The organism is Agarivorans gilvus (genome assembly GCF_001420915.1).
GTDB lineage: Bacteria > Pseudomonadota > Gammaproteobacteria > Enterobacterales > Celerinatantimonadaceae > Agarivorans > Agarivorans gilvus.
On record NZ_CP013021.1, the window covers coordinates 413,214 to 470,884 of the forward strand.

General features: G+C 45.0%; 54 protein-coding genes, 1 tRNA gene and 2 pseudogenes (2 of these 57 cut by a window edge). 23 read left to right on the forward strand and 34 right to left on the reverse strand.

Annotated features, from left to right (window positions below; genetic code table 11):
- The 6 genes in view from rsxG to rsxA are tightly spaced (at most 10 nt apart) and all read right to left on the reverse strand, a layout consistent with a single transcriptional unit that may run on beyond the window.
- Positions 1-409: the 5' portion of an electron transport complex subunit RsxG gene (gene rsxG, locus AR383_RS01955; RefSeq protein ID WP_055731614.1), read on the reverse strand. It extends 206 nt beyond the left edge of the window; only the first 409 of its 615 coding nucleotides appear in the window; it begins with the start codon at positions 407-409; its stop codon lies off the left edge, out of view.
- Positions 409-1,416: an RnfABCDGE type electron transport complex subunit D gene (locus AR383_RS01960; protein WP_055731615.1), complete on the reverse strand. Its 1,008-nt coding sequence runs from the start codon at positions 1,414-1,416 to the stop codon at positions 409-411. Before AR383_RS01960 ends, rsxG begins: the two co-directional genes overlap by 1 nt.
- Positions 1,413-2,894: an electron transport complex subunit RsxC gene (gene rsxC, locus AR383_RS01965; protein ID WP_055731616.1), complete on the reverse strand. Its 1,482-nt coding sequence runs from the start codon at positions 2,892-2,894 to the stop codon at positions 1,413-1,415. The genes AR383_RS01960 and rsxC overlap by 4 nt, the downstream gene beginning before the upstream one ends.
- 9 nt (positions 2,895-2,903) lie before the next feature.
- Entirely contained in the window at positions 2,904-3,266 is a 363-nt protein-coding gene (locus tag AR383_RS01970) for an RnfABCDGE type electron transport complex subunit B (protein ID WP_232304776.1), read from the reverse strand.
- Complete coding sequence (locus AR383_RS21890; protein ID WP_232304777.1) at positions 3,191-3,427, reverse strand: (Fe-S)-binding protein; 237 nt, start codon at positions 3,425-3,427, stop codon at positions 3,191-3,193. The genes AR383_RS01970 and AR383_RS21890 overlap by 76 nt, the downstream gene beginning before the upstream one ends.
- Positions 3,428-3,437: 10 nt before the next feature.
- On the reverse strand, positions 3,438-4,019 hold the full coding sequence (gene rsxA, locus AR383_RS01975) for an electron transport complex subunit RsxA (RefSeq protein WP_055731617.1): 582 nt from the start codon (positions 4,017-4,019) through the stop codon (positions 3,438-3,440).
- Between the two features lie 678 nt (positions 4,020-4,697).
- Here rsxA and nifL point away from each other — a divergent pair.
- The 9 genes from nifL to AR383_RS02020 all read left to right on the forward strand — a co-directional run bounded on the left by nifL (position 4,698) and on the right by AR383_RS02020 (position 13,174).
- Complete coding sequence (gene nifL / locus AR383_RS01980) at positions 4,698-6,254, forward strand: nitrogen fixation negative regulator NifL (protein ID WP_055731618.1); 1,557 nt, start codon at positions 4,698-4,700, stop codon at positions 6,252-6,254.
- Positions 6,254-7,801, forward strand: a complete 1,548-nt coding sequence (gene nifA / locus AR383_RS01985) for a nif-specific transcriptional activator NifA (protein WP_055731619.1) — start codon at positions 6,254-6,256, stop codon at positions 7,799-7,801. Before nifL ends, nifA begins: the two co-directional genes overlap by 1 nt.
- A 149-nt stretch (positions 7,802-7,950) precedes the next feature.
- Positions 7,951-9,249 carry a nitrogenase cofactor biosynthesis protein NifB gene (gene nifB / locus AR383_RS01990; protein ID WP_055731620.1) on the forward strand — a complete coding sequence of 433 codons (1,299 nt, stop codon included), beginning with the start codon at positions 7,951-7,953 and terminating at the stop codon, positions 9,247-9,249.
- Positions 9,249-9,515 (forward strand): 4Fe-4S dicluster domain-containing protein, encoded by a 267-nt coding sequence (locus tag AR383_RS01995; protein WP_055731621.1) that lies wholly within the window; start codon positions 9,249-9,251, stop codon positions 9,513-9,515. Before nifB ends, AR383_RS01995 begins: the two co-directional genes overlap by 1 nt.
- Before the next feature lie 8 nt (positions 9,516-9,523).
- Positions 9,524-10,147: a nitrogen fixation protein NifQ gene (locus tag AR383_RS02000; RefSeq protein ID WP_055731622.1), complete on the forward strand. Its 624-nt coding sequence runs from the start codon at positions 9,524-9,526 to the stop codon at positions 10,145-10,147.
- A 44-nt stretch (positions 10,148-10,191) separates the two neighbouring features.
- The gene (modA, locus tag AR383_RS02005; protein WP_055731623.1) at positions 10,192-10,959 is read left to right on the forward strand and encodes a molybdate ABC transporter substrate-binding protein; all 768 of its coding nucleotides are present in this window, start codon (positions 10,192-10,194) and stop codon (positions 10,957-10,959) included.
- Positions 10,960-11,031: 72 nt separating this feature from the next.
- Positions 11,032-11,214 (forward strand): hypothetical protein, encoded by a 183-nt coding sequence (locus AR383_RS02010; RefSeq protein WP_055731624.1) that lies wholly within the window; start codon positions 11,032-11,034, stop codon positions 11,212-11,214.
- A gap of 19 nt (positions 11,215-11,233) precedes the next feature.
- Positions 11,234-12,637: a type I secretion system permease/ATPase gene (locus AR383_RS02015; RefSeq protein ID WP_055731625.1), complete on the forward strand. Its 1,404-nt coding sequence runs from the start codon at positions 11,234-11,236 to the stop codon at positions 12,635-12,637.
- A gap of 24 nt (positions 12,638-12,661) precedes the next feature.
- On the forward strand, positions 12,662-13,174 hold the full coding sequence (locus AR383_RS02020) for a hypothetical protein (RefSeq protein WP_055731626.1): 513 nt from the start codon (positions 12,662-12,664) through the stop codon (positions 13,172-13,174).
- Between the two features lie 71 nt (positions 13,175-13,245).
- Here the strand turns inward: AR383_RS02020 and AR383_RS02025 are convergent, their stop codons facing one another.
- The 3 genes and pseudogenes from AR383_RS02025 to AR383_RS02035 form a co-directional block, all read right to left on the reverse strand.
- Positions 13,246-14,163, reverse strand: coding sequence for an IS5 family transposase (locus AR383_RS02025; RefSeq protein ID WP_055731627.1), 918 nt, complete (start codon positions 14,161-14,163; stop codon positions 13,246-13,248).
- 486 nt (positions 14,164-14,649) lie between these two features.
- Positions 14,650-16,158 carry an arabinosylfuranosidase ArfA gene (arfA, locus tag AR383_RS02030; protein WP_055731628.1) on the reverse strand — a complete coding sequence of 503 codons (1,509 nt, stop codon included), beginning with the start codon at positions 16,156-16,158 and terminating at the stop codon, positions 14,650-14,652.
- Positions 16,159-16,656: 498 nt separating this feature from the next.
- Positions 16,657-17,540 (reverse strand): annotated as a pseudogene (locus AR383_RS02035) (LysR family transcriptional regulator).
- A 117-nt stretch (positions 17,541-17,657) separates the two neighbouring features.
- On the opposite strand from AR383_RS02035, the gene AR383_RS02040 reads away from it, so the two are divergent.
- The gene (locus tag AR383_RS02040) at positions 17,658-18,329 is read left to right on the forward strand and encodes a type 1 glutamine amidotransferase domain-containing protein (protein ID WP_055731629.1); all 672 of its coding nucleotides are present in this window, start codon (positions 17,658-17,660) and stop codon (positions 18,327-18,329) included.
- Between the two features lie 490 nt (positions 18,330-18,819).
- On the opposite strand, the gene AR383_RS02045 is transcribed toward AR383_RS02040, so the two are convergent.
- The 6 genes from AR383_RS02045 to hydA all read right to left on the reverse strand — a co-directional run bounded on the left by AR383_RS02045 (position 18,820) and on the right by hydA (position 25,610).
- Positions 18,820-19,977, reverse strand: coding sequence for a GGDEF domain-containing protein (locus AR383_RS02045; protein ID WP_188407235.1), 1,158 nt, complete (start codon positions 19,975-19,977; stop codon positions 18,820-18,822).
- A gap of 421 nt (positions 19,978-20,398) precedes the next feature.
- The gene (locus tag AR383_RS02050) at positions 20,399-21,403 is read right to left on the reverse strand and encodes an ABC transporter substrate-binding protein (RefSeq protein ID WP_055731631.1); all 1,005 of its coding nucleotides are present in this window, start codon (positions 21,401-21,403) and stop codon (positions 20,399-20,401) included.
- 44 nt (positions 21,404-21,447) lie between these two features.
- Positions 21,448-22,404 (reverse strand): ABC transporter permease, encoded by a 957-nt coding sequence (locus AR383_RS02055; protein WP_055731632.1) that lies wholly within the window; start codon positions 22,402-22,404, stop codon positions 21,448-21,450.
- The gene (locus AR383_RS02060) at positions 22,397-23,284 is read right to left on the reverse strand and encodes an ABC transporter permease (protein WP_083481465.1); all 888 of its coding nucleotides are present in this window, start codon (positions 23,282-23,284) and stop codon (positions 22,397-22,399) included. The genes AR383_RS02055 and AR383_RS02060 overlap by 8 nt, the downstream gene beginning before the upstream one ends.
- Positions 23,285-23,304: 20 nt before the next feature.
- Entirely contained in the window at positions 23,305-24,138 is an 834-nt protein-coding gene (locus tag AR383_RS02065) for an ABC transporter ATP-binding protein (protein WP_083481466.1), read from the reverse strand.
- Between the two features lie 32 nt (positions 24,139-24,170).
- Positions 24,171-25,610: a dihydropyrimidinase gene (hydA, locus tag AR383_RS02070; RefSeq protein ID WP_055731633.1), complete on the reverse strand. Its 1,440-nt coding sequence runs from the start codon at positions 25,608-25,610 to the stop codon at positions 24,171-24,173.
- Between the two features lie 455 nt (positions 25,611-26,065).
- Between hydA and AR383_RS02075 the strand changes: the two genes are divergently transcribed.
- On the forward strand, positions 26,066-27,334 hold the full coding sequence (locus AR383_RS02075; RefSeq protein WP_055731634.1) for a Zn-dependent hydrolase: 1,269 nt from the start codon (positions 26,066-26,068) through the stop codon (positions 27,332-27,334).
- Positions 27,335-27,371: 37 nt separating this feature from the next.
- Here AR383_RS02075 and AR383_RS02080 read toward each other — a convergent pair whose 3' ends face one another.
- Positions 27,372-28,022, reverse strand: coding sequence for a TetR family transcriptional regulator C-terminal domain-containing protein (locus tag AR383_RS02080; RefSeq protein WP_055731635.1), 651 nt, complete (start codon positions 28,020-28,022; stop codon positions 27,372-27,374).
- Between the two features lie 301 nt (positions 28,023-28,323).
- Between AR383_RS02080 and AR383_RS02085 the strand changes: the two genes are divergently transcribed.
- Together AR383_RS02085 and preA are read left to right on the forward strand one after the other, a co-directional pair.
- Positions 28,324-29,676, forward strand: a complete 1,353-nt coding sequence (locus tag AR383_RS02085) for an NAD(P)-dependent oxidoreductase (protein WP_055731636.1) — start codon at positions 28,324-28,326, stop codon at positions 29,674-29,676.
- Positions 29,677-29,678: 2 nt separating this feature from the next.
- A complete protein-coding gene (gene preA / locus AR383_RS02090) occupies positions 29,679-30,953 on the forward strand; it encodes an NAD-dependent dihydropyrimidine dehydrogenase subunit PreA (protein WP_055731637.1) in 1,275 nt (424 codons plus the stop codon).
- Between the two features lie 141 nt (positions 30,954-31,094).
- On the opposite strand, the gene AR383_RS02095 is transcribed toward preA, so the two are convergent.
- The 3 genes from AR383_RS02095 to AR383_RS02105 form a co-directional block, all read right to left on the reverse strand.
- Positions 31,095-31,171, reverse strand: a tRNA-Val gene (locus AR383_RS02095).
- Between the two features lie 135 nt (positions 31,172-31,306).
- Complete coding sequence (locus AR383_RS02100; protein ID WP_055731638.1) at positions 31,307-32,317, reverse strand: DUF3080 family protein; 1,011 nt, start codon at positions 32,315-32,317, stop codon at positions 31,307-31,309.
- Positions 32,314-33,711: an MATE family efflux transporter gene (locus AR383_RS02105; RefSeq protein WP_055731639.1), complete on the reverse strand. Its 1,398-nt coding sequence runs from the start codon at positions 33,709-33,711 to the stop codon at positions 32,314-32,316. Before AR383_RS02105 ends, AR383_RS02100 begins: the two co-directional genes overlap by 4 nt.
- Here AR383_RS02105 and AR383_RS02110 point away from each other — a divergent pair.
- Complete coding sequence (locus AR383_RS02110) at positions 33,710-34,330, forward strand: riboflavin synthase (protein ID WP_055731640.1); 621 nt, start codon at positions 33,710-33,712, stop codon at positions 34,328-34,330. The genes AR383_RS02105 and AR383_RS02110 overlap by 2 nt on opposite strands.
- A gap of 52 nt (positions 34,331-34,382) precedes the next feature.
- Here AR383_RS02110 and AR383_RS02115 read toward each other — a convergent pair whose 3' ends face one another.
- Both AR383_RS02115 and AR383_RS02120 read right to left on the reverse strand, forming a co-directional pair.
- Positions 34,383-36,011 carry an alpha-amylase family glycosyl hydrolase gene (locus tag AR383_RS02115; protein WP_055731641.1) on the reverse strand — a complete coding sequence of 543 codons (1,629 nt, stop codon included), beginning with the start codon at positions 36,009-36,011 and terminating at the stop codon, positions 34,383-34,385.
- A gap of 323 nt (positions 36,012-36,334) precedes the next feature.
- Positions 36,335-36,538: a CPXCG motif-containing cysteine-rich protein gene (locus AR383_RS02120; protein WP_055731642.1), complete on the reverse strand. Its 204-nt coding sequence runs from the start codon at positions 36,536-36,538 to the stop codon at positions 36,335-36,337.
- 206 nt (positions 36,539-36,744) lie between these two features.
- On the opposite strand from AR383_RS02120, the gene thrS reads away from it, so the two are divergent.
- The 7 genes and pseudogenes from thrS (at position 36,745) to ihfA (ending at position 43,739) form a co-directional block, all read left to right on the forward strand.
- Positions 36,745-38,670, forward strand: a complete 1,926-nt coding sequence (gene thrS, locus AR383_RS02125) for a threonine--tRNA ligase (RefSeq protein ID WP_055731643.1) — start codon at positions 36,745-36,747, stop codon at positions 38,668-38,670.
- A 3-nt stretch (positions 38,671-38,673) separates the two neighbouring features.
- A complete protein-coding gene (gene infC, locus AR383_RS02130; protein WP_083481467.1) occupies positions 38,674-39,216 on the forward strand; it encodes a translation initiation factor IF-3 in 543 nt (180 codons plus the stop codon).
- Between the two features lie 100 nt (positions 39,217-39,316).
- Positions 39,317-39,514 (forward strand): 50S ribosomal protein L35, encoded by a 198-nt coding sequence (gene rpmI, locus AR383_RS02135; protein WP_016401507.1) that lies wholly within the window; start codon positions 39,317-39,319, stop codon positions 39,512-39,514.
- 18 nt (positions 39,515-39,532) lie between these two features.
- Positions 39,533-39,886 carry a 50S ribosomal protein L20 gene (gene rplT / locus AR383_RS02140; RefSeq protein ID WP_016401506.1) on the forward strand — a complete coding sequence of 118 codons (354 nt, stop codon included), beginning with the start codon at positions 39,533-39,535 and terminating at the stop codon, positions 39,884-39,886.
- A 176-nt stretch (positions 39,887-40,062) separates the two neighbouring features.
- Positions 40,063-41,042 (forward strand): annotated as a pseudogene (pheS, locus tag AR383_RS02145) (phenylalanine--tRNA ligase subunit alpha).
- 13 nt (positions 41,043-41,055) lie between these two features.
- The gene (gene pheT / locus AR383_RS02150; protein WP_055731645.1) at positions 41,056-43,443 is read left to right on the forward strand and encodes a phenylalanine--tRNA ligase subunit beta; all 2,388 of its coding nucleotides are present in this window, start codon (positions 41,056-41,058) and stop codon (positions 43,441-43,443) included.
- A gap of 2 nt (positions 43,444-43,445) precedes the next feature.
- Positions 43,446-43,739 carry an integration host factor subunit alpha gene (ihfA, locus tag AR383_RS02155; protein WP_016401503.1) on the forward strand — a complete coding sequence of 98 codons (294 nt, stop codon included), beginning with the start codon at positions 43,446-43,448 and terminating at the stop codon, positions 43,737-43,739.
- A gap of 62 nt (positions 43,740-43,801) precedes the next feature.
- Here ihfA and AR383_RS02160 read toward each other — a convergent pair whose 3' ends face one another.
- The 4 genes from AR383_RS02160 to AR383_RS02175 form a co-directional block, all read right to left on the reverse strand.
- A complete protein-coding gene (locus AR383_RS02160) occupies positions 43,802-44,560 on the reverse strand; it encodes an amino acid ABC transporter ATP-binding protein (protein WP_055731646.1) in 759 nt (252 codons plus the stop codon).
- Between the two features lie 14 nt (positions 44,561-44,574).
- Positions 44,575-45,666 (reverse strand): amino acid ABC transporter permease, encoded by a 1,092-nt coding sequence (locus AR383_RS02165; RefSeq protein WP_055731647.1) that lies wholly within the window; start codon positions 45,664-45,666, stop codon positions 44,575-44,577.
- A 1-nt stretch (position 45,667) separates the two neighbouring features.
- Positions 45,668-46,864 carry an amino acid ABC transporter permease gene (locus tag AR383_RS02170; RefSeq protein WP_055731648.1) on the reverse strand — a complete coding sequence of 399 codons (1,197 nt, stop codon included), beginning with the start codon at positions 46,862-46,864 and terminating at the stop codon, positions 45,668-45,670.
- A gap of 73 nt (positions 46,865-46,937) precedes the next feature.
- Positions 46,938-47,963 carry an amino acid ABC transporter substrate-binding protein gene (locus AR383_RS02175; protein ID WP_055731649.1) on the reverse strand — a complete coding sequence of 342 codons (1,026 nt, stop codon included), beginning with the start codon at positions 47,961-47,963 and terminating at the stop codon, positions 46,938-46,940.
- Positions 47,964-48,481: 518 nt separating this feature from the next.
- Here AR383_RS02175 and cobB point away from each other — a divergent pair.
- Together cobB and AR383_RS02185 are read left to right on the forward strand one after the other, a co-directional pair.
- Positions 48,482-49,201, forward strand: coding sequence for a Sir2 family NAD+-dependent deacetylase (gene cobB / locus AR383_RS02180; RefSeq protein ID WP_055731650.1), 720 nt, complete (start codon positions 48,482-48,484; stop codon positions 49,199-49,201).
- Positions 49,198-49,956: a glucosaminidase domain-containing protein gene (locus AR383_RS02185; protein WP_055731651.1), complete on the forward strand. Its 759-nt coding sequence runs from the start codon at positions 49,198-49,200 to the stop codon at positions 49,954-49,956. The genes cobB and AR383_RS02185 overlap by 4 nt, the downstream gene beginning before the upstream one ends.
- On the opposite strand, the gene ttcA is transcribed toward AR383_RS02185, so the two are convergent.
- The 9 genes from ttcA to AR383_RS02230 form a co-directional block, all read right to left on the reverse strand.
- Positions 49,953-50,849, reverse strand: a complete 897-nt coding sequence (gene ttcA, locus AR383_RS02190; RefSeq protein ID WP_055731652.1) for a tRNA 2-thiocytidine(32) synthetase TtcA — start codon at positions 50,847-50,849, stop codon at positions 49,953-49,955. The genes AR383_RS02185 and ttcA overlap by 4 nt on opposite strands.
- Positions 50,850-50,928: 79 nt before the next feature.
- Positions 50,929-51,861, reverse strand: a complete 933-nt coding sequence (uspE, locus tag AR383_RS02195) for a universal stress protein UspE (protein WP_055731653.1) — start codon at positions 51,859-51,861, stop codon at positions 50,929-50,931.
- 135 nt (positions 51,862-51,996) lie between these two features.
- Positions 51,997-52,743 carry an FNR family transcription factor gene (locus tag AR383_RS02200; RefSeq protein WP_055731654.1) on the reverse strand — a complete coding sequence of 249 codons (747 nt, stop codon included), beginning with the start codon at positions 52,741-52,743 and terminating at the stop codon, positions 51,997-51,999.
- Positions 52,744-52,811: 68 nt separating this feature from the next.
- Positions 52,812-53,474 carry a sulfite exporter TauE/SafE family protein gene (locus AR383_RS02205; RefSeq protein ID WP_055731655.1) on the reverse strand — a complete coding sequence of 221 codons (663 nt, stop codon included), beginning with the start codon at positions 53,472-53,474 and terminating at the stop codon, positions 52,812-52,814.
- On the reverse strand, positions 53,461-53,640 hold the full coding sequence (ccoS, locus tag AR383_RS02210) for a cbb3-type cytochrome oxidase assembly protein CcoS (RefSeq protein WP_055731656.1): 180 nt from the start codon (positions 53,638-53,640) through the stop codon (positions 53,461-53,463). The genes AR383_RS02205 and ccoS overlap by 14 nt, the downstream gene beginning before the upstream one ends.
- Complete coding sequence (locus AR383_RS02215) at positions 53,637-56,024, reverse strand: heavy metal translocating P-type ATPase (protein ID WP_055731657.1); 2,388 nt, start codon at positions 56,022-56,024, stop codon at positions 53,637-53,639. Before AR383_RS02215 ends, ccoS begins: the two co-directional genes overlap by 4 nt.
- The gene (locus tag AR383_RS02220; RefSeq protein ID WP_055731658.1) at positions 56,014-56,496 is read right to left on the reverse strand and encodes a FixH family protein; all 483 of its coding nucleotides are present in this window, start codon (positions 56,494-56,496) and stop codon (positions 56,014-56,016) included. Before AR383_RS02220 ends, AR383_RS02215 begins: the two co-directional genes overlap by 11 nt.
- Before the next feature lie 82 nt (positions 56,497-56,578).
- On the reverse strand, positions 56,579-57,547 hold the full coding sequence (ccoP, locus tag AR383_RS02225; protein WP_055731659.1) for a cytochrome-c oxidase, cbb3-type subunit III: 969 nt from the start codon (positions 57,545-57,547) through the stop codon (positions 56,579-56,581).
- Positions 57,544-57,671: the 3' portion of a cbb3-type cytochrome oxidase subunit 3 gene (locus AR383_RS02230; protein WP_055731660.1), read on the reverse strand. Its footprint extends 55 nt past the window's final position; only the last 128 of its 183 coding nucleotides appear in the window; its start codon lies beyond the right edge, outside the window; it ends in the stop codon at positions 57,544-57,546. The genes ccoP and AR383_RS02230 overlap by 4 nt, the downstream gene beginning before the upstream one ends.

The window sequence follows — 57,671 nt, forward strand, 5'->3', positions numbered from 1 at the left end:
CCAAGCCCGGTGTTTCGCTGTGGCTTAATACCCGAACTCCGGTAATGCTTAGGCGCGCATCGACTCCTACCACCAATTTAATTTCACCGGAATAGCCGTTGGCGCTAACTTGTACCACATAACCACTGGCTACGCCGTTTTCATCTAAAGCGTTATAAACCGTGTAATGACGGCCATCTACATCGAAGTCATGCTCGGTATCGAGTAGGGCATTGGCGTAGTTTTCAGCTGGCATCACTAAGTCTATCGCCGCGAGTTTGTCTTCTTTTACTCGTTCGGCAATAGCCGGCTCGGTAATGGTATTTAAACCCAGTAATAACGCGGCGGAGATCCCTACTGCAATGGCCAGCGAAACCGATTGATACACATTGCTGTTAATGTGTTTTTCTACCCAAGTGCTACTACTCATTATTGGGCTCCTTTATTGCGCTTAAATACAGATTGGCTACCAAATACTTTGGGTTTGAGGTAGTGGTCGATCACTGGTGTACTGGCATTCATGATCAATACTGCGAAGGCAACCCCTTCTGGGTAACTGCCAAAGCTCCTGATCAACCAGATCAATAAGCCGCAGCCTGCACCAAACAATATTTGGCCGCGTGGGCTGGTAGGTGAGGTCACCATGTCGGTAGCAATAAAAAAGGCTCCCAGCATGGCGCCGCCCGATAAAATATGGGCTAAGCCTGAGGCATACACCTCGGGGTTAATCATATGGGCAATGCTGGCGGGTACTAATAAACCCATAAGTAAAGCCATCGGAATGTGAGGGCGGATAATGCCACGCCAGATCATAAATAAACCACCTAGGGCAATCAGCAAGGCGCTGGTTTCGCCCATACTACCGGCATGCTGGCCAAGTAATAACTCTTTCCATTGGTCAATTTGTTGTAGGTCGGCCAGTGGGGTGGCGGCGCTAACCCCATCAATGCCCATCCACGCTTGGCTAAATACCAAGCCGCTGGCGCTAAGCTCAGGCAGTGAAATGGCCTGCCAGTTGGTGAGTTCCACTGGAAAACAAATCAGCAGCATCACCCGTCCTAACATGGCAGGGTTGAAGGGGTTATGGCCCAGGCCGCCATAAACATGTTTACCAAGGCAGATGGCAAAGCTACAGCCAAAGGCCGCCACCCACCAAGGCGTGCTAGCAGGTAGGCTCATGGCCAATAACAAAGCAGTAAGTAATGCGGAGCCATCCACAGCTTGGCGCCAATTCTTTTGTTGCAGCTGTAGGCAGACAAGTTCCGTTACCAGTGCGCTAAGGCAACAACTAATCAGAACAGTGAGGGCAGGCACACCAAATAACCATACACCGTATAAGGCTGCTGGGCTAAGTGCCAACACGACCAAATACATGATGTTAGTCGTTGACGTACCGGAGTGGGTATGCGGCGCCGCAACGGGGTTAAATTTGCTCATTCACTGTCTCCTTGTGATTTACGTGCGCGAGCCGGACGTTTACGTTTTGCCGCTTTGGCTTGCTTAGCGGCTTCTTTCGCTGCCGCTTCTTTAGCTAAGCGTTGTTGTCTTGCTTCGGTGAGCTGACGTGCCAGGTTAGATTTTTGCACCATGCTGCGCTGCGCGTTGATATTCGACTTGGCATGCTGGAAGTACTGCACCAGTGGAATACTGGAAGGACAAATGTAACTACATGCTCCACACAATAAGCATGAATCTAGACCAAACTCACGCGCGCCGTCCCAATCGTCGTGGTTGCTGTAGGCCGCCATTTGAAAGGGCATTAAGCCCATTGGGCACACTTTTACGCAGTTGCCACAGCGAATACAGTCTTGGCTTTCCCGTTGATTAATTTTGTCTTCACTTAAGGCCAATAAACCGCCAATACTCTTGTCGATGGGCACAAAGGGGGAAGGTAAGACTTGTCCCATCATTGGGCCACCAGCAATTAAGCGTTTGGCTTCAACTTTTAAGCCGCCACACTCGGCGATAACTTGTGAGACTAAGCTGCCAATCGGTACGGTAATGTTGGTGGGAGATTCAACCGCGTCGCCGGAAACGGTGATAACTCGTTCCACCAAAGGACGCTTAAAGCGCACGGCTTGGTAAATTGCTTTAGCGGTGGCCACGTTGTGCACCAAAATACCTTGCGCGGTGCTGAGTTGGCCCGGTGGAATGGCTACGCCCATTACCGCTTTAATCAAGTGGCGTTCTGAGCCCATGGGGTAAAGGCTGGGTACCACATGAATACTTAGGGCGTTAAACTCTTCGCTGGCAGCTTTCATGGCCGCTATCGCTTCGGGCTTATTATCTTCAATGGCAATCATTGCTTTGGTCGCGCCCACCGCACGTAGCATGATGTTGATACCAGCGATGATTTCTGCGGCCTGCTCACGCATTAAGCGGTCATCACAGGTTAAATAGGGCTCACATTCGCCGCCATTAATTAATAGGGTATGTACGTGGGCTTTACGTGCTAAACGCAGTTTGATGCCACTAGGAAAACCCGCGCCACCTAAACCTACCACCCCGGCGTCTAAGGTCCGTTGCACAATCTCTTCGTGGCTGAGTTTAAGGTAATCGCAGGGTGGAAAATCTTCGCCCCAGTTGCTATCGCCATTATTGCTTATCACCAAGGTTTGGCTTTTAATGCCTGAAGGGTGACTGCTTAAGAAAGGTTTAATTTCTACTACAGTACCGTTCACCGGAGAGTGCAGTGGTACGGTCATCTCGTTACTACCACGCGCAATAAGTTGACCTTTAAAGACTTGATCACCTTCTTTCACTAAGCAATGCAGCATAGAGCCGTTGCGTTGTTGCATACCCAAATAAACCCGGTCGGGCTCAAAGCTGCGGCTAATGCTTTGTTGTTGAGTGAGTTCTTTATAACCCTTAGGATGAACACCGCCGCTGAAGGGTTTGGATTTTAAACTAAACATGTCGGTTCCTTAAGCGATCTTGGGTTTTGGCCACTGCCAAGTATTCAGTTGCTCGGCTTGCTCTTGCATGCTTAAGCAGCCCTGAGAACAGGCCTTTTCACATAAGCGGCAACCGGTACAAACTTGACTAATTACGGTATGCATTTGTTTACTGGCGCCCACAATCGCGTCGAAGGGGCAGGCTTTAAAGCAGCGAGTACAACCAGAGCAATTGGCTTCATCGATGTAGGCCACCACGGGGATCGAGCTGGAATTTGAGTCCAGTTCTACCCCCAAGAAACTGGCGATACTAGACGCTAAGGCATTGCCACCGGGGGACAACAGCTTGGCGCTAAACGACCAGCTACCATTGCTTCGGCGGCTTGGCGGCAACCCGCTTCACCACATTGACCACATTGACCACCTGGTAGCATGGCTTCCAGTTCATCTACTCTTGGGTCGCCTTCTACTTTTAAGGCCTTAGAGGCCCAGCCCAGTAGGGCACCAATGCCTGCGCCAAGGAGAAAAAGGATTAAGATAGAAACAAAGATCATCGTTATTCTCCTATTTACTCACCATGCCACTGAAGCCTAAAAATGCCATCGACAGTAGGCCCGCGGTAATAAAAGCAATCGGTAAACCGGCGAAGGCCTCTGGCACTTTGGCTAATTTGAGGCGTTGTCTTAAACCGGCAAAAAGAACAATCACAAGGCTAAAACCCACTGCCGAGCCAAAGGCATAACACAGCGTTTCTAGAAAGTTCATGTCGTTTTGTACCACTAGCAGGGCAACGCCCAGTACAGCGCAGTTAGTAGTAATTAAAGGCAGGAAAATCCCTAAGGCTTGGTAAAGCTCGGGACTGTTTTTTTGAATTAGTAACTCGGTAAGCTGAACTACAGCGGCAATCACCACAATTAGCACCAGAATACGCATCACTTGAATTCCCAGCGGTGCCAGTAGCAGGGATTCAATCAGCCAAGCTGCTACCGCGGCTAAACAGAGTACAAAGGTGGTGGCTAGGCCCATGCCTAAAGCACTGTCGATTTTGTTCGACACCCCCATAAATGGACACAAGCCCAAGAATTTACCAAGCACCACGTTGTTGACGACAGCAGTACTAATGAAAATGAGAAGATATTCAGCCACTGGGAACTCCAAAATCTAGTTAAGCTTACTATGCTAGCTTGCGATGCATGGAATGTACCAAATTGGTGAAATATTACCCTTTGTGATGAATGTTCCTTTTGTAACAGGGGTTTACAAAGCGTCTAAAACGGTGCGCAAAGCTTGATTTTGGCACAAAAACCCGACAAAGCTGATGTATTACATAAGTAAATTTGTTGTAAAACTAACAAGGCTAAAAATTGTTAAGTGGCTTATTTTTGGGAGCTTGCCGAACTTAGAAAAATTTAACATTGTTGACCGTTTGTTCAGGTTTTGTGAATTATCATTAAGACTTGCTAAGTCAGTTACCCACTTTTTTATTAAGGATTTTTTTAACTGAAGTTGGCTTCGCTTTGCAGGGAAGTCATCCAGAGTGTTGGAAGATAACCACAAACAACGTACCAAATTGGTGAATTGCTCCAAAATTGGGAGAAACCCAGTTTTACAGCGGTGTCGGCAGGCCTTTATTCGCGCTTAAACAAGCCCATTTATAGTAATAAACCCGACAAAAATAATGAATAACATAATAAATTTTGTTGTAAATCAAACAAAGCTTATCTAAACAAACCGCGTGCCCCAAGGCTTGGCAGTCGGGAATACCCTTTGCATTGTGCTCTATTGTGTTCAGCACTTTATTTAGCAATGCAAGGGATTGATAAGATGATGAATCAAATTAAGTCTACCTTGGAAGAAGCGCTTAATCAGCCCACTCCAATCAGTAAACAGCAGATCCTAGAGCAGTGCTTTCAGATCTTAGAGCAAATGCCAATGGCGATGTCTATTGGTGATTTAAATGCCAACTTTGTGTTTGTTAACCAGCGTTTTTCTCAGGTAACTGGATACCAAAAAGAAGAATTGCTAGGGAAAAATCATTCTTTATTAAGTTACAAAACCACACCTTTAGCTGTGTATCAGGAACTTTGGGAATGTATTGGCAATGGTGGTAATTGGCAAGGACGGCTAATTAACCGAAAAAAGAACGGCCAGCGTTATTTGGCTCAGCTGTCTATCACCGGTTTGCAAGACCAGAGCGGTCAAATTACTCATTATATGAGTGTGCATGAAGACATTAGCCAGCGTCATCAAAGCCAAACCAAAGCGGCTAATCAAAAAGCTATGGTTGAAGCGGTGCTCAATACCGCGCCAGTAGCGATTGCCTTAGTGAATGATAAGCAACAGATAATATTAGATAATTTAGCTTATAAAACCCTGCGCAGTGATTTCGGTAGCGAGCCGGTCAGTTTAGCCATGGGGCAGCTGGGCAATCGCTTACAAAAATCCGCTGGTCAAGCCTATGAGGATTTTCCCGAAGGTCATAACTTCAATATTGAAATTGGCCGAGGCGAAAGCAAACGTTGGTTTTCGTGCTGCTTGTCTTCGGTGGAGCTGACTGGCTCAGAAGTTGATGATTACTTCGTACCTAAAATTGCCCGTTACTGGGTGATCACCTTAAGCGAGGTGACGCGTGAACGTCGTCGTCAAGAACAGCAACGCTTAGCCGAGCTACGCCGCTCTACCGCCGAAACAGAAGCCTTCCATAGTATGCAAGAGGCTTTACACGCTGCCATTCACCAAATTCAGGGGCCAATTAATGTTATAGATGCAGCGCTGCAAATGTTCTGTGGTGTGTCGAATAAATGCGCGCGTATCGACGCCATGCAAGCGGGCTTAGAAGCTGGTCATGCGGCTATAGCCCAACTACAAAGCGCGCTACCACAGCAGGCTCAGGAGCCCATGCAATCGGTGAACGTGAATCAGCTGGTACACGAGGTGACTGAAATGAGCAGCGAGCGCTTGCTCAAACGCAGTATTACTCTGCAGCTTAGCTTGAACGGCACCTTACCAACCTTTACCGGGCAGCCCTCTAGGCTTCGAGTAGCCTTAAAGCAGCTCATCGACAACGCCATTGAAGCCATCGATTACGGAAAGAAAAGCCGCAGAGACATCGTTTGTAGTACCCAGTTAATTGATGAGGACATTGAAATTACTGTGGAAGACAGTGGGCCGGGGATTAAAAAGGAATTGCAATTAAAAGTATTTGAGCCCTTTTACAGTACTAAGCCTCTCAACAACAACGGATGTAGAGGGGTGGGTTTAAGTATTGTGCAGCAAGTTGTGAGCGAGCATAACGGTACAGTTCAGTATCAAAGTACATCATTAGGCGGTTGTAAGGCACGTATTGTTCTCCCGCTAGGTCGGAATAAGCGAGGTGAGTAATGGAATATTCAACGAAGCGTGAAACGCACATAGCCGAGAGTCACTTAGCGGCGCTATATGAAGTGAGTAGCGTACTCACCAACAGCTTAGATTATAAGCAAAGTGTCAGTAAGGTATTACAGGTATTGCACGACAAAGCGATGTTGCAACATGCCATGTTGGCCTTAATGGAAGAAAACGAGCAAATGCTCACCATCGATACTGTTCACTCTCCTAAGCTGGAAGGCTCGAACATGCCTAATAATGTGCGTTATCGTGCCGGCGAGGGCATTGTGGGTACGGTATTGAGTCAGAAACAGCCGATAGTGTTAAGTAAGGTGTCTAATGATTTACGCTTTGCCGATAAGTTAGACCTTTACGCCTTGGACTTACCCTTTATTGCGGTTCCGATTAAGAAAAATGCCGAGGTACTAGGGGTATTGGCGGCCCAGCCTTTATTGGATGATCCCAGTAAGCTGCCGCTATTTACTCGCTTTCTAGAAATGACCGCCAATTTGATTGCTAAAAGTGTCTTGCTGGCGAAAGACGTGGCGGTACAAACCGATCAACTACAAGCCGAGCGAGACCGGCTACGCCGCAAGGTAAGAAGCAACTACTCCATGGACAACATCGTGGGTCATTCACGGGTGATGCGCCGCGTATTTGAACAGATCCGCTTGGTGTCTAAGTGGGATAGTACGGTATTAATTCGTGGTGAATCGGGTACTGGTAAAGAGCTGATTGCCAACGCCATTCACTATAACTCACCACGCGCCACTGGGCCGTTTATTAAGCTTAACTGCGCCGCCTTGCCCGACAACTTGTTAGAGTCGGAGCTGTTTGGTCATGAAAAGGGCGCCTTTACTGGCGCGGTGAAGCAGCGAAAAGGGCGTTTTGAAATGGCCGACGGCGGCACCTTATTTCTAGATGAAATTGGCGAAATTTCAGCAGCCTTCCAAGCTAAGTTACTTAGGGTACTGCAAGAAGGAGAGTTTGAGCGGGTAGGTAGCACTCAAACCCTGCACGTGGATGTGCGGATTTTGGCCGCCACCAACCGCAACCTTGAAGAGGAAGTGAAACAAGAGCGCTTTCGCGAAGATTTGTATTACCGACTGAATGTAATGCCGATGTTCCCGCCGCCGTTGCGTGAGCGTATTGAGGACTTACCCGATTTAGCAGAGTTTCTATTAGAGAAACTGTCTAAGCAGCAACGCCGCGAGTTGTCTTTAACCGACAGCGCTATTCGTATGATGATGGCCTACGACTGGCCCGGTAACGTGCGTCAGCTTGAAAACATGCTGGAGCGAGCATCGGTAATGAGCGAAAGCGGCATTATTGATCAAGATTTGATTGTCTTAGATGGGCTAGATGGGCCTAAATTTGCGCCCAGGGCGCCAGTGGAAAAACCGATGGTTGAACATTCTGATATGGATGAGCGAGAACGGGTGATAGCGGCCTTAGAGCAAGCGGGTTGGGTGCAAGCCAAGGCTGCTCGGCTGCTAAATATGACACCACGGCAAATTGCTTATCGTATTCAAACCATGAACATCAACGTACGTCAAATGTAAACCTTTGGCTGTCGGATTTGCGACAAACCCGACAGCCAATTTCCTTCCGCTACAAAGTAAACCACCGTAACTTATTGTTTTATATAAATATGGCCACTGGTACGTAGATTGCAACTCAGTCATGTAAAAGGTTAACAGGGAAGCTTTATATGACTATTCAAGCACTCGGCGAGCAGCCCAAGGATACAAAAACTCAAGAGCAAGCAGCCTTGGTTGAGAAGCATCCTTGCTTTTCTAAAGAAGGGCATCGTTATGCCCGAATGCATTTACCGGTAGCGCCGGCATGTAATATTCAGTGTAACTATTGCAACCGCAAATTTGATTGCAGCAACGAAACTCGCCCCGGAGTGGTCTCTAAGTTGTTGTCGCCAGCCATGGCTGCTAGACGTTTCCAAAAAGTGAAACAGCACGTACCGGAAACCCAAGTAGTGGGTATTGCAGGGCCAGGTGATCCTTTAGCTAATCCAAAAGCTACCTTGGCTAGCCTAAAAGCCATTGCTAAAGTGGATAGCGAGGTACATTTATGTATTTCTACCAACGGCTTGGCTTTACCCGACCAATTAGACGATTTAATTGCGGCTGGAGTAAAACACCTCACCATCACCATCAATTGTATCGATGCTGACATTGGTCAGAAGATTTACCCTTGGGTGTATTTTAATCAGCAACGACTACGCGGAAGAAAAGCAGCGCAAACGCTGATCGATCGCCAGTTAATCGGTTTAGAGGCGGCGATTAAAGCGGGTATGTTGGTGAAGGTAAATACGGTATTGATTCCAGGAATTAATGATCACCATATCGAAGCTCTTGCCGAAGAGCTAGGGCGTTACGGAGCCTTTATTCACAACGTAATGCCGCTGATTTCTGACCCCGCTCATGGCACCTATTTTGGCTTGATGGGACAACGCGGCCCCACTAAAGAAGAACTAGATAACGCTCGAGCGCTGGCTGGGCAAAGTATGAGCCAAATGACCCATTGCCAACAATGTCGTGCAGACGCTGTGGGTAAACTGGGCCAAGATATTGATATAGCGGCTTTAGAAAACCCGACGGCCAATACTAGCAAGCCGCTGCATATCGCGATTGCCACTAAGAGCAAGCTGCTTATTGATCAGCACTTTGGCCATGCCAGTGAATTTAGCACTTACTTAGTGAGTGCCGATAGCATTGAGAAACAAGCTGACTTTAGCTGGCAGCAATACTGCTCGGGTAGCGACGAATGCGAGCCAGAGAGCCAACAAAAAGATTTGTCTGCGCTTAATCACTTCGACCAAATCTTATGTAGCCGTATTGGTTTAGCCCCTAAACAAGAGTTAGCCGAGCTAGGGGTTGAAGTGGTCACTCAATACGCTCTGCGTGACATTGAGCAAGCCTTAAGTGCGATTCAACAGCAGTTGCAAGCACAACGCAGCAAAGCATCACCTTGTAGTGTAGGGGAGTGTGGATAATGGCCTTATCAATTACTAAAGCCTGTATTTCTTGTTACGCCTGTAAAGAGGTGTGCCCTCAGGGAGCGGTATCGAGTGCTGGTGCTAAGTTTAGCATCATTGAACACCGCTGTAACGAGTGTAAAAGCCTCGGTAAGGGGCCACAATGTGCGCAGATTTGCCCGGTAGAAACAGCCATAGTCGACGCCCAAGGTGAAGCACTGAACCCGCCAGGTTCATTAACCGGCTTACCGCAAGACCCTAATGTGATTGCCTTTTCGAGCTAGGAGGAACTATGGAACATCAGTTACTAGAAGCCGAAGATAGTTATATTGGGCCCGCTTGGGAGCAAGCCTTAAGCAAGGTGACTCACCCCATGTCTCTGCGAAACCGAGCGTGGTTTAAAGGTATTATTTTGGCTCAACTGGCTGGGAATGCCGCCTTACCCCATGGTTTAGGTTTGGATAACGCCAGTTATTTGGAGCTAAAACGCGCCGTTAATAGCCGAGAAGTAGAGAATCAAGAACTGTTATGGCGGCAACCGTTCAAAGCTAATCTGCGAAAGCGTTCGGAAGTACTTGCCGAGGTGTTTAGTTTACGCGCTCAAGAACGTAATGAGCTGATTGATGTACTGATAGAATACGCCAACCCTAAAGCGCCTTATGCGCTGCAAATGGCGATTGTTGTTGCTACCGCTTGTTTATCGCAGGCCCACCTATGGCGCAGCTTAGGCCTAAGTGAACGTGCCGAATTAGGCGCTTTATTGAAATACAATTTCCCAGATTTGCATGCCATGAATACCAATAACATGCGCTGGAAGCGGTTTTTCTATCGCTACTTATGCCAGCAAGGTGGTGACTATGTATGTCGTGCGCCAAGTTGCGCAGAATGCTCCAGTTACAGTGAGTGTTTCGTATAAATCTTAAGATCGTTATTGAGTAAGTATTTACCGAGGTAGTAGTAATGATTAAATGTAATTTTAAAGCGCTGTTAGTGGGCGTAACTGCCCTAAGTGCTTACTTCAGTTTTTCCTGTGCCGCCGATACCGTTCAAGTAGCGGTGGCGGCCAACTTTTACCAACCCTTGCAACAAATTGCCCAGCTGTTTGAGCAAGATACCCAGCATAAAATGCAAATATCGGTGGGCTCTACCGGCAAACTGTACGCACAAATTATTAACGGTGCGCCTTTTGAAGTATTTTTTGCAGCCGATCAAGCTCGCCCAAGCCTATTGGTTAAACAACAGCTAGCATTAGCCGAGTCTCAGCGCTCTTATGCGCAAGGCCAGTTAGTATTGTGGTCGCCTAATGCCAGCCTTGTTGATCAGCAAGGCAAGGTTTTGAGCAGTAATACTTTTAGGCATTTAGGCATTTGTAACCCAAAAACCGCTCCCTATGGCGCAGCAGCCGTTGAGGCCTTAGAGCAGTTGGGACTTTACTCGAAAGTACAAAACAAATTGGTTGAAGGCCAGTCGGTGGCGCAAACCTTTCAGCAAATCAGCTCCGGTGCGGTTGAGCTAGGCTTTGTAGCCTTATCTCAAGTGTTAGTTGATGGTGAAATCAGTCAAGGCGCTGCGTGGTTGGTGCCAGGGCAACTGTATTCACCAATTAAACAAGACGTGGTGTTGTTGACCAAGGGTAAAGATAATCCTGCTGCACTAGCACTGATGGCTTATTTACAGACCGACAGCACTCAAGAGCTAATTAGAGCAGCGGGTTATTCCATTCCTTAACTCGGTAGCGCTGCAGTAGTTCAAGACGCTTGTAGATTTTATTCACTTATAGACTAGCCGTGGGGAGACGAGATGCCTGATTTAATGGTGGTATGGCTAACCTTGAAGTTGGCCTTGGTGGTCACCCTAGTCTTAGTGTTGGTAGCCACCCCTTTAGCATGGTGGTTATCGCAAACCCAATCGCGGCTTAAGTCTTTTGTTGGGGCTTTATTTACCTTGCCCCTAGTATTGCCACCCACGGTATTGGGTTTATAAACACTTGCTTTCACTTCCCATGAGCTTTTTTGGTAAACAACAAAGTGGTCAGGTTATTGCGCGAGTTAGGGAGATGGACAAGATTCGCCAATTCTTATCCGGTTCTGCACTAAGCCTAGTTTTAGATTTGTTTTTTGTTGGTGTTTTTCTGCTGGTAATGTTTTTCTATTCATCTCGATTAACTGCTGTTGTGTGTATATCATTAGTTATGTATTTTGTTTTTTGGTTGCTTGTTGGGCCAAGCCTAAGAAGACGTGTAAATAATAGCTTTGAATGTTCAGCCGAAAATACAGCTTACTTAAATCAAGCGATCACAGGCATAGAAACCATTAAAACTAATGCAGTTGAACATGGGTTTGTTAAAAAATGGCAGTTAAACTTGGCTCTTGAATTAAAATCTAATTTTAGTGCTCGTATTACCAGTATTTGGGCGCAGCAGGGCGTTGGACTAATTCAAAAATTATCTGCAGCTTTACTATTATGGTTAGGCGTTAAACTAGTTCTATCTGGGGACTTAACCGCAGGGCAGTTAGTGGCTTTTAATATGTTAGCTAGCCAAGTGACTCAACCTATTTTACGTTTATCACAAGTTTGGCAAGAGTTTCAACACTCGCTTATTTCATTAAAGCGTATTGGCGATATTTTGTCAGAACCTCCAGAAGCGGGTTCTGAGGGTTTAACTTCAAGCCCGCCAGTTAAAGGCGCTATTCGTTTTAATCAAGTACGATTCCGCTATCAAAGCGACGCGCCTGAAGTATTGCGAAATTTGAGCTTTTCTATAGAACCTGGCGAGTTTATTGGCATTACCGGAAGTTCGGGCTCAGGCAAGAGTACATTAACTAAGCTAGTGCAACGTTTATATAGCCCAGACTCTGGAGAAATATATATAGACGGGCAAGACTTGGCTATTTCAGATCCGGTTGAACTTCGTCGCAATATGAGCATTGTACTTCAAGACAATCACCTTTTCTCTGGCTCTATTGCCGACAATATTCGGCAGTGCTGCCCACAGGCGAGCAACTCTAAGGTAGAGCAAGCCGCCAAGCTTGCCGGAGCGCATGAGTTTATATGCGAACTTGAGCAAGGCTATAACACCCCCTTAACCGAACGTGCTGGCAATTTGTCAGGCGGGCAAAGGCAACGAATAGCCCTAGCTAGAGCACTCATTACCAATCCTAAAATTTTAATATTGGATGAAGCAACAAGCGCATTAGACTATGAGTCAGAGGCTGCAATTATTAATCGCCTTCCAGAGATAACCAAAGGGCGAACAGTAATAAGCATTGCCCATCGTTTAAATACCATACGAAACTGTGATCGGATATTTGTTATTAATGAAGGGCAACTTATTGAAGTTGGTAATCACGCAACATTGCTTACTAAGAGTGGGTTCTACTCTAAGTTGTTTAGTAGTCAATTGTAAATTTTATTGTTTATTGGAGGGGAGATGAGAATTAGGGTTCCAGAAGAAAGCTGGAAAAAGAAGCTTTTGTTGGTACTGGTTTGTATGTTTCTCGTGGGAATGCTGCCGGAATATAATGGTTTTTTTAGAAGTGATGATTCGTTTAAAGATACTAGTGAAGTTTGTGGAACTGTCACGTCATATGTTTACACTGGTGAAGGACCTGGTTCTGGTAAAACATTTTCAGCTTGGTATCTGATTATTGATAATAATGAAGGTAGGTTTGAATTCATGGTGGATCGACCCTTTATATTGCCATATATACCTGATTTTAGAGAATATATTGGTTCGCCAATATGTATAAAGTATATACCGGTTGTATATAGCTCCCTTAGTGACAAATTTGTTGTTGATATATTTTTTGATGGCAAGGGATTGTTGAATGAATCTCTGGCGAAGAAGTACTATTTTACACCAATAAGTCCGTTTTATTCTACTTATCTTATCTTTGTGTTTTTATTTATTTTTTTGTTGATTATTGATTTTAGAGGGAAATAATGTCGAATTTAGTAAGGCCTTGTTGATCAATTCAGAGCCAAGAATGCAGTAACCCCAAGGCGCTTTCCTCTTTATTCAGCTAGCTGACGAGCAGGCATACCTAGCCTGCTCATTTTGTTCAACGCGCACACTCCGGCCATGATTTCGCCGACTTGGGCGTTGTAACAACGTAGACTCAACTTGTCGCTAAGCAGTTGTTTGAAACGATACATCGCCGTCTCCGATAGTGAACGAAGATGGTAAGCATTGTCCCGTTTCCAGTTTTCCAACTCACCTTGCTTCAAGGCTTTTACTGCAACGTTCCGTGGGTGACCCGCTTCCCACATACCTGCATTCTTGCGTGGAGGGATTAGTGCAACAGCCTTCTTACGTTGTACTTCTTGATAGCTCTGCCGTGTGTCATAGGCACCATCAGCGCTTACTGCTTTCACTTTGCGCCGCAGCGGTCTCAACAAGGTGGGTAACACTTCACTATCGTGAACCCAGTCCATCGAGACCTCAGCACTCACTATCTGATGGCTCTGGGCATCTACTGCCATATGCAGTTTTCGCCAGACTCGACGCTTTTCAGCGCCGTGTTTACGCACCTTCCACTCTCCTTCGCCAAACACCTTAAGACCTGTAGCATCGATAACGAGGTGAGCCGCTTGACCTTGGCTAGGTAGGCGATAGTTGACTTCAACAGTCTTTGCTCGCTTGCTTATACAACTGTAATCGGGAGATTTTAAGTCGACCTTGAGCAGGCGAAACAATGAGTTGATGAAGCTTTCAAGAGCACGCAGTGGTAACTTGAATACGCCTTTAATCATCAGCGCAGTTGCGATAGCGGTGTCACTGTAAGTTTGGCTGCGCCCTCGACGACCACTGCGCTCAGTGTTATTCCATAGTTCTATGGCTTTCTCATCCATCCAGAAGGTCAATGAGCCGCGTTGCTTCAGTGCACTGTTGTACTGCTTCCAGTTGGTGATGTTGCCTTTCGCTTTACCCATGTTTGGTGACCCGACAGATATAGATACTGATCAGATCCGCGACTGCTGAGTTAGTTCAATCTGATTTAGGAAACAACGCCCTATCCAGCTAGAAAAACAATTTCAACTGATTTTGCTCATCATGGTGGCGAATCTGGGCTTCATGTTCAAATTGACGGTGTTGCCTATATAAAAGGCAAGTAAAATATTCTATCGTTTGAGCATCCTTACAAAGCACTTGGCGCATAGCGGTTGTTAGGGCTTATCTAAAATTCCAGTAAAAAACAACGCTAAATTACATTACCAGTATTTCTGGCATTACAAATAAAAATGCTCAAATATTCGAACGTAGACATAAATGATTAATTAGAGAGTTGCACTGAGTTTCGAAAATATTTATGTGACCAGATTTCCATAATCCAATACTAAAAAACAAGTCCCCTTGCTAATGGCGATTTTTTCCGCCATTAGCGAGTCTGAAAGGGTACTAGGGATCTAGGTTTATTGTTATGCGATGTTAAATCGTAACATATTCCAGGACAGCGGTGAGATAACGATTTCGTTTAAGTTTTGAGTGAGGGGTTTTGACTTAGGTACCACCTTATCAGGATGTTCTAAAGAATTAATATCATATACATCGTTATTTTCTAACGCTATATGAGAGGTCATTTCTACACGACCAAATGAACGCAAGTCACAATTAACCACCATGTTTTCATTTAATGATTTATTAATTGCGAATATTGTCAGCTCTGTTTCATCGTTAGAAATAACCGCTACCGAGTCTAGGTATGGCACGTCAGAAAAATCTCTAGAGTCATATTTATCACAATGGATAATGCCTCTTAAAGCAGTCCCTCGACCGTATTTTGATGCGTAGTAAATCGGATAAAAAATAGTATTTTTCCAAACTTTACCATTCTTATCTGTCATTATTGGTGCCAGCACATTCACCAGTTGAGCATAAGCCGCAATTTTTACTCGATCACAGTTGCGAATTAAGGCAATTAACATGGCTCCCGCGACAAGAGCGTCTTCAAAGTTATAGGGCTCTTCGAGAATAGCGGGGGCTATTGGCCAATCTTTGCCACGGTCTCGTATCGTCTCGTGATCCTGCTGGCGATTGTGATACCAAACATTCCACTCATCTAGCGAGATGTGAATATCTTGACTAGATTGAGTTTTCACTTTCATATAGTCAATAAGGTTGCCGATAGACTGTATGTATTCATCAAATGCTAAGGTCTTCGCTAGGAAGTTTGCGGTATCCTTTTCTAGGTTTAAATAATACTGATGCAGTGAAATGTAATCGATATAGGGATGAGCTTGTTGAATGAGTGTTTGCTCCCATTCGCCAAAAGTTGGTGACTCTTGTCCTGCGCTGCCTGCGGCAACAATTTCGATACTGCCATCAAGAAGCTTCATCGCTTTTGCGGTTTCTCTAGCTAAACGCGCATATTCGAAAGGTGTTTTTTGACCGACTTGCCAGTCGCCATCTAACTCATTGCCAATAGCCCATGTTTTAATGTTATGCGGTTTTTTATAGCCATGGGAGATACGAAGATCGCTGTAGTGCGTGCCACTGTCACGGTTACAGTAATCAAGTAAGTTAAGCGCATCCAAAATACTCCGAGTACCCATGTTGACCGTCATCATGGCTTCTGCACCAATTTCGTTTAACCAATCCATGTATTCGTTGGTGCCCACCTGATTGGTCTCGATACATTTCCAAGCTAAATCTGGTTTTCTGGGTCTATTTTCTCTTGGGCCGACCCCATCTTCCCAAACGTAGGTGGCGATAAAGTTACCACCGGGTAAACGAACCATGGGCACATTTAGCTCTTTTACTAATTGTATAACGTCACGACGAAAGCCGTTTTCATCAGCTGTGGGATCTTCCGGGTCATAGATACCACCGTAAATACAACGCCCCAAGTTTTCTATAAAAGATCCATAAATGCGATTATCAATTTTCGAAATGATATAGTCTTTATCAAAAATAACTTTTCCTTTCATTATTCAACCTTTTAAAAAAATAAAAATAAATAGGATACCAGTTTTAATAAAACAAAATAATTAAAGAGCCGTTTGTGAAATAAATGATAAAGTAAACAAGCCGCCTATAACAATTAAAATAAATATAATGCCACTGTAAATTGATGAAACATTGCTCACGTTTCGCGCATAAGTAAAGGACTAGCGTCCAACGTTGTTTGTGCCTTTAGTTGAGAAAGTGCTGGTGGGTTGGGATTAAGATTAAAAGTGACAGAGCGGAATCGGACAAATAATATTAGAGTTAGCAAGTATGAGAAATTTAGACGGCACTCTTTGCTTTGTTAAGTAGTGCAGCGCTAGAGCGAAGATAAGCAATTTTTTCCTAATGAAACTTATTCACCAATTACTAAATTAGCAAAAATACTGGCAAACTTTTGTCCATCTTCATATTGGCCTGATCAGGCTGAAACACTTTTACCTCATTCCAAGCTTGGTTGCTGCTGTTTGTTTTGAGATTTGTCATTCCTGCCATTCTGCAAAGTGGTCGAGTAGAAAATCGATGGCCAGCCTCGCTCTTAATGGTAGGAAATGACGGTTTTGATATACAATCCAACTGCTGTTGCCGCTTCCCCAATAAGGCTCAAGAACTGGTACTAAACGACCTGATGTAATGGCATCGCTAAAGCTGCTTTTTGGTAGATACGCCACGCCTAAGCCCTCTGTACAAGCTTGCAAAACGGTGTGGGCATTATTGCTTTTCCACCGACCCCGTACTCTCACGTCATTTAAAGGTTTGCCATTCTTTTCAAACAACCACATATCTTTATTGGTGATAATACAACTGTGATGCTTAAGCTGTTCGGGTGAGTCGGCAAGCCATGCTCATCAATGTAGTTCTGACTGGCTGCAGCAGCCATGGGACGATCTACAAGCTTTCTCGCAACCAACCCTGAATCGCTTAACCTCCCATAACGGATGGCAAAATCAAAACCGTCTTCAATAAAGTTCACCATGCTGGTGTTGAAGTTTATTTCTACCGTGAGATTAGGGTGTTGTTTGGCGAATTCCATTAAAGCTGGCGCTACATAGTTTTCAGCAAACGCGCCAGCGGCACTCACTCGTAAGGTACCGCTCAATTGCGTTTGTTGCGTGGTGAGTTGCTCATTGGCTTGTTGAAGTCCAATGACTAACTCTTTGCACTGTTGGTAATATGCTTGGCCAGCTTCGGTTAAGCTCACCATTCTTGTCGATCGTGCTAACAAGGCGACACCTAATCGTTCTTCCAACCTAGTGACTTGGCGACTGACGTGACTGGTACTGCAACCCAATTGTTTTGCCGCCGCAGAGAACCCTAGGCTCTCTGCAACCGTAACAAACTCGTTGATGCCCTCAAAACTGTCCATAACTACCTTTGCTAAATAGCAATAATGTTTTGTCAATATGGCGTATTATCACTTAATCGTTTAGCAATTAGTATGTCGGTGTTCAACAAATACAATTAAACCAATAGGAAAACCATCATGAAGAAAGTACTCATTATTGTAACTAACCATGCGACGCTGGGTGAAACTGACCAAGCGAACGGAACTTACGCACCAGAGCTAACTCATGCACTTAGCGAACTACTTGCTGCTGGCTTCGATTACGACATTGCTTCGATTAAAGGTGGTCAGGCTCCACTATATGGAACCGATATCGAGGGTGATGCAGTAAATGCGAAAATCTTAGCTAATGATGATTTCCAAAACCGTATCAATAACACGATTCCAGTGTCACAGATCAACGGCGACAGCTACGACGCAATATTTTATCCAGGTGGCTTCGGTCTTCTTTCCGACTTGGCGAGCAACGAAGACTTTGCAAAAATTTCAGCAAAGCATTATGAAGATGGCGGTATTGTTGCAGCCGTGTGTCATGGTCCTGCTGCTCTTCTTCCTATCACACTAAGCAATGGTGACAAGTTGCTTGAGTCTAAGTCAGTGACAGGTTTCACTCGTGAAGAAGAGATCGATTTTGGCACCATCAATGACATTCCTTTCCTTTTGGAAGAGTCTTTGGCACGTGGTGCAGCTCGTTATTCAAAAGTTCAACCTTGGCAAGAGTTTGTGATTGTGGATGGTCGTGTTATCACAGGGCAGAACCCTACAAGCGCTCATGGCGTCGGTAAAGCCATCGTGGATCTATTGGCTTAAACGATAATTGGGACTTAAACCCTACCTCAATGCGGTAACATGTCCGATAAGAATTTCTCTCCCGCATTCACAGTTGGCATTTTTCGGCTCAGAAGTGGCGTTATTCGAGTTAGCTAAGCTAGCTAACTCGAAGTTTTCCCAAGATCAGCCATCGTTAATTGAAACTGTTCTAGGATGCTTTGTCACATGACTTAGCTTTAGAACTAATTGCTACTTTGCTAATTAAGTTCAAACTCTAAATTATTTTGTCCGAACTGAGTTATTTAATGAAGATTACATTGTTGCCGCGTTGCAAACCGTAACATGTTGCCTTGGCCGATGAAGGCTTTCACTCTCGAAACTCAATCTCTAAACATCGCTTAAGCAGGCGTTGGGCAGTTTGTTTCACCAAAGAGTAACTACCCATGATTGTGGCTAAATTGAATTAGTTTTGGTCAGACCTCACAACTACCCGGTTATAACATGGTGTCTGTCGCTTTCTTTCCCTGTATTAAAGCTCTAAGTTCACTTCTAACGGGCTTTGCTGTTGTTCCTGCTTAACTCGCTTCATCTTTGGTTTATACAGGCTGACGCGGTTTTTGCCGTTTTGTTTGGCGTGGTACATCGCGCTATCGGCTTCGTGTAATAAAGCGAAGAATAAGTCGGCATTTTGTTTCTGCGCGCTAGTGGTTACGCCAACACTACAGGTCACTCGGCCTATGGCAGTTAATACTGGCGTCATTGCTTCTATTGCACTGCGAATGTTTTCGCCAATGGCCAAGGCTAGCTTTTCGCTGGTATCAGGCAAGATGACCACAAATTCCTCGCCGCCAAAGCGGGCCAATAGCGGGGCTTCACCGAGTTGCTGCGCTAGGGTATTGGCCACCTGTTGCAATACGCAATCGCCAGAGGCGTGGCCGTGAGTGTCGTTAATTAATTTAAAATTATCAATGTCGATAAACAATATTGCGGTTTGATAAGGTGGTTTTTGTTGCTCAACTAACACCTTGGCTTTTTCCAATAGCGCCCGCCGATTTAAGGTTTGGGTTAAGGAATCAATATCGGATAAAGCTATAAGTCGCTTGTTTAGCGTTTCTACTACCAAGGCAAAATAACCTACGGTGGTGATAATTGAAGCGCAAGCTGCAATAAACATGGGCAGGGCAGTAACCGATTGAGCAGTAAATAAGTGGTTTTCAGGCTGAGTGCTAAAGAGTAGCGCCAATGCTTTACTCGATTCACTTAGGGCTTGAGTGGCGTAAGAGAATATTAACAAGCGTTTGCCTAAGCTGCGCTGTTGTTTGCTTCTAGGGCGAATAGAGTCAATCAACAACAGCATGAATGCAGTGGTGACTAAGCTCATTAGGCTGACTCGGTAGACATAACTATAATTGATGATGGTCCAGTACATCAGCACGGCCAGTAACAATAGCAGTAATAGGGCGAATTGTTTGAGCGATATTTGCGGAGCTCGCGCTACCACCTTACAGTTGCCGCGCAGCGCACTATATAATCCTAAACAGAGTAATCCGTTACCAAGAAATACCGATAATTCAACCGGAATGGCCAAGCGAGACATATAAAAACACAGGGCTGCGGCTACTAAGGTGCGGCCAATTGCCCATTCTTTAATTCCAGCAATTTCAGTATAACTGTGGGCTAAAAACATTAATACCACCGCACCTATCAAGTGGGAGCTGGCTAATATAAAAAAAACAGTTTTTATATCTAACATCACTATAAATTTATCTTTTTTTTATCCGCAGCGTCATCCGTAACGGCGCTGTTATTTCATTGCTGTAGGTGTCTAGCTCATCACACCGCTTGGCTTGAATTTGGTAGCGTTTTCAAAGGCGCAACTAATAACTCAGCAGTATGATTGTTCCATGAGGATTTTGTGACCATATACCATTAAATTTGAAGCAACCTTGTTTTAGCGCAATGTTTCATCATGCAAAAACTGCTGATTGATAGGTTTTTTATGTAGTTATAGGAATGATTTACAGGGGATAGACGTTTGCAGTTGTTTGGCGGGGAAACTAACAAAAAAGGGTTTATAAAAATAAACCCTTTTTAAAGTGTTGAAGCGTTTATAGCTTCGCTGCGGCGTCAAATACTACGTGGGTGTAAGCACCTTCTGGTTGTTTAGTAATAACCGGCGTTGACTCACTGTCGAGTAGAATTTTAACGGTGCGCTCATAAGCGGCTGGTTCTAAGTAGCCAATACCTTTGTCGCTATTGCTAAGCAGTTTGGCCACTTCTTTAGCCATACGAATTTGGTGAGCTTCGGTCTGCGCACCGGTGTCGTCGTATTCCAATACGATAAGGCCGGCATCTTCAGGGTTAGCTGCTGCCCATTCCCAACCTTTAATAGTGGCTTTTAAAAACTTCGCATAAGCGTCAAGTTTCTTAGGATCTTTTAGGCTGTCTTCTAATACGTACAAGCCGTCTTCTAAAGTGGCTACACCTTCTTCTTCGTATTTGAATAGCACTAATTCCTCTGGGGTTAAGCCGCCATCTAGTACTTGGCCGTATTCGTTGTAAGTCATGGTAGATACACAATCGGCTTGACCTTGGAAGATAGGATCTACGTTAAAGCCTTGCTTAAGTACGGTAACCCCGTCGGCACCGCCCGCTGTAGAGTAGCCCAGTTTAGACATCCAACTTAGGAAGGGATACTCGTTACCAAAGAACCATACCCCTAAAGTTTTACCGGCGAAGTCTGCTGGAGTGGCGATGCCGCTGTCTTTTAGACAGGTTAGCATCATGCCTGATTTACCGTAGATCTGACCAATATTCACCAGTGGTAAGCCTTTTTCACGAGTGGCTAGGGCTGAAGGTAGCCAGTCCACTACAATGTCGGCACCGCCACCGGCCAATACTTGGGCTGGGGCAATGTCTGGGCCACCGGGTTTAATGGTGAGGTCTATGCCTAGATCTTTGTAGTAGCCTTTATCTAAGGCCACGTAATAACCGGCAAATTGCGCTTGAGTTACCCACTTTAATTGTAAAGTCAGTTTTTCTGCTGCGCTGCCACTAAAACTAGCGGCCAAAAGTGCTGCGCCTGAGGCTAAAGAAAGTATCGTTTTTTTCATAGTTAAGTCCCTTTATATGACGAAAGTAAAAGCTGGTTTTAGTGTTACTTGTTTCCTCGGAATGAGGGGTGCCAAAAGAGCAAGGGTTTTTCGAGCAGAGCCAGAGCTCCGTAACTCAATGAACCGGCAATCGCCGCCACTACGATGGTGGCCCACACCATGTCCATATTCATTCTTCCCACTTCGGTGGAAATTCGAAAACCCATGCCCACAATGGGGGTGCCAAAAAATTCCGCTACAATGGCGCCAATTAAGGCCAAGGTAGAGTTCAGTTTTAGCGCGTTAAAAATAAACGGTAAGGCTTGCGGTAGTTGACTCTTCACAAAGGTTTGGGTTTTGCTGGCCGCGTAGGTGTGCATTAAGTCTTTATGAATCGCGTCGCAAGACTGCAAACCAGTAAGGCTGTTGATGAACATGGGGAAGAAGGTCATCACCACGATCACCGCCGCTTTTGACTGCCAATCAAAGCCAAACCACATCACCATAATGGGTGCGATACCCACGATTGGAATGGCCGACATAAAGTTACCTAGGGGGACTAAACCCTTGCGTAGAAAGGCGCTTTTAACTGCCCACTGCGCTACGATGAAGCCCGATAAACAGCCTATAAAGTAGCCTGATAACACTGCTTTTAGATAGGTTTGTTTAAAATCTGTCCACAGGGTGGGCAGGTTGTTGATTAAGGTTGAGAAAATCGCACTAGGAGCAGGTAATAGCACCGCGGAGACGGCATAACCCACCACGATGCTTTGCCAAAACAATAACAGCATGAAAGCAAATAGCCCCGGAATAAGCGGCTTAATATAGGCCTGTTTACTAGGGTAGCTCTCGCACAGCTGGGTGAGCCGTGAGAGTAAGGCACTGGCGGCTACAGCACAGGCCATAAGCAAGATTAACCAAGCCGGATTTTGGCTGTAAAAACCACTGTCGGCGGTGGCCAGTAATACTAATTGGCAAGCTAATATTGCCAGTAGTAATAAGGAGCTTAAAGACTTAGGCATTGGCTAGTCCTCCACGGCGTTTAAGTAAGGCTCGTTCGGCCACACTCACCAACCAAACTAACAATGAGCCGAGCAAGGCGGCCATGATTAGGGCGGCCCATATTTGTTCGGTTTGCCCGTAATAGGAGCCACTGAGTAAGCGAGAGCCGAGTCCGCCTTGTGCACCGGTGGGTAACTCGGCCACAATCGCGCCCACTAAAGCTGCGGCAATCGCGACTTTTAAGCTGGCAAACAAATAGGGTTGGGCAGAGTACCAACGTAGCTTCCAAAAGGTTTGTAAGGCGCTGGCGTTATAGGTGTACATAAGTTCTTGATGCAGGGTGTCTGAGGCGCGCAAGCCTTTCACCATGCCAATGGTGACGGGGAAGAACGATAAATACATGGAAATAATCGCCTTGGGCACCACGCCGGTAATGTTTAACGCCCCTAATACCACCACAATAATGGGCGCGATGGCCAAAATCGGGATGGTTTGTGAGGCAATCACCCAAGGCATTAAGCTGGCATCAAGGGTTTTGTTATGCACAATGCCAATGGCGATGACAATGCCCAAAATCGAACCAAAAACAAAGCCTAATAAGGTTGAATTTAAGGTGATAAAGCTGTGAAACACCAGTGAGCGTTTCGAGCTAACCGAACGTTCAAATACCGACTTTTTTAGCTCCATAGCTACCTGATGCGGCGGCGGAAGCATCGGCCGTTTAACCGCATAAGCTTGTTTAATTACTTGGCTGTAAGTCCAGTCCTGTTTTTTACGTTCAAGAGTGTTGATTAGTTGGTTACCATTCATGATTAAGGCCGCTAAATACCAAATCCCGATAATCGCGACGATTAAGCTCACTAGTGAAAACCATTGGCTGTCTGCTAAATATTTTTTCACGCTACAGGCCTCCTTTGTGCTTAATCAATGGCATGGTCATTGGCTAGAGCGTTGCGAATTTCAGACGCTAGCTCATGAAAGGCCGCTTGATCGCGCAGCGCTAAGGTTTTAAGCCGTGGCAGCGGGCTTTCTATCACCTTAACAATCCGCCCGGGGCGCGGCGACATCACCACGATGTGGGTAGATAACAACACCGCTTCGGCGATGGAGTGGGTCACAAAAATCACTGTTTTCTTGGTTTCCTGCCATATCCGCAGAAGCTCCATGTTCATGTGATCACGAGTGATTTCATCTAAGGCGCCAAAGGGCTCATCCATTAGCAATAACTCCGGGTTAATGCACAGCGCGCGAGCTATTGATGCGCGCTGTTGCATGCCGCCAGATAGTTGCCAAGGGAACTTCTTGTGGAAGTCTTGAAGACCCACCATCTTCAGGTATTTGTCGATCTGCTTTTGTTGGTGCTCGCCAGGTTGACCGGATATCTCCATGGGCAGCGCGCAATTTTGCGAAATGGTGCGCCAAGGCAATAAACCGGGTGCTTGGAAAACGTAGCCATATAAGCGGTTTAGGCGGGCGTCTTTAGGGCTGGTTCCGTCCACCTTGATTTCGCCAGCAGTGGCCTGTTCTAAATCGGCAATCACTCTAAGCAGGGTGGTTTTTCCACATCCTGAAGGGCCAATGAAGGAAACAAAGTCGCCCTCGTTAACCTGCAGGTTGATGTTAGAAAGGGCGTTTACTGGGCCATCGTTGGTTTCAAATACCAAGGACAAATCTTTCACCGAGATCATCGAGCGTCCAGTGTGACTTTGTATCGCCGCTTCTTCGCTGTCTACTGTTTGTTTTACTGCTAACATAAATTCTGTCTCTCCTTGACGAACTAGCGGGCTTAGCGAACTACGGCTGTTGGGGCGTTAACTTCGTTATATTTTTTTACCGCCTCAAAAATCGAAGGAAAGGCGGGGCGCTTGATATAACGGCCAGCACCTTCGGTAACAAATAACTCTCCATCTTTAAACACCACTTTTCCCTGACTAATGGTAATGTGAGGCGCGCCAGTGACGGTACGGCCTTCAAAGATGTTGAAATCGATGTTTTGATGGTGAGTCTCGGCAGACAAAGTATGCGTTTTTGCCGGATCCCAAATTACGATATCGGCATCGGCGCCTTCTACAATGCAGCCCTTTTGCGGATAAAGGTTGAAAATTTTGGCACTGTTAGTGGAAGTAACGGCAACAAATTCTTGCTCGCTTAAACGGCCTTTATTTACTCCCGAGTCCCACATAATCATCATGCGGTCTTCTATCCCTGCGGTGCCGTTAGGGATTTTGCTGAAATCGTCTTTGCCCATGGCTTTCTGATCGGCGCAGAAACAACAGTGGTCGGTAGCGGTGGTTTGCAAAGTGCCGCCTTGTAGCGCCTTCCAAAGGACTTCTTGATGGCCTTTCGGGCGAAATGGCGGGCTCATTACGTGGGCCGCAGCTGCTGCCCAATCGTTTTGGCGGTAAACACTGTCATCTAACTCTAAGTGGCCAGCCAATACTTCGCCGTAAACCCGTTGTCCTTCGTGGCGAGCGCGAGCAATTTCATCCACCGCCTCTTTACACGAGACATGTACCAAATAAAGAGGCACGCCAAGTGATTGAGCAATGCGAATTGCGCGGTTAGCGGCTTCACCTTCTACTTCAGTTGGGCGCGATAGCGGATGGGCTTCGGGGCCAGTTAAGCCCGCTGCCAGTAGTTTTTTCTGTAAATGATCGACTAACTCGCCGTTTTCGGCATGAACCGTGGGCATGGCACCGAGTTCTAAACAACGGTTGAAGCTGTTCACTAGGGTTTCGTCTTCGGCCATGATGGCGTTTTTATAAGCCATGAAATGCTTAAAGCTGTTAACCCCTTCCTCTTTTACTAAGGTTTCCATATCTTGGTAAACGCTGTCGTCCCACCAAGTCACAGCGACATGGAAGGAGTAGTCGGCCACTGAGCGAGAGGCCCAATCTTTCCAAGTGTTATAAGCTTCCATTAAGGATTGTTGCGGGCTAGGAATAACAAAGTCAATAATCATGGTAGTGCCCCCAGCAAGGCCAGCCGCGGTACCGCTATAGAAATCTTCGCTGGCCACCGTGCCCATGAAGGGCAGTTGCATATGGGTGTGTGGGTCAATCCCGCCAGGCATCACCAGTTTGCCATTGGCATCAATTTGTTCTGCATCTTCGGGAACGGATAAATTTTGGCCGATGGCGACAATTTTGCCGTCTTCACAATATACGTCGGCGTAAATACTTTGGTCTGCGTTGACTACCTTGCCACCTTTGATTAATACACTCATCACTAACTCACTCCATTATTAGATGTCTTAGCGTTTTATTTGGCTCACGCTTAGCGGTTTTATAAAGCGTTTCTAAAACCTTTGTTTATGCCAATGCAATAGATTGACCAACTGGACAAACTGTGTGCATTTATTTTGCTAAAGCCGCATGAAATCAGGGTTTAATACTAACAATAGGCCTTGAAAGAGGAGTTTAATCATTAGCCATTACGCGCCAAATCAGGGCGGATTATCACTGAATTAGTGCACAAATATTAAGCAGAGCTTGAATTCATTGCTGTGAAACTAACGGTACTGCTACCACCTAACCAAAAATAGACCTTTAAATTCAATCAGTTATATATGTGTTAATAATCTGTTGTCCAAATGGTCAGGTGTTTGCATGGTTAACTCTACTAGATGGCAGTCTTGTCTCACAGCCAGACCAAGCCAATGTTGGGTGATAGGAGAATGGAATGAGTACGTTAAAAATAAATAGTGACCGTTTATGGGATAGCCTCATGGAAATGGCAAAAATAGGTGGAACAGAAAAAGGCGGCTGTAAACGTTTAGCGCTTACCGATTTAGATAAACAGGGCCGCGAGCTCTATATCAAATGGGCCGAAGAAGCGGGCTGTAGTGTGAAAGTCGATGCTATTGGTAACATTATGTGTACTCGTCCGGGTGAGGATATGAGCCTTGCGCCTGTGGGAACCGGCAGCCACTTAGATACTCAGCCCACCGGTGGTAAATTTGATGGCGTATTTGGTGTATTAGCGGGCCTTGAAGTGGTGCGTTCATTAAATGATCAGAACATTAAAACCAAACATCCGGTGGAAATTTCGGTGTGGACTAACGAAGAGGGGTCTCGTTTCGCCCCTGCCATGATGGGTTCAGGTGTGGTATCTGGACGCTTTGGCCTGCAAGAGATCTTAGATACCACCGATGTTGACGGTTTGCGCTTAGGCGACGAGCTAGAACGGATAGGTTTTGCTGGTGAAACTCCGGTGACAGGGCGTAAGTTTCATGCCTTTTTTGAAACCCACATCGAACAAGGTCCTTATTTAGAAGCTGAAAATAAGCAAATTGGTGTAGTCACTGGTGGCCAAGGCCAGCGTTGGTATAACGCTACATTGCTAGGGCGGGAGTCCCATGCCGGCACCACCCCCATGCATTTGCGCTGTGACGCACTACTAGCCAGTACCCAATTGATTCAAAAAGTCGAAGACATTGCCAAAGCGCACGCCCCCGGTTGTGGCACTGTAGGCTTCATGCAAGTGGTGCCTAACTCGCGTAATACCATTCCTGGCAAAATTGAGATGAGCATCGATTTACGTCATCCCCTGGATGAAGAACTCAGTGCCATGGATAAAGCGCTAAGTGAAGCAATCGCCGAGATTGAATCGGCCACTGGTGTTGCTATTCAGCTAGATCCTTTCTGGTATTACGAGCCTATTCATTTCGACGAAAACTGCGTGAATGCCGTGCGCAAAGCGGCAAATGATCTAGGTTACAGCAACATGGATATTATTGCCGGAGCAGGACACGATGCTTGTTATGTGTCGGACTTTGCTCCTACCAGTATGATTTTTACGCCTTGCTTGAACGGTATTAGTCATAACGAAATAGAAAGCACCACTCAGGAAGAATGTGAGGCAGGTTGCTCGGTATTATTAAATGCCATTGTGACCATGGCTGAGCAAGTGAACGAAGCTGAAGCCGCTGACCTGGCTGCCGCTAAATAGTGATAAGTGCGCTAAAGCGATAACTCGATTTATCGCTTTAGAGCAATTTAATTCCACAGCCTTTTAATACCATGCGAGTTAAGAACTCCACTCCTGCCTCATAGTCGCTTTCATCTAAGCTGGGTTTTTCTAACATCATGCTGCATTGCAACGCATGGTCGGCGTAGGCCTGAGTCGACGACCAAATCATAAACAGAAGATGCTCCGGGTTGATGGGTTCCATCCATTGTTTGGCTATCCACTCTCTAAATACTTGGCAAGTTTTATCAAACTGTTGCTTAAGATCGGTAGCGAGCTGCTGTTTTAAATAGGGAGCGCCATGTAGGATTTCTGCGGCGAAGATCCGCGAGGCATTAGGGTGCTCTTTAGACATTTTAATTTTCTGCAGTATGTATTGGCGTAAGGCCACATTGGGATGCTGATCGGCGGTCATCTGATCCATGTGGCTCATCCACAATACCAATAAGCGACTTAATACGCCTTTATATAGCGCTTCCTTGGTTTTGAAGTAATACAAGACGTTGGCTTTGGGCAGATTAGCTTTGGCAGCGATGGCGGCAATGGTGGTACCTGAATAGCCATTCTCGCCAAATAGCTGCTCTGCCACAGCTAAAATTTGCCCTAGGTTATCTTTACGAATGTCGGCGAGTTTACGGCGCTTAACGCCACTGCTAGCTGCTTTGCTCATGGTTAGGTTCTTTTCACTCCCTTGTTCGTTGCACAAACATGTGGCCAACCGCTTTAAAACTGGGCAAGACATGCTTAGCGTCACTGTTTAAGCATACCTGCTATTTTACTTAAGTCTAATAGTATTAGCTTTCTTGTTAAAAAATATATATAGAATTAACCTTATTTATCATGAGTTTAAATTCTATTTAACAGTCTCTCTCAAATCTTCTGACCGCTTGGTCAGAAGATGGTACAGGCCTTGCTTTATTTTTATACAACCAGAGGCAGAAGTCTCGGAATTATAAAAATAGGGAGATCCCATGGTGATGAGTATGGAGCAGCCACAAGGCTATTCACAACAACAGCTAGCCCTTGATCAAATGTTCAAGGATATCAATCCAGCACTAAGTGCCCGCCAAGCCGGTATCGAAAGTTCGCGTTGCTACTATTGCTACGACGCACCTTGTGTTACCGCTTGTCCTTCCAAAATCAATATACCCAGTTTTATCGCCAGTATTCACGCTGATGATTTAACCGGAGCAGCCAAAACCATTTATTCAGAAAATATTTTGGGCGGAAGCTGCGCTAGGGTTTGTCCAACTGAAATTCTATGTGAGCAGGCCTGTGTTCGTAATAAAGAACAAGAAAAAGCGCCGGTAAAAATTGGCTTATTACAGCGTCATGCTACCGACAATGCCAAATTTGTTGGTCACCCATTTAAGCGTGCCGACGCTACCTGTAAAACCATTGCGGTTGTAGGTGCAGGCCCAGCAGGTTTAAGTTGTGCTCATCGCTTAGCACTATTGGGTAACGAAGTTGAAATATTTGAAGCGGCGGAAAAGCCCGGCGGCTTAAACGAATATGGCATCGCCAAATACAAATTAACTGATAACTTTGCCCAAAAAGAAGTGGAATTCATTTTGGGCATTGGTGGCATCACCTTGCATACCAATAAGGCCTTAGGCAAAGACATTAGTTTGAGTCAGCTAAAAGAGCAGTTCGATGCAGTGTTTTTAGCCATTGGTTTACAAGATGTGCATTCATTGATGTTGGTGAATGAGGCTCATCCGCAAATTTTAAATGCGGTGGATTACATCAAAGAGCTTCGCCAGGCTTCTGATATTAGTGAGCTTGACGTACCCAAAGACAGCGCGGTAGTGATTGGTGCCGGTAACACAGCCATCGATATGGCTTGTCAGTTGAAGCGCTTAGGCACTGAAGAAGTGACGCTGGTCTATCGTCGTGGCAGTGAACACATGAGCGCCACCGAACACGAGCAGCAAATAGCAAAAGACCATGAAGTAAGAATTAAAACTTGGGCGCGTCCAGAGCATATCAATCTTAAGGATGATGGCAGCCTAAAAAGTTTGACCTTCCGTAAAACCTACACGGAAGACGGCCAGCTAAAAGATAGTGAAGACAGCTTTGAAATTAACTGTTCAGCGGTATTTAAAGCAGTAGGGCAGAAGTTTGCTTACCCCAAAGCCGAGCAACTTATACCTACAGTAAGCAACGGAAAAATCGCTACCTTTGGCCAGCAAGTGACCAGCATCGATGGCGTTTATGCCGGCGGAGACTGTACCGGTGAAGGACAAGACCTAACCGTAGAAGCCGTTCAGCAAGGCAAACTCGCCGCCTTAGCCATTCATCACCAACTTAATCAGGAGGCTTAATTATGGCCGATTTATCTATTGAATTTGCAGGTATTAAGTCACCCAACCCATTTTGGTTAGCTTCTGCGCCGCCTACCGACAAAGCTTACAATGTTGAGCGCGCCTTTGAAGCGGGTTGGGGCGGTGTAGTTTGGAAAACTCTTGGCGAAGATCCTGCAGCAGTCAACGTTTCCTCTCGTTATTCAGCTATTTATGACCATAACGGCGAAGTGTCTGGCTTTAACAACATTGAGCTGATTACCGACCGCAGTTTAGAAATCAATTTAAAAGAAATTGAAGCGGTGAAAAAGGCTTGGCCCGATCGCGCATTGGTGGTGTCGCTGATGGTGCCTTGTGAAGAAGAGTCATGGAAGAAAATTGTTAAGTTGGTTGAGCAAACAGGCGCCGACGGTTTAGAGCTAAACTTCGGTTGTCCGCATGGTATGCCAGAGCGAGGCATGGGTGCGGCGGTGGGCCAAGTACCTGAATATGTAGAAATGGTCACCCGCTGGTGTAAAACCTACAGCAAATTACCAGTGATTGTGAAACTTACACCTAATATTACTGACATTCGTTTCTCAGCTCGCGCTGCCAAGCGTGGTGGAGCCGATGCGGTTTCAGCGATTAATACCATTAACTCAATTACCGGGATTGATTTAGACAAGATGTCTGCGCGCCCCATGGTAGACGGTAAAAGTACTCACGGTGGTTACTGTGGGCCGGCGGTTAAACCGATTGCGCTAAACATGGTGGCAGAAATTGCCCGTGACACGGAAACGATGGGTTTACCTATTTCAGGCATTGGTGGGATTAGTAACTGGCGCGACGCCGCTGAGTTTATCTCGCTGGGCTCGGGGAGTGTGCAAGTGTGTACCGCGGCAATGATTTATGGCTTTAGAATTGTCACCGAGATGCAACAGGGCTTGTCTAACTGGATGGACAGTAAGGGCTATAAGAAAATCTCTGACTTCCAAGGTTTGGCTGTGCCCAATACCACCGATTGGAAGTACCTCAACATGAACTACAAAGTGGTAGCCGATATCGACGATGATAAGTGTATTGGCTGCGGGCGTTGTTACATTGCCTGTGAAGATACCTCTCACCAAGCCATTGACCGCAAAGTACGCGAAGACGGCAGCGTGGCCTTTGAAGTGATTGAAGACAAATGTGTGGGTTGTAACCTGTGTCAGATCACCTGTCCGGTGGATAGCTGCATCAAGATGGAGCAAAAAGATGCCGACAAACCTTACATGAACTGGACTCAAGACCCACGTAACCCTTACAAAGACGCTTCTTAACTAGGTACAGGGCTAGGTCTGCTAGCCCTAAGCGCAATGCGTGATCAAGCTGATCGCATATTGCTCATCTTGTAAGCTGCTTGTATACAAAAGGTATAGAAACAACAAAGCCTGCTAATTAGCAGGCTTTGTTGTTAAATTTGGTATTCGCGAGTGGATTTGAACCACCGACCCCTACCATGTCAAGGTAGTGCTCTAACCAACTGAGCTACGCGAATATATTTTTATGGCCTTGGAGCCAGCTGCTGGGCAGCGAGTGGAATATTAGGGCAGTGTGTTGCGCCAGTCAATAGCCCTTTATTTTGTTTGCTCAATAAGTGTTCTTTCCGACACGAAAAATCAACAATCCCTGCTTAATTGCTGCTTTTATCACCACAGCTATTCAATATCCGCTGCCACTGTTTAACGTGTTGTCGATTAGCCTGATGAAAATCCGCCTGAATTTGCTGCATAGCCGCTGGTAAGTGTTGTAGACCTTGCTGCTTAAATAACTCGGCTAAAGGAGCGTTTAATAAGTTAAGACTTTGATCCAGTTCTGCCAAATAAGCCTGCACTCTGGGCATATACACCTTGTTTAGAATATTTTGCAAGATGATGAAGTCTTGCCGATGCTGCTGGCAGCTAAACTGGCGCTGCTGTAAGGCTTGACTGATGTTAACTAACCATCGACTCGCTGCGCTCAGCTCTTGGGCTAGCGCCCGTAAGCTGGGGGCGCTAGCAAGCTGCTTATTTAGAGCTAATACCTGGTTAGCATCGATAGTTTTTGCTTGGTTAAATTGCTCGCCAATATCAAGTAGTTGCTGCAATTGCTCGCTGAGCTTGCGATAAGTGGCTGTAGGCGATTCAGTTAAGCGGGTATTGCCTTGCCATAGACGCTGAATTGCAGCGTCTTGGCTCAGGTAGTTATTCCAATATACCGCCAAATGCCGGCGTTTTAGCGCCAGTATATTTTTTAGTTTCTGGTTCAGTGCCGGTTTAAGTTGTTGGCTGCTAATACAGTGATTGAGCCCTTGAATAATCTGGCTATGCCATATTAGTCGATAATCGGCGCTGGCAACTTTTCCTAAACTCGAGTTAGCCTCAAATACCAACTGGTCAAGGCCACAGGCGTGCAAACTCATACTATCGAGAAGAGATAGATTTAAATTGGGTTCTTCGCCATGAAAGTCACGCCAGCTTATTTGCGGCAGCGCTGCTTGGCTTGGTGGGGGCTCAATCGAAATATCTAAAACTCGATTGAGCCTCGCACTGTAGTCTGAAAATAAACGTTCGCTGGGCGGGCTTAACCAATTTACCAGTAAGTAAAGGCCGGCGCTTACAATTAGCAATAGCAAGCCGCTGTGTAAGACTTTCGCTTTACTCATGCTTCCTTATTAATAAATTGTAACTTGTGGGGGTTGTTACTGGCCCAAATTAAGCGGCTCATTAAACCCAAGGCACAAGCAGTAAGCGCTAATACGATGGCTATCCAAAATCCTTGTACGCCCATAGGCTCGGCGCTTAAATAGTCGGTAAAGGTGAGTATAGTGCCTATTCCAAGGCCGATGGGCCAAAAGCTAATTAATGTCACTAAGAAGATATAGCGGGTATCTTGATAACCACGAAGGGCGCCAGCGCAGCAAACTTGCAGCGAGTCCGACAATTGATAAGTGGCTGCCAGCAAGAATAGCGGTGCCGCTATCGCTGCTACAGCTTGGTTGCTGGTATATAAGCCGATGATCTGCATTCTAAACAGCACCGTTGCCGCGGCAATAAAGAAGGTAATAAACGTCACTAGAATAATACCGCTATAGGCGGAGATCTGAGCTTTATTGCTTGATTTCTCGCCCATGAAGTTACCGACTCGTATGGTTAAGGCGATACCAATACTTAAGGGCAACATAAATACCATAGAGGTAAAATTAAGGGCAATTTGGTGAGCGGCTACAATGTCGGCTCCCAGTGGCGAAAGCAGCAACGCAATCAGTGAGAATAAAGTAACTTCAAAGAAAATGGCGCCACCAATGGGTAGGCCTAAGCTGAAAATACGTTTGATTAATGGGTAATCTAGCCTCAACGGCCCACTAAATAAACACAGGGGTGCTATTGAGCGACTTTTGGCTAGATAGACGCTCATGGCGATAGCCATGAACCAGTTAACTGCGGCGGTGGCCACACCACAACCTGCGCCACCCAGTTGCGGCATGCCAAACAAGCCGTGAATGAAGATGTAATTAACAGGGATATTGACCAGCAGACCTATTACTCCAATTATCATAATTGCTTTAATGTTGGAGCGGGCTTCATTTACGCCACGTAGTACTTGGTAAACTGCAAAGGCGGGTAGACCAAAACACACATAAAATAGGTATTGCTTGGTAAGTGAAACTAGGCCAGCTTCCACTTCCATCAAATTAAATACCGAGGGCGCGAGCCACAATAAGCCCCACGCCAACGCAGCCAGCAGCAAGGAAATGACCAATGCTTGGCGAAAGATATTGCCAGACTTATGTGTCTGCTTCGCGCCAATCTGATAGGCTACCAAGGGGGTTACCGCCATCAGAATGCCTTGTATAAACAGTATGACTGGGTTAAAAAAGCTCGACGCAACTGCCACAGCGGCCAAGTCTTTGGGGCTAACCGAGCCAGCCATAATGGTATCGACAAAACTCATACCGGTAATGGTCAGTTGGGCCACTACAATCGGCCCCGCTAAGCGTAGAATGGCCAAGCATTCTTTTGAAAATCGTTGTTTAAAAGCCAGGAAGAAAGATTTCATGTTCACCGGAATTGTTCAAAATAAAAGTAAAGTTAATAAAATCGAAAAGAGCACGGGCTTAATGCAGCTATGGCTTGATTTAGCTGATATCGAAGGTTTAAGCATTGGCGCTAGTGTTGCGGTAAACGGGACTTGTTTAACCGTGGTCAACATTAGTGAACAAGGTGTGCAATTCGACTTAATTCAAGAAACGCTAAGTCTAACAAACTTAGACTCTTTAACAGAAGGGGATTTGGTAAATATTGAACGGGCCGCTAAGGTGGGTGATGAGATTGGTGGCCATTTGGTATCGGGCCACATTCACTGCACCGCTCGCTTGTTGGAGCGTAAAGCCACCGAAAATAACCTTTCCTTGCATCTTGGTTTGGCTCACAAGTGGCTAGATTACGTGCTGTATAAAGGCTTTATCTGTGTTGATGGCGCAAGCTTAACGGTCGGGGAAAAAACTGACCAAGGATTTTGGTTGCACCTTATTCCCGAAACATTGCGGGTGACCACGCTCGGTGAAAAGGCCTTGGGTGAGTTGTTTAATATCGAAATCGACAGTACCACGCAAACCACTATCGATACCATAAAGGGTCTTGCCGCTAGCGGTGAACTTAAACGCTGGTTGAGTTAGCCAAAGAGTATAGTGAGCAAGGGGGCAGCTTATTAAAGCTGCCCTTTAGCGTTTAATACTGGTAAATACGGATCTCTTGGCCCGACAGATTTAGGTTTAAATCGCCATTGCTATCGCTAGTGACCGATGAAGCACCAAAATCGGCGAGAGGATTAAGTTGAGCTGAGAGCAAACCTAAGGGAATGCTAGGGTTTTGTACGTTGTTGCTGTAGTTGAGCACCACCAAGACATGCTCATCGCCTAAACTTCTGCGGTAAGCCAATACTTCTCCCTCATGCAATACTTCAATATCCCCTTCACGCAAGGCTGGCGTAGTGTTGCGTAGTTGGATCAGCCTTTTGTAGTGGTGGTAAAGAGAATCTGTATCAGCCACTTGACTCGCTACGTTAAATTGTGCGGCGTTATGAGCAATTGCTCGATAAGGTGTACCGCTGGTAAATCCACCATCGGCAGTCCAACTCATCGGTGCGCGTAACAAGTAATCCCCGCCGCTGTTGCTGGTATGACCCATGCCAATTTCTTCCCCATAATATACGAAGGGCTGGCCGGGTAGGGTAAGTAAGGTAGCAGAGGCTAAGCGATATTTAGCCAGATCTCCGGAAAACTGCTCGTATACCCGCATGCCAGCAAAAGAGTCATGATTGGCTAGCAAGAGTCCCATACTACTCAGGGTATCGTTATGTAACCAGTCGACGATGTCGGTGTTGTCTGTAGAGCCCGAGTTCACGCCCTGCATGATCGAATAGTTCAAGTAAAACGCGAAAGCCGAACCACAAAAATCGCTTTGAGCGGCGGCGACCGAGGAAGAAGAATCTTCGCATATCATGAAGCGGTTGCTGTAATCTTGCATAACAACCTGTTGAATGCCGTACATAATGGCTGCATTTTCCGGCTGACCAGCCCATTGAGTCGGGCCGTTTTCGACAAGGTGAGTGGTGGCATCAAAACGAAAACCATCCATACCTGCGTTCAGCCAATAACGTAGGTTGTTGTAATGAAATTCAACCACATCTGGATTGTCGAAATTAAAATCTGGCATATTGGATTGGAATATGCCGTAGTAGTAGCCATAGCGCCCCTCATGCCAAGATGGGGAGTTTGACCAGTTTAGCCAGCCTGGGTTTTCTGAACGCCAATTATACCAATCGCGTTTGCCGCCAGCGTTGTTATCAGAATCGATGAATATCGGATTGTCACCAGAGCTATGGTTGATAAGGTAGTCGCCAATGACCCCTATACCGCGAGCATGCGCTTGGGTTAAAAATTCATCAAAGTCTGCACGGGTACCATAGTCACTTTCAATACGGCGATGATCAACCACCTCGTAGCCATGGTCATGGTCTGAGCTTTGATTAAAGGGCAATAACCATATTCCTTGAATACCCAGCTCTGCTAGATAATCCAGTTGAGATGTGAGGCCCTTAAAATCACCTATCCCATCACCATCGGAATCTTTATAGCTGCGTACAAAGATTTCCATGAATACTGCGCCTTTGTACCAATCGGCTGCTAAGGCAGGTTGGTCATCTAAGGCGACGGCGCTTAAGTCCATTAAGCTTTCAGCTGTGGCCTCGCCAATCGGCAGCTCAGTTGAAGAGGGCTCCTCAGAACTTGAGCCGCATGCGCTTAGGCCTGCTGCTATGGCTAGAGGCAGAGCGCCTGCGCGGAGATGTTTTAGCATGTTTACTTCCTTGTTAAATGTTTTTGTCGCTATTGACCGGCTTTACTGAGACATTTTCTATGTATTTACCAGAATGATGATCACCAGTAAGAAGTGCTTTAGGCTAAAATTTAGCTGTCACGATTTTCAAGCATATTGTCTTTATTGTCATTAAGCTGTGTCACAGTTTTACTGAGGAAAAATAAACGTGTTATCAATAAGTTGATTAACCGCAACTATTTGAGTTAAGCGTCAACTAAGGGGGCTTGAGTTGAGGGGCAACAGAGTGTAGCCGTACAAGTACGGCTGGCAATTGGCCTAGCTAAATCTAGCAGCGCTTTGGTTTAAAAAAACTGTTCGTCGTCAGCGTCGACAAAGGCCACTAGTTTGTCATTGGCTTCATCGATATGTAGCCGACAGTGTATCGGGCTGCAGCAAGCTCGGCAGTCTTCATAAAAATCTTGGTCGCCATTGCTCGCATCCATTTGAATGGGGGTATGATGACCGCAAGTGGGGCACGTAATCATTTTTTCGATATAGTCTTTCATGGCGATGACTCCACGTATATCCGCCCTTTAATTATGGCTTATATCGCTCAAATAACCCTAGGTTGAGTGCAATAAAACACCAGCTATTGAAGTTATTTTGCTAGGGCATTATTATTGCCCATCTTTTTAGTGTGTGAAGCACTCAATTTTATCGATAAAACATGTGATGTTTGGTAGGCATCACCACTGTATATGCAAGGATAAATATGCCAGTTATTACTCTCCCAGACGGTAGCCAACGTCAATTCGAAAATCCCGTGTCAACTATGGATATTGCCGCCGACATCGGCCCTGGCCTAGCTAAAGCCTGTATTGCCGGTCGTGTAAATGGTGAGCGTGTAGACGCCTGCGAGTTGATCCACGAAGATGCGCAAGTGGCTATTATCACCGCCAAAGACGAAGACGGTTTAGAAATCATTCGCCACTCTTGTGCCCACCTTTTAGGTCATGCGATTAAGCAAATGTGGCCTGAAACCAAAATGGCGATTGGCCCGACTATCGATAACGGCTTTTATTACGATATCGATTTAGATCATTCTTTAAGCCAAGAAGATATCGACAATCTTGAAAAACGAATGAAGGCACTGGCCAAAACCAACTACGATGTGATTAAAAAGACCGTGCCTTTAGCTGAAGCTAAAGCGGTTTTTGAACAACGTAAAGAGCCTTATAAGTTAGAGATTATCGAAGGTATCGAAGACAGCGCCACGCCAGGGCTTTACCATCACGAAGAATACATCGATATGTGTCGTGGTCCACATGTACCGAATATGAAGTTCTGTCATCATTTTAAATTGATGAAAGTGGCAGGAGCATATTGGCGCGGCGATAGCAGCAATAAAATGCTGCAACGTGTTTACGGCACAGCTTGGGCCGATAAGAAACAGCTAGCCGCTTACTTGAAGCGTTTAGAAGAAGCCGCTAAACGAGACCACCGTAAAATCGGTAAACAACTTGACCTTTACCACATGCAAGAAGAAGCACCGGGCATGGTATTTTGGCATGATTCAGGCTGGACTATTTTCCGTGAATTGGAAAGCTATGTGCGCGAGCAGCTACGCAAGTACGATTACCAAGAGGTGAAGGCGCCGCAAATTATGGATCGCAGCCTTTGGGAAAAATCAGGTCACTGGGACAAATATTCAGATGCGATGTTCACGACTCAATCTGAGAACCGCGAATACGCTGTAAAACCGATGAATTGTCCTGGACACATCCAAATATTTAATCAGGGCTTGAAGTCTTACCGTGACCTACCTTTGCGTATGGCGGAGTTTGGCTCTTGTCACCGTAACGAACCCTCTGGTTCTTTACATGGTTTGATGCGAGTACGTGGCTTTACTCAAGATGATGCGCATATTTTCTGTACTGAGGATCAAATCCAAGAAGAAGTTTCTTCATGTATTGATATGGTATACGAGACTTACAAGACTTTTGGCTTTGAAGATATTGAAGTGAAATTGTCGACTCGCCCAGAACAACGGGTAGGAGATGATGAAACTTGGGATAAAGCAGAAAAAGCCTTAGCTGAAGCATTGAGCTCTAAAGGTATTGAGTTTTCATATCTACCAGGGGAAGGTGCCTTCTATGGCCCTAAAATTGAATTTACCCTGCATGATTGTTTAGACCGTGCGTGGCAATGTGGTACTGTGCAGTTAGATTTCTCGATGCCAGGTCGTTTATCTGCCTCTTTTGTTGGTGAAGATAACGAACGCCATGTGCCGGTAATGATTCACCGGGCAATTTTGGGCTCTCTAGAGCGTTTCATTGGTATTTTGACCGAAGAGTACTCGGGATTCTTCCCTACTTGGTTGGCTCCTCGCCAAGTTGTGGTGATGAATATTACTGATAAACAGGCTGATTTTGTCCATCAGGTAGTAAAAAAATTAAATAAACAGGGCATTAGAGCCATTGCGGACTTGAGAAATGAGAAGATAGGCTTTAAAATCCGCGAACATACTCTAAAGCGTATTCCTTATTTACTGGTTGTCGGCGATAAAGAAGTCGAAAGTAATGAGGTTGCGGTTAGAACTCGTAAGGGTGATGATTTGGGTAAGTTTGCTGTAGATAAGTTTATCGAGCAAATTAAGCAAGAAATCACCAGTCGTGACAATAATTGTATTGAGGTATAAATTATAAAAACCGGAAGACGTGGTCAGCAACAAGCTGCAAGAGCACATAAGATAAATGAAGAAATTCAAGCCCAAGAAGTACGCCTTAACGGCTTAGATGGTGAGTCCATCGGCATTGTAAGTTTGAATGAAGCACTAAACATTGCCGAAGAATCTGGCGTTGATTTGGTAGAAATTAGTCCAAATGCTGAACCACCTGTTTGTCGGGTCATGGATTACGGTAAGTTCATTTACGAAAAGAGTAAATCTGTTAAAGAACAGAAGAAGAAGCAAAAACAGATTCAGGTCAAGGAAATTAAATTCCGTCCTGGAACTGACGAAGGCGACTATCAGGTAAAACTACGCAACCTGGTTCGTTTTCTAGAAGAGGGTAACAAAGCTAAAGTAACACTGCGTTTTCGTGGTCGTGAAATGGCACACCAAAGCCTCGGCTTTGATCTACTAAATCGAATTAAAAGCGATTTAGAAGAACTTGCAGTAGTGGAAGCTTTTCCAAAAATGGAAGGTCGCCAAGCTGTAATGGTGTTAGGCCCTAAAAAGAAGTAACTAAGGCTTCCAAGTAACGAACAGCTTACTTTAACCGGTAAGCTGTTTTTGTTCGCCTTTAGTTATATGTTGTTAATATCGCAATGCGGAGTGCATGTAAATGCCAAAAATGAAATCAAACAAAGGTGCTGCTAAGCGCTTTAAAAAAACTGCTTCTGGTGGTTTTAAATACAAACAAGCTGGTCTTCGTCACATTCTGACTAAGCGCCGTACTAAGGTAAAACGTCACCTTCGTCCGAAGGGTATGATTGCTGCTTCTGATGTTGCATCAATTGTTCGCATGTTGCCGTACGCATAAGTTTAGAGGAAATTAAGAATGGCCAGAGTTAAACGCGGTGTACAAGCACGTGCACGTCATAAGAAAGTCTTAAAACAAGCCAAAGGTTACTACGGAGCACGTTCACGTGTTTATCGCGTAGCCTTCCAAGCGGTAATCAAAGCGGGTCAATACGCTTACCGTGACCGTCGTCAGCGCAAACGTCAATTCCGTCAATTGTGGATTGCACGTATCAATGCTGCGTCTCGTCAAAATGGTTTGTCTTACAGCCGTTTCATTGACGGACTTAAAAAAGCATCTATCGAAATCGATCGTAAGATCCTAGCTGACATTGCTGTTTTTGATAAAGCAGCATTCACAGTGTTGGTAGAAAAAGCAAAAGCTGCTTTATAAGTTTTATAGAGTTTGTGAAAAGGGAGCCTCGGCTCCCTTTTTTGTTACAAAAACAAGCTTACAAAGCGCCTTTTTCCGGGAACAAGTCTAGCTATAAGCACTTCATTAAAGTACTATTTCCGGTCTTATTTAAAACAAAAAAACAGCTTCCCCCTTGAGCGGAATATGAGGAAATCATGCTAGATCTTGATGCGCTAATCAATCAGGCTAAGACTCACATTGAAGCGGCTTCAGCGATTAATGAGCTTGATGCCGTTCGTGTAGAATACTTGGGCAAAAAGGGATTAATGACCAAACAGTTACAAGGACTTGGCAAACTGTCACCTGAAGAACGTCCTAAAGCGGGTCAATTAATTAACCAAGCTAAACAAGTTATTCAAGATGCACTAAATGAAAAACGTGAATCTTTAGTTCAACAAGAGCTTAATGCCAAACTAGCTGCCGAAACGGTGGATGTCACCTTACCTGGCCGAGTTGATGAGCTAGGTGGTCTTCACCCAGTCACACGTACTATCGAACGAATTCAAACCTTTTTGGCGAACTGGGCTTTCAAGTTAAATCTGGCCCAGAGATCGAAGATGGCTTTCATAACTTCGATGCTTTAAACATTCCTGAGCATCATCCTGCTCGTGCCGATCACGATACCTTCTATTTCAACCCTAACTTGGTGTTACGAACTCAAACATCAGGGGTTCAGATCCGCACTATGGAAGCAGAAAAACCACCGATCCGTATCATTTCGCCTGGGCGAGTATACCGCAATGACTATGACCAAACTCATACCCCGATGTTTCATCAGGTAGAAGGTTTGATGGTTGACAAGAACGTTAATTTTACTGAGTTAAAAGGCGTGCTGTACGACTTCCTACAAAATTTCTTTGAGGATGATTTGCAAGTACGTTTCCGCCCTTCATATTTTCCGTTTACCGAAACTTCAGCAGAAGTAGACGTATTAGGCAAAAATGGTTGGCTAGAAGTACTTGGTTGCGGCATGGTTCACCCCAACGTATTGCGAGCAGTAAACATCGACCCAGAAGAGTACACCGGTTTTGCCTTTGGCATGGGTGTAGAGCGCCTCACTATGTTGCGTTACGGCGTTAACGACTTGCGCTCATTCTTCGAAAATGACTTACGTTTCCTAAAACAATTTAATTAAGGGTTAATTTAAGATGAAATTTAGCGAATCCTGGCTAAGAGAGTGGGTTAACCCTAGCATTTCACGCGAAGAGTTAGCCGAACAAATCACCATGGCCGGTCTTGAGGTGGATGGTGTTGAAGATGTGGCAGCGGCGTTTTCTAACGTTGTAGTGGGTGAAGTGGTTGAGTGTGGCCAACATCCCGATGCAGATAAGTTACGCGTAACCAAGATTAATGTTGGTGAAGAAGAGCTAATTGATATTGTTTGTGGTGCACCAAACTGCCGCTTAGGACTAAAAGTAGCAGTGGCCAAAGTAGGCGCGGTACTACCTGGTGATTTTAAAATTAAAAAAGCCAAGTTACGTGGCCAAGTGTCTATGGGCATGTTGTGTTCCTACAGTGAGCTGGGTATTAGTGACGAAGCCGATGGCATTATGGAACTACCAGCCGACGCCCCGGTGGGTACCGATTTACGCGAGTACTTACAGTTAAACGATGTAACCATTGAAGTTGACTTAACACCTAACCGAGCCGATTGCCTGAGCTTACGTGGCTTAGCTCGCGAAGTTGGCGTGCTAAACCAAATGGATGTGCAACAACCTAGTTGGCAAGACGCGCCAGTGAGCATTGACGAAACTTTCCAAGTCACGGTTACTGCCACTGAGCAATGTCCACGTTATTTAGGCCGCGTGATTAAAGGCATTAATCTTAACGCCAGTACTCCTTTGTGGATGCAAGAGCGCTTGCGTCGCAGCGGTATTCGCTCTATCGATCCAGTAGTGGATGTGACTAACTATGTGTTGATCGAACAAGGTCAGCCGATGCACGCCTTCGATCTAGCAAAACTCAATGGTTCTATTGAGGTTCGTTTAGCTAAGCCTGGCGAGAAGTTGGTGCTGTTGGATGGCAATGAGGTCGAGTTAAAAGACAATACTCTTACGATTTGTGACCAGAGTGGTCCAATTGCGATGGCGGGTATTTTCGGTGGCGATAAGACTGGCGTAAGTGAGCAGACCAGCGATATCTTTTTAGAGTGCGCGTTCTTTAGCAAACTGGCTATTACTGGCCGAGCTCGCCAATATGGTCTTCATACCGATTCCTCACATCGCTACGAGCGCGGTGTAGACTATCGCTTGCAAAACCAAGCAATGGAACGTGCTACACAGTTATTGGTAGAGATTTGTGGTGGACAAGTAGGGCCAGTAGTTGAAGCGGGTGACCAAGCCAAGTTACCTCAAGCAGCCACTATTATATTGCGTCATGCTCGTCTAGAGAAAGTTGTTGGTTATGCTTTTGATAAAGCTCAAGTAACAGAGATCCTAACGCGTTTAGGTATGGAAGTGAGCGAAACCGAGCAAGGCTGGCAGGTTGTTGCGCCAAGCTATCGTTTCGACATGGAAATCGAAGAAGATTTGATTGAAGAAGTCGCGCGTATCTATGGTTACAACAACATTCCTAATATTTCACCCGCTGCTTCGTTAAAGATGAATGCTCATCAAGAAGTGCAGCTGCCTGAAAGCAAAGTGAGACAACTGTTATGTGCTCGTGGTTATCAAGAAGCGGTAACTTACAGCTTTGTTGATCCTAAACGCCAACAGCTTTTACACCCTTCGCAAGCCGCGATGATTCTACCGCATCCTATTTCTGTAGAAATGTCGGCGATGCGTTTAAGCCTATTCACTGGCTTGTTAGATACCGTGTCATACAACCAGAAGCGCCAACAAAGCCGCGTTCGTGTATTTGAAAGTGGCTTACGTTTCATCCCTGATGAAACGGCTGAAAATGGCGTTGCGCAAACTACGATGTTAGCCGGTGTGATTAGCGGCTCTGCCAATAAAGAAGCCTGGAACAGTGAAGCTCGAGAACTAGATTTCTTTGACATTAAAGGTGATGTTGAAGCGCTTATTCAACAAACTGTAGATCTAGAAGCCTTTAGTTTTGTAGCCGCTGAACACCCAGCTTTCCATCCTGGACAAGCTGCGCAAATTTTACGTGATGGGCAAGTGGTAGGTTATGTTGGCGCATTACACCCTCAACACTTAAAAGCCTTTGGTTTAAGCGGTAAGGTATTTATGTTCGAGATAGAAATGTCTGCCGTGATTGCGCGTAAATTGCCCGATGCTAAACCCGTTTCTAAATTCCCTGCCAACCGCCGCGACCTTGCCTTATTGGTATCGCAACAGGTAAAAGCAGGAGATTTACTAAATTGCATTAAGAAAGTTGGCGGAAATCAATTAGTTGGCGTAAACTTATTCGATGTATACAAAGGAAAAGGCATTGCAGACGATATGCAAAGTATTGCTATCAGTTTAACGCTGCAAGAACAAAGCCGGACCCTTGAAGAAAAAGAGATTGCCACTACAGTTGACACCATTGTAGAGGCGTTACGTTCAGAGTTTGACGCATCCTTGAGGGACTAGTTATGGCATTAACTAAAGCTGACCTGGCAGAAAATTTATTTGAAAACTTAGGCTTTAGTAAGAGAGAGTCTAAAGAAGTGGTAGAAGCTTTTTTTGAAGAAATACGGGTCGCTTTGGAAAGTGGGGAACAAGTTAAAATTTCTGGTTTTGGAAATTTCGACCTGAGGGAGAAAAATCAACGCCCCGGTCGTAACCCTAAAACCGGAGAAGACATTCCCATTTCTGCGCGTCGAGTAGTCACCTTTCGTCCTGGGCAAAAGCTCAAGAGTAGGGTAGAGAACGCCGAACCTAAATAAAAAAGTAAAGTGAATAAAAAAGGAAGCCAATTGGCTTCCTTTTTCTTTTGCTTGAGTCTCGATTAGTGATTGAGAATTTGGCTTAAGAACAGCTTAGTTCTATCTGATTGAGGATTTTCAAAGAATTGAACCGGTTCATTTTGTTCAATGATTTCCCCTCTATCCATAAAGATCACTCTGTCGGCTACCTGCTTGGCGAAGCCCATTTCGTGGGTTACACAAAGCATGGTCATCCCTTCATTCGCTAATTCAACCATTACATCCAATACTTCGCGTACCATCTCTGGATCGAGTGCTGATGTGGGTTCATCAAATAGCATAATTGAAGGGTTCATACACAAACTGCGAGCAATCGCTACACGCTGCTGCTGACCACCGGATAATTGTCCAGGAAACTTATCAGCTTGTTCTGGGATTTTAACCCGTTCTAAGTATTTCATCGCTGTTGCTTCAGCTTCAGCTTTAGGAATTTTTTTCACCCAAATCGGTGCCAAACAACAGTTTTGCAATACTGTAAGGTGAGGGAATAAGTTGAAGTGTTGGAAACACATGCCTACTTCACTTCTCACCATTTCAATACTTTTTAGATCGCTCTTTAGCTCGGTGCCATTAACGATGATGTCGCCTTTCTGGTGTTCTTCTAGGCGGTTAATACAGCGAATCATGGTTGATTTACCTGAACCTGAAGGCCCACAGATAACGATTTTTTCACCTTTGGTGACGGTTAAATCAAGATCTTTAAGTACGTGGAACTCACCGTACCACTTATTCATGCCCTTGAGTTGAATCACTACTTCAGAGTTTGCTTGATTAGAATTCATGTAAAATTTCCTTATTAATGTCCTGTATGAAGTTTCTTCTCAAGGTATATCGAGTAACGCGACATACTGAAACAGAACACCCAAAATACAAAAGCGATAAATACGTACATTTCTGTGGAAAAGCCGAGCCATTCGGGATCGGCCAATGCAGATTGGCCAATCGCCAATAAATCGAATAAACCAATCACCAATACCAGACTGGTATCTTTAAACAGAGCAATGAAGGTATTAACTATCGACGGAATAGTGATTTTTAGTGCTTGAGGCAAAATAATTAAGCCCATAGACTGCCAATAACTTAGGCTTAAGGCTTCTCCTGCCTCGTATTGTCCTTTGGGAATGGCTTGTAGGCCACCGCGAATCACCTCTGCCATGTAAGCCGACTGGAACATGATGATGCCAATCATCGCCCGTAGCAGTTTGTTAAAATCAACTTCAGAGCCAACAAATAGGGGTAACATTACTGAGGCCATAAACAGCACGGTAATTAGTGGTACCGCCCGCCAGAACTCAATGTAAATAGTTGAAAAACTTCTAACAATAGGCATGTGCGAACGTCGACCTAAGGCTAACAAAATACCAATAGGAAGTGCGGCAACAATGCCCACTATGGCCAATACTAAGGTCAGCATTAAGCCGCCCCATTGATGCGTTTCTACTTTAACTAAACCGAACGCGTCGCCTAACAAAAGGAAAAACACGATGATGGGGTAAATCACCAAGGAGAATATAGCCAATTTCGGTTTATGAGGTGTTTTCTCGTAAATTAGCGCAGCTATCAATAGCAAGAAGGTAATGAAAACAATATTCACCCGCCAGCGTTCTTCCGTTGGATAGAAGCCATAAATTAACTGAGAAAAACGGTCGATAACGAATACCCAGCAAGCACCATCGCTAGTACAGGCATCACGGCTTTCACCAATCCAATCGGCATTTATAAATAACCATTCTATAGCGGCGGCTAGCGGTGGAATAACAAGGTATAAGATCAATAAGGTAAAGAAACTATTTATCCAAGATGAGAATAAGTTCTTCTTCATCCAGCCAACAAATCCAACACTCATATCTGGTGGCGTTTGATCAGGTTTAAATTGATGTACTGACATATTAACGCTCCACTAAAGCCATTTTTTTGTTGTAAATATTCATCAGAATAGACGTGCTAATACTAATGGTGAGATATACAGCCATAGTTAAGGCAATTACTTCAATAGCTTGGCCTGTTTGGTTAAGGGTCGTTCCCATAAATACCGATACTAAGTCGGGGTAACCAATAGCGGTTGCTAAGGAAGAGTTTTTAGTGAGGTTGAGATACTGGCTAGTGAGCGGCGGAATAATCACTCGCATCGCTTGCGGAATGATAACCAGCTTCAAGGCCTGAGTTCGGGTTAAACCTAAAGACTCAGCCGCTTCACTTTGCCCTTTGCTGACGGCAAGAATACCGGAACGAACAATCTCGGCAATAAAGGCCGCGGTATAAAAACTTAACGCAACTAACAAAGCAGCAAGCTCAGGAATAACGACTACACCACCTTGGAAGTTAAAGCCTTTTAAAGCAGGGTATTCAAGGCCAATTGGCATACCCATGATAAAAAACACGATAAGTGGTAGTAGCACAATGCTAGCAGCGGATACTGCTAATACCGGAAAAGGTTGTCCGGTAAGCATTTGTCTTCTCTTGGCCCACTTGGCTAATACAATTGAGCCAATAACAGCAATGAAAAAGGCGATAACAACAAAGCTGGAGCCGGCTTCCATTACCGGGCTGGGTAAGTACAAACCGCGAACATTTAGGAATACCGCCTCACCTAAGCTAACGCTTTGACGCGGACTCGGCAGGGCACGTAATACTGCAAAATACCAAAAGAAGATTTGCAGCAATAAGGGAATATTACGCAAGGTTTCGATATAAACCGTAGCAACTTTAGAAATCAACCAGTTGTTAGATAAACGCGCCACCCCCATCACGAAGCCAATTATGGTGGCAAAGATAATCCCTAAGGCGGAAATAAGCAGGGTATTAAGTAAACCGACGATGAACGTTCGACCGAAAGTATGGCTTTCATCATATTCAATCAATGACTGAATGATGCCAAAACCAGCGGTTTGGTTCATGAAACCAAAACCTGTGGTAATACCACGTTGCTCTAAGTTGAAAAGCGCGTTACTGATGATATAGAAAAAGAAGCCGATGACACCGATAACGACAATAATTTGGAAAACTAGCGCTCTTACGTTGGGATCAAACCAGATCTTACGAAGATTATTTGCTGAGTTATCCTTTGAAGAAGGATGAGCAGCCATAAAAATTAACCTAGTATTGTAGGACTAAAACGAAAGAGAGCAGGGCTAGGCCTGCTCTATACTGAAGTAGATCTTAACGAATTGGTGGAGCGTATTGGAAACCACCATCTTTCCATAAAGCATTTACACCACGAGCAATACCTAGTGGAGAGTCTTTACCTACGTTTTTCTCGAAAGATTCGCCGTAGCTACCAACTTGCTTAACGATGTTGTAACCCCATTTGTCATCTAAACCTAAACCTTTACCTTTTGGACCTTCTAAGCCCAAAATGCGGCGAACGTTAGGGTTGGTTGACTTAAGCATGTCGTCTGCATTAGCAGATGTTAAACCGTATTCTTCAGCGTTAATCATTGCGAATAAAGACCACTTAACAATGTTGAACCATTGATCGTCGCCTTGGCGAACAACCGGTCCTAGCGGCTCTTTTGAAATGATTTCAGGCAATACCATTGCACTGTCTGGCTTAGCTAATTTGATGCGAAGCGCGTAAAGCTGAGATTGGTCTGAGGTTAATACGTCACAGCGACCAGCTTCAAAGCCTTTAACTGTTTGGTCTGAAGTATCAAATACCACTGGTGTGTACTTCATGCCGTGTTCGCGGAAGTAATCGGCAAGGTTTAGTTCGGTAGTTGTACCAGATTGAATACAAACAGCAGCACCGTCTAGCTCTTTAGCACTAGACACACCTAGCTCTTTGCTTACCATGAAACCTTGACCGTCATAGTAGTTTACACCGGCAAAGTTTAAACCGAGTGAAGTATCACGAGTTAGAGTCCAGGTGGTATTACGAGATAGAATGTCGATTTCGCCGGATTGAAGCGCAGTAAAACGCTCTTTTGCTGTAAGTGGAGTGTATTTAACTTTAGATGCATCACCTAACACGGCTGCTGCAACTGCGCGACATACGTCTACGTCAAGACCTTGCCAGTTACCTTCAGCATCCGGGTTGGAGAATCCTGGCAAGCCGGTACTAACACCACATTGTAAGAACCCTTTGGCTTTAACGTTTTCTAAGGTTCCCTCTGCTGCGCTGGCGTTAGCGGTAAATGCTAAGGCTACAGCAGCGACCGCGGCTTTAATATGCGTGTTTTTTAACATGTTTTCTTCCCTGTACAGTTTGTCTTCTATGTTGTGGTGACAAGTACTCTAAAAAACTATTTAGAGTGTCATTTGAACCAATAACAACATAAACATTCGAATATTGGCTGTCAACATTATCGTAACACCGAAAACAGGCCTCATTGCCGAATAAGTCACCACGGGTGATGATTTATTCACTACAAATGAATATCCCTTCAACCAATTAGCTCGTTTGGCTAAAAATGCTTTTGTTGCTTCAGATCAAGATTAGCACAAATAGCGATAATTCCCTGATTTACTTAAGCTAAGGTGAGTAAAAGCGATATCTACCGCAAAAAAACTAAAAATTATTGAGATTTGGTAGGTGCGACTGGATATTCTAACTAACGTCGAAAATCCTACTGAATATTATGTTAATACCCAGTTACATATTGCTAATTTACGTCACATTACAACTTAAGTAGGGTGGGGACTTTGGCTCGGCTATTATATAAACATAGCAATCTCTAAGCCATGGCGGTGCAAACAAGATGAATATGAAAAAAAATATCGTTATTTTGACTGGCGCGGGCGTATCTGCGGAATCTGGAATAAAAACCTTTCGTGATGCTGATGGTCTTTGGGAAAAACATCGTGTAGAAGATGTCGCAACGCCAGAAGCCTACCAGCGCGATCCCGATTTTGTTGACCAGTTTTATAATTTAAGACGTCAACAATTACAAAGTGAAGAGGTGAAACCCAACTTGGCTCATTACGCTATTGCCGAATTGGAGCAGCAGCAAAACGTTGAGCTGCTATTGATCACCCAAAATATCGATAACCTTCATGAATTAGCCGGAAGCCAAAATGTTTTGCATATGCATGGTGAGTTGCTAAAAGCTCGCTGTCCTGTGAGTAATCAAACCACGGAATGGAACGGTGACCTTAACAACACAACTTTATGTACCTGCTGTCAGTTTCCCGCTCGACTAAGGCCACATGTGGTATGGTTTGGTGAAATGCCGCTAGGTTTAGACAAGATTTACCATCAACTAAACTACTGTGATATATTCATCGCGATCGGTACCTCTGGGCATGTGTTTCCGGCAGGTGGTTTCGTCCACGAAGCGGCTAGCCACGATGCAAGAACTATCGAGTTAAACCTCGAACCTTCTGAGATGCAAAGTGAATTTGCTGAGCATTATTATGGTCCAGCCAGCGAGTTGGTACCTAGCTTTTTACAACAATTAACCGAACAACTAAGAGAGACTACTTGAAAAAGATACTACTACTTGGCCTCGCCAGCTATGTTTTATTCGGCTGCGAGCCTGCGTCAACTCAGCATCAACTAGATTCAAAACAATTACCCCAGCTTAGTGAAATACAGGACGTTTCGGTAAAAAAGCAGACCTTTACCGACTTCATTCTTCCGCTAGTTGAGGCCAGTAATAATGACATTATTGAGCAGCGTAAGCAGTTATTAGAAATTAGACACAGTTTTAGACGTGACAACAAGCTCTCTAATAGTGAACAGCAGCAGTTAAAAGAGTTGGCAGAGCTCTATCGTGTTGCCTTAACGATTAGCCCTGCTAAACAAATTTCTCAGCTATTAGTTAAAGTCGATTTGATCCCGCCCGCATTAGTACTCGCTCAAGCAGCAAATGAATCCGCTTGGGGAACATCGCGCTTTGCGGTAGAAGGTAATAACCTATTTGGCCAATGGTGTTATAAGCAGGGTTGTGGTTTAGTGCCACTAAACCGAGTAGAAGGAGCCTATCATGAAGTGCGTAAGTTCGATTCAGTTTATCAATCGGTCAAGGCTTACATGCTGAACTTAAATAGCAATCCTGCTTATCAAGAATTTCAGCAGAGCCGCTTTGAAGAAAGAAAATCTGGCGAGCTCAACGGGCAGTCGCTAGCAAGTCACCTTACTAGCTACTCTGAACGTGGTGAGGCTTATGTTGAAGAACTTCAACAGATGATGCGAGTCAATGGCGATTTGTGGCCTATTCGTTTAGACCTTACCCGTTAAAGCTCGACAATCTGTACTAGCTCAGGTGACAGTTTAGATGGCACTTGAGCTTCAAACTCCGGCGCATCAAAACCAATATCTCCACCATCAATAATGCCGCTATCTTTAGTTATGGATTTAAAGTCAAACTGCTGATGGTCCATGAGGTGCGAAGGCACGACATTTTGAATCGATCTAAACATCGATTCAATACGTCCAGGAAAGCGTTTTTCCCATTCGTTTAGCATTTGTTTAATTGCTTGGCGCTGAAGGTTTTCTTGAGAGCCACACAAATTACAAGGAATGATAGGGAATTCTTTTAAGTCGGCGTATTTAATCAGGTCAGATTCTTTACAGTAAGCCATCGGACGGATCACCACGTGCTTACCGTCATCACTTACCAATTTAGGCGGCATGGTTTTAAGTTTTCCGCCGTGGAACATATTCAAGAATAGGGTTTCTAGTATGTCGTCGCGGTGGTGACCCAAAGCAATTTTAGTTGCGCCTAACTCGCTGGCGGTTCGATATAAAATGCCGCGGCGTAAACGAGAGCATAACGAACAGGTAGTCTTACCTTCGGGGATCTTGTCTTTAACGATTGAATAGGTGTCCTCTTCGACAATCTTGTAGTCGATACCTAAACTGGCTAAGTACTCTGGCAGAATATGTTCAGGAAACCCAGGTTGCTTTTGGTCTAAATTTACCGCTACGACCTCAAAGCTGATTGGCGCGTGGGCTTTTAAGTTAAGCAATATGTCGAGCATGGCATAGCTGTCTTTACCTCCAGACAAACACACCATTACTTTATCTCCGTCTTCAATCATGTTGAAGTCACCAATGGCTTGGCCCACATGGCGACGAATACGTTTTTGAAGTTTGTTGTGGTTGTACTGTTGTTTAGCTGTAACTGACATAAGGCATTCCCAATAAAAAAGCGGGGACATTATATATCCCCGCTTTGCTTACGCAATGTTTAGCGTAATTTAGAGTCAGTTATTTTTCGAAAGGACTAACAAAGTTGTGTGGTTTTAAGGCCAACAAGTCGCAATCTAGCTGATCAATCACATGCTCTGCGGTATTACCGATGAGTGCAGCACTAAAGCCACTGCGACCAGAGGTGCCTAATATGACAATCTCAGCATTTATTTGACTGGCCACCTCTGGAATCACATCGTCAGGTAAACCTTCTTCTAAATGTTTAGTCACAGCTTGTTCGAACTGCTCGTCGACAAACTTATCCAAAGCCTTTTTGTGAAATTCCATGACATTTTTGTTGTACTTGAGTGGATCGAAATCGGGAAGCTCAATGGCAATATTTACCGGAGCCGAAGGATAGGCCGTTACAATATGCACCTCAGCGTCAAGAAGCTTACTCAAGTCTTTGGTCTCTTGTGCAATTTTTTGATTTAACTTGTGATGGTCTTCGTCTTCTGCACCTGCGTGAATAGCAGCAATAATTTTACCTTTGGTAGGCCAATCGTGCTCTTTTACCATCATTACGGGTGTTGGACACTTGCGAAGTATGTGCCAGTCATTTGGAGTGAAAATGATCGATTGCAGGGTGGGATGTGGGTGAGTGGCTTTAACCACCAAATCATGGCCGAAATCCAATACTTCTTGAATTACACTCTCGTATAGTCGGTTGTTCCAAACCACCTTAGTTTCAATCTCTATGCCCGAAGATTGATAGGTAGCAATAATTTCGTTTAACCATACATTACGCTCTTCAATGACCCCAGAGCGCATTGCTTCGCGTTCTTCGCCAGATAACATCGACGTCATCTCATAAGAAAAATCATAAATGGTTAATAGAGCTTTGATTTTTGCCTTGTCTTCTTTTTGGGCAAGAAATACTGCGCGAGACAAAGCAGCTTGGGTGTCGTGAAGGGGGTCAATGACCACTAAGATATTACGATACTTAATCATGAAGCAGCTCCTAAGATACTAGAATAGCTACTTATAACTTTAGACTAAATTGTTGGAAATAAATTGGACTTAGTTAACACTGACCTAGATTTTTATTGCTTGCTTGATATAAATCAGGCCAGTGTTTTTAGATACTTAGCTGTTTTTAGTGCCAGCTAGTTGGCGAAGCGCATCACGATCGTTAATTGAGATATATTTGCCTTTCACCGCAATCATATCGGCTTTTTGGAAACGCCCCAATAAACGAGAAATAGTCTCAACGGTAAGCCCTAAATAGTTACCGATATCACCACGAGTCATGGTGAGACGAAACTCACGAGGCGAGAAGCCACGCTCTGAAAAGCGTTGTGATAGACCATAAATAAAAGCAGCGAGACGCTCTTCAGCGTTCTTTTTGCTTAACAATAGGATCATTTCTTGGTCGGCGACGATTTCATTACTCATTAGCCGCAACATTTGGCGACGTAATTTAGGCATAGACGCTGATAGTTCATCCATAATATCAAAAGGGATTTCGCACACCATTGAGGTTTCCAAAGCTTGAGCGAAGCTAGGGTGCTCTTGAGTGTTAATGGCGTCAAAGCCGACTAAATCTCCCGCTAGATGAAAACCAGTGATTTGCTCATCACCTTGTTCAGTAATGGTGTACGACTTGATTGTACCTGAGCGTATGGCATAAAGGCTTTTTAGCTTATCGCCAGCGGCAAAAATTTCTTCACCTTTTTGGATAGGCTTTTTACGTTCGATAATACTGTCTAGTCTATCCAACTCTGTCTCATTTAGAGAGAAAGGGATACACAATTGGGCAATACTACAATCTTGGCAGTGGATTTCACATCCGCCCGTTTGGATTCGTTGACTGGCTTTTGGATTAATGCTCATACTCAAACTATGCTATAGGAGTTCGCGCCAATTCTAACCCTAATATAAAAAACTTTCTAGCCTTATTGCTACAACAATGTAACAACTTGGTACACTCCTAAAGCCAAGACCATTAATCCTGACCCCACTTGTAGCCAGCGATGGCCCATTACATGGTTAAGTTGTTGACCTAAAAGCACTGTTGCCAGCATTACACTGAAAGTCCCCATGCCAAAGCTGAACATAACCCCAGCACCGGCCAACCAGTTGGCTTGACTGGCACTAAGGGTGAGGTTGGAATAGACCAAGCCACAAGGCAGCCAGCCCCATAACAATCCTAAAGGAATACTGGATAAAGGGTGTTGCACGGCAAGTAAACGGCTGGCGCGAGGCTGAATTTTACGCCATAGCCCTTTGCCCATTGACTCTACCGGGTTTAGAACCGACCACCATCGGGTGAGATGAATTCCTAATAGGATTAGCATGATTGCAGCGAGCCACTGTAAAATAGATAACATATAAGCTGAGCGGTGCACATTGCTAATGGCTTGGATAGACCCCGCAACAATGGCGCCAGCGATGCTATAGCTAATGATACGCCCAAGGTTGAAGCCGATGCTGACCGCTAATTTAGACGAGGCATTACTGGCGCGTTGTCCCAGAACGCAGGCGATACCGCCACACATCGCTATACAGTGACTAGCACCAAATAAACCGGTTATAAACGCCGCCGCGTAATCACTTTGGAACATTATCTTTACTTTTATCCGATGTTTGTTTTTTTTCATCAAATAAAATATTAACGCCTTGGCGGTCTAGGTCTTCAAACTGTTCGCTACGAACTGCCCAAAAGAAGATGCCAATACCGACGGCGACAAATAACAACGCGATTGGTATTAAAACGAAAATAATGCTCATCGTTTATTTAGCCTTAAAGAATTAGTCAGTACCGCAAGTGACGATAATGACATACCAATGGCAGCCATATAAGGGGTCACTATACCCGCTATTGCTAAGGGTAGAATTAACGCATTGTAACCCAGCGCCCAAGCCAAATTTTGCCTGATAATACGTTTGGTTTTTTTAGCGAGTTCTATAGCCTCAACTAAAGTGTTTAACTTTGTGCCTAACAATACCGCGTCAGCACTGGATTTTGCAATGTCGGTACCCAAGCCCATTGCTACAGATAGTGGCGCGGCAGCTAACACCGGACCGTCGTTAACACCATCACCCAGCATCATTAACTTAGGCGTGGTTTTACTGCGTTCTTTTACAAATTCTAGCTTCTGCTGTGGTAGGGCTCCACTAACAATTTGGCTAATACCGAGTTGTTCTGCCACAAATGGCACTTGCGCTGAGTCATCTCCAGTGAGCATGATTAACTCGATGTGTTTTTGGCTCAGGGCTTGGCTAAAACTTACAGCATCATCTTTTAAGGTATCGGATAGGTAAACTCGAGCAAGCAATTGTTGTTCGTTCATTAATAGCAGCTCTAACATACCTTGTTTGGCTACCGATGGCTGCTGACAAAATGAGGCTTTACCCAGTTTTAACGCTAAACCATCAACCTTGCCACTTATTCCCATGCCGGTATGGTGTTCTAGCTCTGTGGCACTTAGTTGTTGGAATTCAGCAAAAGCTTGGGCAATGGGGTGAGAACTTTGTTGCTCTAAAGCGCCAATTAACTGCAGTATATAAGACTCTGTATATTCGCCATAAGTCTCAATTTGTTGCACCCGTAAGCGACCCTGTGTGAGGGTGCCAGTTTTATCCGATACCACGGTAGTTACGCTAGCTAAATGTTCCAAAACATGGCCGCGTTTCACCAGTAAACCGTGTTTAGATAGATTATGAGTAGCGGCGGTAAGTGCTGCAGGCGTAGCTAACGATAGGGCGCAGGGGCAGGTGGCTACGAGTACCGCTAGGGTAATCCAAAAAGCGTCTTCTGGAGAATGAAAATGCCAGAAAGTATAAGTGAGCGAGGCAATAATCAACAAAGCTAAAACAAAGTAACGTGCCACGGTATCGGCAATAGTTGCGATTTTGGGTTTTTCGCTTTGCGCCTGTTCTTGTAGCCGCAATATGTTAGCAATAAAGGTGTTTTGTGAAACTGCCTGCACCTGTAAGTGAATGGTTTGCTCGTGGTTTACTGTACCAGCATACACCTTGTCACCCAGTGTTTTTAAAATAGGCAGAGACTCACCGGTTAATGATGATTCGTCAAATTCACTTTCACCTTGAATGACGACTCCATCTGCGGGAACCAATTCCCCAGGCAGAATAACGATAGTATCGCCGCTTGTTAATTTGCTGGCTGCTATACGGTTTTGCTGGCCGTCTGCTTCAATTTTTAACGCCAATTTAGGCACTAACTTAAGCATGTTTGAACTGGTTTCACTGGCCTTACGGCGCGCTCGAAGCTCTAATAAACGCCCCAGTAATAGTAAAAAAGTAAACATGGAAACCGACTCAAAATAGACCTCGCCAGTGCCTTTTACCGTGGCATACAGTGATGCTCCATAAGCGCCTAATAATGCGATAGACACCGGCACATCCATATTTAAGGTTTTAGCTCTTAAGCTGCGATAAGCACCAAAATAAAAGGGCTGAGCCGAAAATATTAATACTGGCGTTGCCATAATCAGGCTCACCCAACGAAAATAGTCCCGATAAAGCGTTTCCATTTCTTCGAAAAAGTCACCGTATAAGGCTACCGCAAACATCATCACTTGCATGGTGGCAAGGCCTGCCACTCCTAGTTTAAGTAAGTGGCTACGATAGAGCTTTCGGTCTAACTCTTCTTGCCTATCGGTCTGAAAGGGGCTGGCGTTATAGCCAAGTTTTTGAATGCTTTGCAATACTTGGCTGAGCTTGGCTTGGCTGTCATCCCAAATCAAGGTTGCCCGCTGGGTGGTGGAGTTGACTTGAATCTTAATCACCCCAGCAATGCTGGAAACTTGTTTTTCAATTAGCCAGGCACAAGCTGCACAGGCAATGCCTTCTATTGATAACAGCACTTCCTTAGAGTCGGCATTTTTGGCGACAAACTCTAGCTGAACACTTTCGTCGTCATAATCGAGCATCTTCACTAATGCATCGGGCACTAGACCCTGGGCACTAGGTGCAGCCGCGGTGCGGTGCTGATAATAATCTTCTAAACCGCTTTGTACGATGGTCTCGGCTACGGCGGCGCAGCCCTGACAACACATTGCTTGATCTTTACCCAGAATATTAACGTGCAGTTCAACGCCTTTGGGGATCACTTCGTTACAGTGAAAACACAGCTTGTCACTATTTGCCATCGATATGTTCTACGTTGTACAGCGGTAGTTGCAGTTCCTCTTGTAAACGCCAGCTATCGTCCATGGGACTGATACGTAAAAACCAACGGCCATTTTCATTTAAATCATCCCCAAAGCGATAACGCCCGCTAGCATCGGCGGTAACAACATAGCTGCGGTCATTTTTGGCTAAGGTTTTATGGGCAAGCTCAATTTTTAAGGGTTGGTTTTTCTGTGCTTCGGGTAAATCCATGCTTAACACTAAGCCCTGAGGCGCAGGTAATACTCTAGCCTTAATACCTAGTTGTTCGGCGTGCTCAATTAAAGACAGATCGGCATTAATCGCTTTACCTTTTTTATAATAAGATTCTACAACCATGTCGTTATTGGTAGAGCTGGCTAAATAAAAGGTATAGAGACTGGCAGTAACGGCTGCCATGGGAAGGGCAATTAAGAACCAGGGCCAAAATTGTTTATACCAAGCTTGTTGCATAAGTGATTACATCCATTCACAAAGAGAGCCTAAATATAACAAAAAAAGCGGCGCATATGCGCCGCTTTTTTAACATTTTAAACTATTCAGTTCTAGAAAGTTGATAAACGTAAGCAGAAATAAGCTGAATTTTATCTTCTCCCAGAATATCCTTCCAGGCTGGCATTACGCCGTTACGACCGTAACGAATAGTTTCTTCAATGGCGCGGCGAGAGCCGCCATACAGCCAAATACCATTAGTAAGGTTAGGTGCACCCACCGCATAGCTACCGGTACCATCGGCGCCGTGACAAGCAGCACAAACCACGAAGCGATTTTTACCGTTGGCTGCGTCAACTTCGTTAACCTTCCGGCCAGATAGGCTTAACACATAAGCGGCAACTTCACGAATACCGTCATCACCTAAAGCGGCTTCCCATGTCGGCATTTGACCTTGGCGACCGTGCATAATGGTAGTTTTAATTGCATCGCCAGTACCACCGTATAACCAGTCGTTATCGGTAAGGTTAGGGAAGCCTTTACCACCACGAGCAGAAGAGCCGTGACACTGAGAACAGTTCTGCAGGTATAAACGTTGGCCAATGCGAATCGCATTTTCGTCTTCAGATAACTCTTCAACGCTACGGTATTCGCCGTTCTCGTTGTAGGCCACTTGACGGAATACTTCGCCAAAACGCTCGTCTGCTTTAACAATTTCACTGTGATATTGGTTTGCTACGGTATCATCATAAGCGGCAACCAATTGTTCACCTTCTGCAATGCTCTTAATATTCTTCTCGGCGCTCTTCCAGCCTAAAAAGCCTTGCCAATTACCTAAGCCAGGGTAGGCCGCTAGGTAAACCAAGGAGAACACGATAGTGATGATAAACATGTACGACCACCATTTAGGAAGAGGGTTGTTTAACTCCTCAATTCCATCAAATTTGTGGCCCATTGATTCGCCGTCTTTAACGCCGGTATTATTTTTTGTACAAACTCTTAGCAGTATGAAGCAACCTACGATGCTGGCTAAGGTTATTACAGTAATCCACACGCTCCAAAATGTGCTCATTTTTTCTGTGCTCCTTCAAAGTCCTTTGTAGGGCTAGTTTTTGGTTCATCGGCAAAAACCAAATTGGCAGCCTCTGCAAAATCCTTTTTGCGCTTTTTGCTATATGCCCAAGCTATAATGCCGA

What these genes read in the sequence shown, in the direction of transcription:
- uspE (WP_055731653.1), bottom strand. Translation starts at nt 51,861, where the DNA reads ATGATTAAGTATCGTAATATCTTAGTGGTCATTGACCCCCTTCACGAC.
- rpmI (WP_016401507.1), top strand. Translation starts at nt 39,317, where the DNA reads ATGCCAAAAATGAAATCAAACAAAGGTGCTGCTAAGCGCTTTAAAAAA.
- hydA (WP_055731633.1), bottom strand. Translation starts at nt 25,610, where the DNA reads ATGAGTGTATTAATCAAAGGTGGCAAGGTAGTCAACGCAGACCAAAGT.
- ccoP (WP_055731659.1), bottom strand. Translation starts at nt 57,547, where the DNA reads ATGAGCACATTTTGGAGCGTGTGGATTACTGTAATAACCTTAGCCAGC.
- pheT (WP_055731645.1), top strand. Translation starts at nt 41,056, where the DNA reads ATGAAATTTAGCGAATCCTGGCTAAGAGAGTGGGTTAACCCTAGCATT.
- AR383_RS02075 (WP_055731634.1), top strand. Translation starts at nt 26,066, where the DNA reads ATGAGTACGTTAAAAATAAATAGTGACCGTTTATGGGATAGCCTCATG.
- AR383_RS02175 (WP_055731649.1), bottom strand. Translation starts at nt 47,963, where the DNA reads ATGTTAAAAAACACGCATATTAAAGCCGCGGTCGCTGCTGTAGCCTTA.
- AR383_RS02050 (WP_055731631.1), bottom strand. Translation starts at nt 21,403, where the DNA reads ATGAAAAAAACGATACTTTCTTTAGCCTCAGGCGCAGCACTTTTGGCC.
- AR383_RS02220 (WP_055731658.1), bottom strand. Translation starts at nt 56,496, where the DNA reads ATGCAACAAGCTTGGTATAAACAATTTTGGCCCTGGTTCTTAATTGCC.
- ihfA (WP_016401503.1), top strand. Translation starts at nt 43,446, where the DNA reads ATGGCATTAACTAAAGCTGACCTGGCAGAAAATTTATTTGAAAACTTA.
- AR383_RS02025 (WP_055731627.1), bottom strand. Translation starts at nt 14,163, where the DNA reads ATGGGTAAAGCGAAAGGCAACATCACCAACTGGAAGCAGTACAACAGT.
- AR383_RS02160 (WP_055731646.1), bottom strand. Translation starts at nt 44,560, where the DNA reads ATGAATTCTAATCAAGCAAACTCTGAAGTAGTGATTCAACTCAAGGGC.
- cobB (WP_055731650.1), top strand. Translation starts at nt 48,482, where the DNA reads ATGAAAAAAAATATCGTTATTTTGACTGGCGCGGGCGTATCTGCGGAA.
- AR383_RS02100 (WP_055731638.1), bottom strand. Translation starts at nt 32,317, where the DNA reads ATGAGTAAAGCGAAAGTCTTACACAGCGGCTTGCTATTGCTAATTGTA.
- AR383_RS02055 (WP_055731632.1), bottom strand. Translation starts at nt 22,404, where the DNA reads ATGCCTAAGTCTTTAAGCTCCTTATTACTACTGGCAATATTAGCTTGC.
- AR383_RS02120 (WP_055731642.1), bottom strand. Translation starts at nt 36,538, where the DNA reads ATGAAAGACTATATCGAAAAAATGATTACGTGCCCCACTTGCGGTCAT.
- AR383_RS02000 (WP_055731622.1), top strand. Translation starts at nt 9,524, where the DNA reads ATGGAACATCAGTTACTAGAAGCCGAAGATAGTTATATTGGGCCCGCT.
- AR383_RS21890 (WP_232304777.1), bottom strand. Translation starts at nt 3,427, where the DNA reads ATGATCTTTGTTTCTATCTTAATCCTTTTTCTCCTTGGCGCAGGCATT.
- AR383_RS02065 (WP_083481466.1), bottom strand. Translation starts at nt 24,138, where the DNA reads ATGTTAGCAGTAAAACAAACAGTAGACAGCGAAGAAGCGGCGATACAA.
- ttcA (WP_055731652.1), bottom strand. Translation starts at nt 50,849, where the DNA reads ATGTCAGTTACAGCTAAACAACAGTACAACCACAACAAACTTCAAAAA.
- AR383_RS01960 (WP_055731615.1), bottom strand. Translation starts at nt 1,416, where the DNA reads ATGAGCAAATTTAACCCCGTTGCGGCGCCGCATACCCACTCCGGTACG.
- AR383_RS02045 (WP_188407235.1), bottom strand. Translation starts at nt 19,977, where the DNA reads ATGTTTTTAGCCCACAGTTATACTGAAATTGCTGGAATTAAAGAATGG.
- arfA (WP_055731628.1), bottom strand. Translation starts at nt 16,158, where the DNA reads ATGAAAGGAAAAGTTATTTTTGATAAAGACTATATCATTTCGAAAATT.
- AR383_RS02110 (WP_055731640.1), top strand. Translation starts at nt 33,710, where the DNA reads ATGTTCACCGGAATTGTTCAAAATAAAAGTAAAGTTAATAAAATCGAA.
- rplT (WP_016401506.1), top strand. Translation starts at nt 39,533, where the DNA reads ATGGCCAGAGTTAAACGCGGTGTACAAGCACGTGCACGTCATAAGAAA.
- AR383_RS02215 (WP_055731657.1), bottom strand. Translation starts at nt 56,024, where the DNA reads ATGGCAAATAGTGACAAGCTGTGTTTTCACTGTAACGAAGTGATCCCC.
- AR383_RS02020 (WP_055731626.1), top strand. Translation starts at nt 12,662, where the DNA reads ATGAGAATTAGGGTTCCAGAAGAAAGCTGGAAAAAGAAGCTTTTGTTG.
- thrS (WP_055731643.1), top strand. Translation starts at nt 36,745, where the DNA reads ATGCCAGTTATTACTCTCCCAGACGGTAGCCAACGTCAATTCGAAAAT.
- rsxC (WP_055731616.1), bottom strand. Translation starts at nt 2,894, where the DNA reads ATGTTTAGTTTAAAATCCAAACCCTTCAGCGGCGGTGTTCATCCTAAG.
- nifL (WP_055731618.1), top strand. Translation starts at nt 4,698, where the DNA reads ATGATGAATCAAATTAAGTCTACCTTGGAAGAAGCGCTTAATCAGCCC.
- nifA (WP_055731619.1), top strand. Translation starts at nt 6,254, where the DNA reads ATGGAATATTCAACGAAGCGTGAAACGCACATAGCCGAGAGTCACTTA.
- AR383_RS02010 (WP_055731624.1), top strand. Translation starts at nt 11,032, where the DNA reads ATGCCTGATTTAATGGTGGTATGGCTAACCTTGAAGTTGGCCTTGGTG.
- AR383_RS02205 (WP_055731655.1), bottom strand. Translation starts at nt 53,474, where the DNA reads ATGTTCCAAAGTGATTACGCGGCGGCGTTTATAACCGGTTTATTTGGT.
- nifB (WP_055731620.1), top strand. Translation starts at nt 7,951, where the DNA reads ATGACTATTCAAGCACTCGGCGAGCAGCCCAAGGATACAAAAACTCAA.
- AR383_RS02165 (WP_055731647.1), bottom strand. Translation starts at nt 45,666, where the DNA reads ATGTCAGTACATCAATTTAAACCTGATCAAACGCCACCAGATATGAGT.
- AR383_RS02080 (WP_055731635.1), bottom strand. Translation starts at nt 28,022, where the DNA reads ATGAGCAAAGCAGCTAGCAGTGGCGTTAAGCGCCGTAAACTCGCCGAC.
- AR383_RS02200 (WP_055731654.1), bottom strand. Translation starts at nt 52,743, where the DNA reads ATGAGCATTAATCCAAAAGCCAGTCAACGAATCCAAACGGGCGGATGT.
- preA (WP_055731637.1), top strand. Translation starts at nt 29,679, where the DNA reads ATGGCCGATTTATCTATTGAATTTGCAGGTATTAAGTCACCCAACCCA.
- AR383_RS02170 (WP_055731648.1), bottom strand. Translation starts at nt 46,864, where the DNA reads ATGGCTGCTCATCCTTCTTCAAAGGATAACTCAGCAAATAATCTTCGT.
- AR383_RS02115 (WP_055731641.1), bottom strand. Translation starts at nt 36,011, where the DNA reads ATGCTAAAACATCTCCGCGCAGGCGCTCTGCCTCTAGCCATAGCAGCA.
- modA (WP_055731623.1), top strand. Translation starts at nt 10,192, where the DNA reads ATGATTAAATGTAATTTTAAAGCGCTGTTAGTGGGCGTAACTGCCCTA.
- AR383_RS01995 (WP_055731621.1), top strand. Translation starts at nt 9,249, where the DNA reads ATGGCCTTATCAATTACTAAAGCCTGTATTTCTTGTTACGCCTGTAAA.
- AR383_RS02040 (WP_055731629.1), top strand. Translation starts at nt 17,658, where the DNA reads ATGAAGAAAGTACTCATTATTGTAACTAACCATGCGACGCTGGGTGAA.
- AR383_RS02085 (WP_055731636.1), top strand. Translation starts at nt 28,324, where the DNA reads ATGGTGATGAGTATGGAGCAGCCACAAGGCTATTCACAACAACAGCTA.
- AR383_RS02105 (WP_055731639.1), bottom strand. Translation starts at nt 33,711, where the DNA reads ATGAAATCTTTCTTCCTGGCTTTTAAACAACGATTTTCAAAAGAATGC.
- ccoS (WP_055731656.1), bottom strand. Translation starts at nt 53,640, where the DNA reads ATGAGCATTATTTTCGTTTTAATACCAATCGCGTTGTTATTTGTCGCC.
- AR383_RS02015 (WP_055731625.1), top strand. Translation starts at nt 11,234, where the DNA reads ATGAGCTTTTTTGGTAAACAACAAAGTGGTCAGGTTATTGCGCGAGTT.